51 protein-coding genes (1 of these 51 running past the window's edge) are annotated in these 57,671 nt (G+C 44.9%); 18 read left to right on the top strand and 33 right to left on the bottom strand.

Features of this window, described 5'->3' with window-relative positions; all coding sequences use genetic code 11:
* From GTQ48_RS10465 to GTQ48_RS10380, 18 genes are all read right to left on the bottom strand, one after another.
* A protein-coding gene (locus GTQ48_RS10465) for a PilW family protein (protein ID WP_163106640.1) crosses the window boundary here: on the bottom strand, positions 1-445 show its 5' portion. The gene continues 293 nt to the left of window position 1, outside the view; 445 of the gene's 738 nt are visible here — the first part of the coding sequence; it begins with the start codon at positions 443-445; its stop codon lies beyond the left edge, outside the window.
* Positions 445-951: a prepilin-type N-terminal cleavage/methylation domain-containing protein gene (locus GTQ48_RS10460; RefSeq protein ID WP_163106639.1), complete on the bottom strand. Its 507-nt coding sequence runs from the start codon at positions 949-951 to the stop codon at positions 445-447. Before GTQ48_RS10460 ends, GTQ48_RS10465 begins: the two co-directional genes overlap by 1 nt.
* Positions 941-1,399, bottom strand: coding sequence for a prepilin-type N-terminal cleavage/methylation domain-containing protein (locus GTQ48_RS10455; protein WP_163106638.1), 459 nt, complete (start codon positions 1,397-1,399; stop codon positions 941-943). The genes GTQ48_RS10460 and GTQ48_RS10455 overlap by 11 nt, the downstream gene beginning before the upstream one ends.
* 1 nt (position 1,400) lies before the next feature.
* Complete coding sequence (locus GTQ48_RS10450) at positions 1,401-1,904, bottom strand: prepilin-type N-terminal cleavage/methylation domain-containing protein (RefSeq protein ID WP_163106637.1); 504 nt, start codon at positions 1,902-1,904, stop codon at positions 1,401-1,403.
* Positions 1,905-1,926: 22 nt separating this feature from the next.
* Positions 1,927-2,514, bottom strand: a complete 588-nt coding sequence (locus GTQ48_RS10445) for a prepilin-type N-terminal cleavage/methylation domain-containing protein (RefSeq protein WP_163106636.1) — start codon at positions 2,512-2,514, stop codon at positions 1,927-1,929.
* Positions 2,515-2,545: 31 nt separating this feature from the next.
* A complete protein-coding gene (locus GTQ48_RS10440) occupies positions 2,546-3,034 on the bottom strand; it encodes a hypothetical protein (protein WP_163106635.1) in 489 nt (162 codons plus the stop codon).
* A 31-nt stretch (positions 3,035-3,065) separates the two neighbouring features.
* Complete coding sequence (locus GTQ48_RS10435) at positions 3,066-4,298, bottom strand: type II secretion system F family protein (protein WP_163106634.1); 1,233 nt, start codon at positions 4,296-4,298, stop codon at positions 3,066-3,068.
* Positions 4,298-6,010 (bottom strand): GspE/PulE family protein, encoded by a 1,713-nt coding sequence (locus GTQ48_RS10430; RefSeq protein ID WP_163106633.1) that lies wholly within the window; start codon positions 6,008-6,010, stop codon positions 4,298-4,300. Before GTQ48_RS10430 ends, GTQ48_RS10435 begins: the two co-directional genes overlap by 1 nt.
* A complete protein-coding gene (locus tag GTQ48_RS10425) occupies positions 6,010-7,269 on the bottom strand; it encodes a tetratricopeptide repeat protein (RefSeq protein ID WP_163106632.1) in 1,260 nt (419 codons plus the stop codon). The genes GTQ48_RS10430 and GTQ48_RS10425 overlap by 1 nt, the downstream gene beginning before the upstream one ends.
* A complete protein-coding gene (locus GTQ48_RS10420; protein ID WP_163106631.1) occupies positions 7,266-8,165 on the bottom strand; it encodes an ExeA family protein in 900 nt (299 codons plus the stop codon). The genes GTQ48_RS10425 and GTQ48_RS10420 overlap by 4 nt, the downstream gene beginning before the upstream one ends.
* Before the next feature lie 2 nt (positions 8,166-8,167).
* Positions 8,168-9,943 (bottom strand): pilus (MSHA type) biogenesis protein MshL, encoded by a 1,776-nt coding sequence (gene mshL / locus GTQ48_RS10415; RefSeq protein ID WP_163106630.1) that lies wholly within the window; start codon positions 9,941-9,943, stop codon positions 8,168-8,170.
* Positions 9,927-10,259: an agglutinin biogenesis protein MshK gene (locus GTQ48_RS10410; protein WP_163106629.1), complete on the bottom strand. Its 333-nt coding sequence runs from the start codon at positions 10,257-10,259 to the stop codon at positions 9,927-9,929. Before GTQ48_RS10410 ends, mshL begins: the two co-directional genes overlap by 17 nt.
* Positions 10,237-10,884 carry a type II secretion system protein GspM gene (locus GTQ48_RS10405; protein WP_163106628.1) on the bottom strand — a complete coding sequence of 216 codons (648 nt, stop codon included), beginning with the start codon at positions 10,882-10,884 and terminating at the stop codon, positions 10,237-10,239. The genes GTQ48_RS10410 and GTQ48_RS10405 overlap by 23 nt, the downstream gene beginning before the upstream one ends.
* Positions 10,859-11,485 carry a PilN domain-containing protein gene (locus GTQ48_RS10400; RefSeq protein ID WP_163106627.1) on the bottom strand — a complete coding sequence of 209 codons (627 nt, stop codon included), beginning with the start codon at positions 11,483-11,485 and terminating at the stop codon, positions 10,859-10,861. The genes GTQ48_RS10405 and GTQ48_RS10400 overlap by 26 nt, the downstream gene beginning before the upstream one ends.
* Complete coding sequence (locus GTQ48_RS10395; RefSeq protein WP_163106626.1) at positions 11,482-12,396, bottom strand: type IV pilus biogenesis protein PilM; 915 nt, start codon at positions 12,394-12,396, stop codon at positions 11,482-11,484. The genes GTQ48_RS10400 and GTQ48_RS10395 overlap by 4 nt, the downstream gene beginning before the upstream one ends.
* 135 nt (positions 12,397-12,531) lie before the next feature.
* Positions 12,532-13,047 (bottom strand): hypothetical protein, encoded by a 516-nt coding sequence (locus tag GTQ48_RS10390; protein WP_163106625.1) that lies wholly within the window; start codon positions 13,045-13,047, stop codon positions 12,532-12,534.
* Between the two features lie 221 nt (positions 13,048-13,268).
* The gene (gene glpD, locus GTQ48_RS10385) at positions 13,269-14,804 is read right to left on the bottom strand and encodes a glycerol-3-phosphate dehydrogenase (RefSeq protein ID WP_163106624.1); all 1,536 of its coding nucleotides are present in this window, start codon (positions 14,802-14,804) and stop codon (positions 13,269-13,271) included.
* 174 nt (positions 14,805-14,978) lie between these two features.
* Positions 14,979-15,737, bottom strand: coding sequence for a DeoR/GlpR family transcriptional regulator (locus GTQ48_RS10380; protein ID WP_163106623.1), 759 nt, complete (start codon positions 15,735-15,737; stop codon positions 14,979-14,981).
* 182 nt (positions 15,738-15,919) lie between these two features.
* On the opposite strand from GTQ48_RS10380, the gene glpK reads away from it, so the two are divergent.
* The 6 genes from glpK (at position 15,920) to GTQ48_RS10350 (ending at position 26,788) form a co-directional block, all read left to right on the top strand.
* Positions 15,920-17,404: a glycerol kinase GlpK gene (glpK, locus tag GTQ48_RS10375; RefSeq protein ID WP_163106622.1), complete on the top strand. Its 1,485-nt coding sequence runs from the start codon at positions 15,920-15,922 to the stop codon at positions 17,402-17,404.
* Positions 17,405-17,744: 340 nt separating this feature from the next.
* On the top strand, positions 17,745-20,522 hold the full coding sequence (locus GTQ48_RS10370; RefSeq protein WP_163106681.1) for a TonB-dependent receptor: 2,778 nt from the start codon (positions 17,745-17,747) through the stop codon (positions 20,520-20,522).
* Between the two features lie 108 nt (positions 20,523-20,630).
* Positions 20,631-22,163, top strand: coding sequence for a tryptophan halogenase family protein (locus GTQ48_RS10365; protein ID WP_163106621.1), 1,533 nt, complete (start codon positions 20,631-20,633; stop codon positions 22,161-22,163).
* A 12-nt stretch (positions 22,164-22,175) separates the two neighbouring features.
* Positions 22,176-22,940: a SapC family protein gene (locus tag GTQ48_RS10360; protein ID WP_163106620.1), complete on the top strand. Its 765-nt coding sequence runs from the start codon at positions 22,176-22,178 to the stop codon at positions 22,938-22,940.
* A 19-nt stretch (positions 22,941-22,959) separates the two neighbouring features.
* Positions 22,960-24,453 carry an SLC5 family protein gene (locus tag GTQ48_RS10355; protein ID WP_163106619.1) on the top strand — a complete coding sequence of 498 codons (1,494 nt, stop codon included), beginning with the start codon at positions 22,960-22,962 and terminating at the stop codon, positions 24,451-24,453.
* Positions 24,454-24,658: 205 nt separating this feature from the next.
* Complete coding sequence (locus GTQ48_RS10350) at positions 24,659-26,788, top strand: alpha-galactosidase (RefSeq protein WP_163106618.1); 2,130 nt, start codon at positions 24,659-24,661, stop codon at positions 26,786-26,788.
* A 65-nt stretch (positions 26,789-26,853) separates the two neighbouring features.
* On the opposite strand, the gene GTQ48_RS10345 is transcribed toward GTQ48_RS10350, so the two are convergent.
* The 8 genes from GTQ48_RS10345 to GTQ48_RS10310 all read right to left on the bottom strand — a co-directional run bounded on the left by GTQ48_RS10345 (position 26,854) and on the right by GTQ48_RS10310 (position 37,559).
* On the bottom strand, positions 26,854-27,954 hold the full coding sequence (locus GTQ48_RS10345) for a tetratricopeptide repeat protein (RefSeq protein WP_163106617.1): 1,101 nt from the start codon (positions 27,952-27,954) through the stop codon (positions 26,854-26,856).
* Between the two features lie 353 nt (positions 27,955-28,307).
* Positions 28,308-29,615, bottom strand: coding sequence for an alpha/beta hydrolase family protein (locus tag GTQ48_RS10340; RefSeq protein WP_163106616.1), 1,308 nt, complete (start codon positions 29,613-29,615; stop codon positions 28,308-28,310).
* A 189-nt stretch (positions 29,616-29,804) separates the two neighbouring features.
* A complete protein-coding gene (locus GTQ48_RS10335; protein WP_163106615.1) occupies positions 29,805-31,121 on the bottom strand; it encodes a hypothetical protein in 1,317 nt (438 codons plus the stop codon).
* 101 nt (positions 31,122-31,222) lie between these two features.
* The gene (locus GTQ48_RS10330) at positions 31,223-31,819 is read right to left on the bottom strand and encodes a single-stranded DNA-binding protein (RefSeq protein ID WP_163106614.1); all 597 of its coding nucleotides are present in this window, start codon (positions 31,817-31,819) and stop codon (positions 31,223-31,225) included.
* 318 nt (positions 31,820-32,137) lie between these two features.
* Positions 32,138-33,700: a sodium/sugar symporter gene (locus tag GTQ48_RS10325; RefSeq protein WP_163106613.1), complete on the bottom strand. Its 1,563-nt coding sequence runs from the start codon at positions 33,698-33,700 to the stop codon at positions 32,138-32,140.
* A gap of 312 nt (positions 33,701-34,012) precedes the next feature.
* A complete protein-coding gene (gene galK / locus GTQ48_RS10320; protein WP_163106612.1) occupies positions 34,013-35,152 on the bottom strand; it encodes a galactokinase in 1,140 nt (379 codons plus the stop codon).
* Positions 35,145-36,200: a UDP-glucose--hexose-1-phosphate uridylyltransferase gene (locus GTQ48_RS10315; protein ID WP_163106611.1), complete on the bottom strand. Its 1,056-nt coding sequence runs from the start codon at positions 36,198-36,200 to the stop codon at positions 35,145-35,147. The genes galK and GTQ48_RS10315 overlap by 8 nt, the downstream gene beginning before the upstream one ends.
* A 219-nt stretch (positions 36,201-36,419) precedes the next feature.
* Complete coding sequence (locus GTQ48_RS10310) at positions 36,420-37,559, bottom strand: aldose epimerase family protein (protein ID WP_239060073.1); 1,140 nt, start codon at positions 37,557-37,559, stop codon at positions 36,420-36,422.
* 351 nt (positions 37,560-37,910) lie between these two features.
* Between GTQ48_RS10310 and GTQ48_RS10305 the strand changes: the two genes are divergently transcribed.
* On the top strand, positions 37,911-38,912 hold the full coding sequence (locus tag GTQ48_RS10305) for a LacI family DNA-binding transcriptional regulator (RefSeq protein ID WP_032097078.1): 1,002 nt from the start codon (positions 37,911-37,913) through the stop codon (positions 38,910-38,912).
* Positions 38,913-39,231: 319 nt separating this feature from the next.
* Here GTQ48_RS10305 and GTQ48_RS10300 read toward each other — a convergent pair whose 3' ends face one another.
* A complete protein-coding gene (locus GTQ48_RS10300) occupies positions 39,232-40,119 on the bottom strand; it encodes an alpha/beta hydrolase (RefSeq protein WP_163106610.1) in 888 nt (295 codons plus the stop codon).
* Between the two features lie 220 nt (positions 40,120-40,339).
* Complete coding sequence (locus GTQ48_RS10295; RefSeq protein WP_163106609.1) at positions 40,340-41,710, bottom strand: MFS transporter; 1,371 nt, start codon at positions 41,708-41,710, stop codon at positions 40,340-40,342.
* 295 nt (positions 41,711-42,005) lie between these two features.
* Here GTQ48_RS10295 and uvrA point away from each other — a divergent pair, with 295 nt between their 5' ends.
* Both uvrA and GTQ48_RS10285 read left to right on the top strand, forming a co-directional pair.
* Positions 42,006-44,831: an excinuclease ABC subunit UvrA gene (gene uvrA / locus GTQ48_RS10290; protein ID WP_163106608.1), complete on the top strand. Its 2,826-nt coding sequence runs from the start codon at positions 42,006-42,008 to the stop codon at positions 44,829-44,831.
* Positions 44,832-44,939: 108 nt separating this feature from the next.
* The gene (locus tag GTQ48_RS10285) at positions 44,940-45,149 is read left to right on the top strand and encodes a hypothetical protein (protein ID WP_163106480.1); all 210 of its coding nucleotides are present in this window, start codon (positions 44,940-44,942) and stop codon (positions 45,147-45,149) included.
* 61 nt (positions 45,150-45,210) lie between these two features.
* Here GTQ48_RS10285 and GTQ48_RS10280 read toward each other — a convergent pair whose 3' ends face one another.
* Positions 45,211-46,710 (bottom strand): Hsp70 family protein, encoded by a 1,500-nt coding sequence (locus GTQ48_RS10280; RefSeq protein ID WP_163106607.1) that lies wholly within the window; start codon positions 46,708-46,710, stop codon positions 45,211-45,213.
* Between the two features lie 183 nt (positions 46,711-46,893).
* Between GTQ48_RS10280 and GTQ48_RS10275 the strand changes: the two genes are divergently transcribed.
* Positions 46,894-47,313, top strand: a complete 420-nt coding sequence (locus tag GTQ48_RS10275) for an acyl-CoA thioesterase (protein WP_163106606.1) — start codon at positions 46,894-46,896, stop codon at positions 47,311-47,313.
* Between the two features lie 21 nt (positions 47,314-47,334).
* Positions 47,335-48,033, top strand: a complete 699-nt coding sequence (locus tag GTQ48_RS10270; RefSeq protein WP_163106605.1) for a 2OG-Fe(II) oxygenase family protein — start codon at positions 47,335-47,337, stop codon at positions 48,031-48,033.
* Positions 48,034-48,060: 27 nt separating this feature from the next.
* On the opposite strand, the gene GTQ48_RS10265 is transcribed toward GTQ48_RS10270, so the two are convergent.
* The 3 genes from GTQ48_RS10265 to GTQ48_RS10255 form a co-directional block, all read right to left on the bottom strand.
* Entirely contained in the window at positions 48,061-48,546 is a 486-nt protein-coding gene (locus tag GTQ48_RS10265; protein WP_163106604.1) for a DUF3299 domain-containing protein, read from the bottom strand.
* Between the two features lie 72 nt (positions 48,547-48,618).
* Positions 48,619-49,149 carry an inorganic diphosphatase gene (gene ppa, locus GTQ48_RS10260; protein ID WP_163106603.1) on the bottom strand — a complete coding sequence of 177 codons (531 nt, stop codon included), beginning with the start codon at positions 49,147-49,149 and terminating at the stop codon, positions 48,619-48,621.
* 138 nt (positions 49,150-49,287) lie between these two features.
* Complete coding sequence (locus GTQ48_RS10255; protein WP_163106602.1) at positions 49,288-50,262, bottom strand: class 1 fructose-bisphosphatase; 975 nt, start codon at positions 50,260-50,262, stop codon at positions 49,288-49,290.
* Between the two features lie 396 nt (positions 50,263-50,658).
* Between GTQ48_RS10255 and mpl the strand changes: the two genes are divergently transcribed.
* The 3 genes from mpl to GTQ48_RS10240 are packed head-to-tail and all read left to right on the top strand — an operon-like array spanning position 50,659 to position 53,468.
* Complete coding sequence (gene mpl / locus GTQ48_RS10250) at positions 50,659-52,011, top strand: UDP-N-acetylmuramate:L-alanyl-gamma-D-glutamyl-meso-diaminopimelate ligase (RefSeq protein ID WP_163106601.1); 1,353 nt, start codon at positions 50,659-50,661, stop codon at positions 52,009-52,011.
* 12 nt (positions 52,012-52,023) lie between these two features.
* Complete coding sequence (locus tag GTQ48_RS10245; RefSeq protein ID WP_163106600.1) at positions 52,024-52,656, top strand: flavin prenyltransferase UbiX; 633 nt, start codon at positions 52,024-52,026, stop codon at positions 52,654-52,656.
* A gap of 2 nt (positions 52,657-52,658) precedes the next feature.
* Complete coding sequence (locus tag GTQ48_RS10240; protein WP_163106599.1) at positions 52,659-53,468, top strand: S1/P1 nuclease; 810 nt, start codon at positions 52,659-52,661, stop codon at positions 53,466-53,468.
* 142 nt (positions 53,469-53,610) lie between these two features.
* Here GTQ48_RS10240 and rraA read toward each other — a convergent pair whose 3' ends face one another.
* Positions 53,611-54,096, bottom strand: coding sequence for a ribonuclease E activity regulator RraA (gene rraA, locus GTQ48_RS10235; RefSeq protein ID WP_163106598.1), 486 nt, complete (start codon positions 54,094-54,096; stop codon positions 53,611-53,613).
* A 385-nt stretch (positions 54,097-54,481) separates the two neighbouring features.
* On the opposite strand from rraA, the gene GTQ48_RS10230 reads away from it, so the two are divergent.
* Genes GTQ48_RS10230 through lysA form a run of 4 tightly spaced genes read left to right on the top strand, consistent with a single transcriptional unit; the run spans position 54,482 to position 57,644 of the window.
* Positions 54,482-54,994: a phosphatase PAP2 family protein gene (locus tag GTQ48_RS10230; protein ID WP_032094637.1), complete on the top strand. Its 513-nt coding sequence runs from the start codon at positions 54,482-54,484 to the stop codon at positions 54,992-54,994.
* 1 nt (position 54,995) lies between these two features.
* Positions 54,996-56,063: an MJ1255/VC2487 family glycosyltransferase gene (locus GTQ48_RS10225; RefSeq protein WP_163106597.1), complete on the top strand. Its 1,068-nt coding sequence runs from the start codon at positions 54,996-54,998 to the stop codon at positions 56,061-56,063.
* Between the two features lie 52 nt (positions 56,064-56,115).
* Positions 56,116-56,394, top strand: coding sequence for an LPS translocon maturation chaperone LptM (lptM, locus tag GTQ48_RS10220; RefSeq protein WP_239060072.1), 279 nt, complete (start codon positions 56,116-56,118; stop codon positions 56,392-56,394).
* Entirely contained in the window at positions 56,394-57,644 is a 1,251-nt protein-coding gene (gene lysA, locus GTQ48_RS10215) for a diaminopimelate decarboxylase (protein ID WP_163106596.1), read from the top strand. Before lptM ends, lysA begins: the two co-directional genes overlap by 1 nt.
* Positions 57,645-57,671 lie beyond the last annotated feature (27 nt).

Raw genomic sequence — 57,671 nt, 5'->3', positions numbered from 1 at the left:
GTTGATTTACGCTTGTAGGGGCATCGGCGGAACTGTTGATAGCATCTATCGTACGGCCATTATCGGTAACACTTTGTGGGTTAGTTGGATATACCACCAGCGTGTCGTTTACAGCAAGCGTGCTGTTAAACACCACCACGTGCATGGGGTTGTCGAACGCATCATCCACATAAGTGCCACTTTGCTTTATTGGGTAATAGGTTAAACAGCCAAGCGTTGGGTCGTAGGAAACCGAGTTAGGCACTATATTTCGCAGCTCCTTTTCGAGGCGAAGGATGATAAACCTAGCCTCAGAGACTAATCTTGTGCGCTCGGCACCGGTAACATATATTTGCGCACTTAGTGAAATAACTTGAGCGATAGATGCGCTAATCACGCCCAAAATAGTTATCACTAGGATTAGCTCGATGAGGGTGAAACCTTTTTGAGAAGAAGGCCCGCTCATTAGTAGCTGCCCCTATACGCACTAAATCCATAGGTTTGACCATCGGGCGCGGTTACCGCAACATCCACGCGCTTAAACGTTTCACCGTCATTTGCCGTGCTGTCGCTCAAATCGCTGTCATATTCAACCACTACACTCACACTGTAGCTTGCATAAATGCCTCCAACGTCAGCAAGTGTAAACCCGTTGTAATCATCTACATCGTCATAGTCGCTCTCATTGGCTTCTTCAGGGCCTAGAGTAGTAGAACAGTTTCCTTTTTGGTTACAGGTTTCAAAAGGCGGGCTTCTGTCACTGTTTTCGTCAAAGGAGCGACTTAAAATATCATTTAACAATGACTGACCTAGCTTTGCTGCTTTGACTTGCCGTAAAGGCTCAGCCGTTTGTGCTGCTTGCGGCGCAATAAGGGAGAGTACAACGGTAAGACTAATTGAAAAAACAACAATACCGATTATCAGCTCAAGAAGGGTAAATCCGCGACTTGCCACTAAAGAGTTAACACGCATATATCGCGCCCTCTTGCTGTAGGCATACCGCCACATTCTTTACGCGAATTTCACACGGGGTATTACAGGCAATATTGCTTGGTTTTCCCATATTATCGAATTGAATTTGCGTAAAAGCCGCGTTACTTTCATCAGCAGTTTGAAATGAAAAACCGGAAGGGGCATTAACAACTTGGTCGCGATCAAATGCAGTAGAAACAGCATTACTACAGTCATGCCCTGCGGGCGGCGCTATCGTAGATGGGGTGATTTTAACACAGCTAGTATCGTTGACATTTTGCATGGCGCGTAGCTGAATGTTGCGCACTACGTGCAACGTTCTATCTCGAAGGGCGGTAGCCTCTTCGCTGTCGTTGCCTAAAAATCGGGGCGCGACAGTAGCTGCCAGCACCCCAATAACCAGTATGGTTATGATAAGTTCTACAAGTGTAAAACCTAACTTTTTCACATTACTGAACGCACGTGTTAACGGTGATCACTGGACGTACCCCCGAGCCAGTTGAATCTGAGTACACAACCGAACATGCCGATGTTGCAGCATCTGGAGCCGTAGTACTATATTCCCCGAAGCCCGTTGAATAAACCAGTACGTCAGTGCCAGAAGCTAACGCAACGACACCAAACTCACCTGCATCAAAATCGATAAGCGCATTGACGTTCGCTACTATCGCCTGTGGATAACCATTTACAGCAGTAACAGTGACACTGTTACCTAGGTTTACAGTTGCGGGGGTAGCTGCTGTGCCTGATACATTTTGTATCAATGCTTTGCCATTGACGACAGACGCAGCAGTTTCAAGTGAACCTCTTATGCCCTCTAATGTTGCATCTCTGGCATCATCTTGTAGGTTTAAAAACTTTGGCGCCGCGGTAACCGCAAGGATGCCAAGTAAAACAATCACTATGATAAGTTCGATTAGGGTAAAACCCTGTTGCTTTGATATTTTTTGCATAATTTAACGTCCTATGCGTTATTTAAAAAACAGTTACCTGACCAGTGGCCGGGTTGTAAGTAAATCCATCGTTTGTTGTACCATCTGGTACACCGTCAGCTGGCGCAGAGTTATTGGGTAGCCCCATAGACTGCACCAAATAATAGTTACATATCGTATTTGCGCCTGAGCCATCGATACGCACTGCATACCTAAAATCTGCAATAACAGCATCATTAGTTGATGTGGTATTGGTAGGTGCAGACTGAAGTATTAAGTCGAACACGTTTTTACACTGGTTAACGTCTACCGACGTTATCAGCGTATTGCCCGCGGCACTGCCCGTTGGGTAGCCCACTGTGCCATCAACGCCCACTGGGGTTTGGTCATAAGTGATAGCTGTTCCGTTGGCACTGCCGTTATTGCCATTTGGTCTACCTTCCACTTCCCACTGCGCGCGTACTAGCCCTACAGCGGCAGCAAAGCCACCGGCAACGCCTTCAACACTGGCTTCTCGCGCTTCATCGGTAACATCAATAAAACGAGGTAATGCCGTAGCCGCCAGTAGCCCCAAAATAATGACCACAATGATCAACTCAATAAGTGTAAAACCTTGTTGTTTCACTGCCACGCCCTCTTTTTTTCGCGGTAACCCGCCAACATTAATATGAATAGTGATTTCTCATTGCGCCACTCTCAGCGCTATAGGTAAACCACGGTTGCTCATCGATAAAATACTCACACAGTAAGAAGCCATTTTGCTTACGCGTTTTACTGTGCATCTCACTGCCAACTTCATCCCCGGCTAGCGAAAGTAAATAGTCACACGGGTTACTGCTGCCTTTCGCTGAACCCACTGGCCAACCATTTATATTCATGGCCATACTCGTTGCAGCGTGTTTATTTTGTGACAGCGTGCCGCTGGGGCCCACCTGGGTTTCATAAATAGAAACAGGTGAGCTTTTTGTTCTTATCCACTGCGCTCTAGCTTGCATAGCAATGCGCTGAAAATTACCTAATAACGCTTCTTTTTTTACCGTTTCAGCTTCTTCTAAAACAGGCATCATGTGGTTGACATACGTCATCGTCACCAGCACTAATAAAATACCAATGGTAATGAAGTTAAAAAGCCCGCTTCGCGCCACTTTCACTTACCGTTTGACCGCATGAGCATTAATCATGTTAGCCGCCTTTTACCGCTGACATCATGTCCCACATTGGGGTAAAGATACCTAGCGCTAGCACTAACACCATCACCGCTACGAACCCTATAAGTATAGGTTCAATTTTTGCAGTGAGGCTTTTTAAATCAAAATCTACCTCACGCTCGTAATAGTCTGCGCTTTCATCAAGGAGCGGCTCTAGACGACCGGTTTCTTCACCTACTGCAACCATCTGCAGTACTAAATTTGAAAACAGCTCACTCGATTTAGAAACCCGCAGTAAACTCTCGCCTTTCTCGATGCCTTTTCGCATTTCAATAATACGGGTACGCATATAAGCATTATCAACAGCATCCGCAGTTAACGACAAACCGGAGGTTAGCGGTACACCTGCACGCAGAATCATTGAAAAACTTCTGCTATAACGTGACAACAATGATCGCTCAATAATGCCACCAACAATAGGCAACTTTAGTTTAAATTTGTCCCATTTCAACCGTCCATTAGTCGAATCAAGGTACTGTTTCACCACAATTATTCCACCAACAAGGGCCACCAGCATCACCCACCAGTAGTTAACAAATAAATCTGAAGTACCAATTAGTATTCGCGTCATCAACGGCAGCTCAGTATTGAACCTTGCGAACATTTGGGTAAAAACAGGTACTACAAAAAGGTTAAGTATAAACATGGCGATAACCAACGCGATAATCACAAAGGTGGGATACCGCAGAGCTGATTTTATACGCTTGCGTGTTTCCTGCTCTCTTTCAAAGTAAAGGGCCAACTGCAGAAACACATCGTCTAACTTACCCGTATTTTCCCCGACTACCACAACAGAAATAGACAGTCTGGAAAAGATATTTTCATATTTAGACATAGCCGATGACAGACTTCTTCCTTGCTCAAGCTGCTCCGCAATATCTTTTAATACTGCTTGAAAACGCTTGTGCGATGCGTTTTCAGATAACCCTCTAATGGCTCGAATAATAGGGATACCCGCTTTTAATAAAGAGTACATTTGACGAGAGAATATGATCATCTCATCAATGCCAACCTTAGACTCAAACCACGCACTTACATCAACATTAAGCCCTGAGCTGGATGACTGTTTTTTCGATTCTTGTATCGTTAATGGCACAATTTTTTTCGACAGCAATGCCTGCGCTGCACCTTGTTGAGAGGCAGCTTCAATAAAACCTTTTATAGGTTCACCTTGTGCAGATTTACCAGCATATTCAAACTGTGGCATCAGTGATTAATGACCTCTGGCACGAACTCCGCCACTTTAAACACTTCATCAAGAGACGTTTTACCCTCTGCGGCATAATCAAGCGCCATATGAGAAAGCGGTGTAAAATCTTTGTTCGCTTTTGTGGCATCAACAAAGCCCTGGGTGTTACTTTCTCGCAGGGACTCCATCATATCTTCGTTCATTTCCAGCATTTCAAATACACCAATTCGCCCTTTGTAGCCGGTATGATTACAGGTGTTACACCCGCTACCTTTGTAAAAGGTTGCGTTTTCAAGTTCGGGCATTAAGAACCGAACCCATGTTTGCTCTTGAACACTCGGGGCGCTGGTAGTTTTGCAGTTTTCGCATATGCGCCTTACTAACCGCTGAGCCACAATACCTCGTAGTGAAGTAGCAACTAAATACGGTGCCGCTCCCATATCGATAAGACGTATGGCGCTGGTTACTGCATCATTGGTGTGTAGCGTACTTAATACCAAGTGGCCTGTTAGTGCGCCCCGCAAGCCTATCTCCACGGTTTCTTGGTCACGCATTTCACCTACCATGATAACGTCTGGGTCTTGACGTAACGTAGTCCGTAAAATAGAGGCAAAATCCAACCCTATTTTGGCGTTAGTTTGTACTTGGTTTATTCGAGGCAGCCTGTATTCAATGGGGTCTTCAACAGTAATAATCTTTAAATCAGGTTTGTTCAGTTCGCTTAAGGCGCCGTACAATGTGGTCGTTTTACCGGACCCCGTTGGACCTGTGACCAAAATCATCCCATGTGGGCGATGAATGGCAGCGCGAAATTTGCGTACCATTGCGTCGGGCATTCCGGTTTGATCAAGGGTAAGCAACCCTGCGGATTGATCTAATAACCGCATTACTACCGATTCGCCGTTGCTCACCGGCATGGTTGAGAGTCTCACATCTATGGTGTGACCTTTTACCTTAATATTAAAACGGCCGTCCTGAGGTATACGCTTCTCTGAGATATCTAAACCTGACATCAGCTTTAAACGCAGAACGAGCGCCGACGCAATCTTCACCTGATCTAAGGTGTTTTCTTGCAGCACACCATCTACGCGCTGACGAATGCGCAATATATTTTCATCAGGCTCTATGTGGATATCTGACGCTCGCACCTGTACTGCATCTTCAAAAATAGAATGCAGTAATTTAACTACCGTAGCGTCAGACGTATTGTCATCTAACGCAGATAGCTCGAATTCAACATCGTCCTCGTATTCCTCATGAAGCTTTTCTGCAAATGAAGCGATATCCCGTGTACGACGGTAAACCGAGTCGAATGCCTCAACAATCTGATTGTCTTGCACAATAGCCAGCTCAACAGTGCGTGGCTCAAATAGGGGCATTAACTGATCAAGCCCGCCTAGATCAGTAGGGTCGCTCATACCGAGCAGTACGGTTTTATCGTCTACTTCAATTACCAGCGCGCGATACCGCCGAGCGTAGGTTTCCGGTAAAAGCTGAGCATGTTCCGGCGTAATATTGCGGTGGGAAATATCTAAAAACGGTACATTTAGCTGCTGTGCTAAGAAGCGTAATAACTGTGGCTCGCTAATAAAATTGAGCTCGATTAATGTGTCGCCCAGTTTACGCCCTGTGCTTCGCTGTGCTGACAGGGCTTGGTTAAGCTGCTCGCTTGTGATGATATTTTCATGGACAAGTAAGTCACCTAATCGCATTTTTAACCGTGGTTGCATTAACGTACCTCCTTTAATGCATTCAACCTTTCGATGACATACTGCTTAGAGGCAGGAGAAACGCCCCCTTGGGCAAGTGCGGCTTCAAATGCATTAATAGCCTCTCCGTTTTGCCCTAGCTGGTCGTAATTAGCCCCTAAGGCCAGCCACCACTTCCCATTTTGTGGCTGTAAAGCCGTCATGGCAGAGAATGCGGATATCGCAACCTCTGGCTTATTGATTGCTTGAGCGGCAGTACCCATAATAATGAGATAGTCGCTGCGCTGCTCTTTCACCGCCTGTTGGTTAAATGCTTCAGGCATAACGCTTAACGCTTCTTCGAAGCGACTTTTTGCGATAAGAATTTTACCCATTAGCTCTCGCCACATGAGGTTTTGAGGCTCAATGCTCACCCCCTTTGATAAAACAGACAGCGCCATTGGAATATTATTTTGTCCGAAGTATAAGGCGGCAAGTTGCTTGCGGGCCTCAAGGTTTTTAGGCTCTACCTGAAGAGCCAGTAGAAAATTCTGTTCGGCATCTTCAAACATACCAAATTGATAAGCGTTTAAACCGGCGTCTAAATGAACCGCACTCTGCTGCTTCTGGGTTTTAGGTGTTATTGCGGGTTTGCTGCTTACTACCGTGCTGTTTGTTGTCGTTCTCTTTCTATCAGCAACATTATTATTAACAGCGTCTTTATCATCCGCATTGTTATCAGCAGTGGCCGTTTTAATGTCTTTTACACTTCCCTTAGCTTGGGTAGCGGCCTCTTTTAGCCTTTCTTCTTGAATCGCTGTATCTCTGGCCTTTCTATATTCGGCCTCATCATCAAAGGCTGACTGCCCTGCTTGGCTTTCTTCTAAAGCGCTTTGTTCTAACTGATCAGGCACTTGTTCAAACACTTGTTCAACGACCGGCGTAGATTGAGCTAGCAGTGCTCTGTCCTTATCAGATAAAGGCACGCTCTGCATGCCTTCACTCGGCGACGAATCGGACGTGTCATAAGCCGTTTTGGGAATAGCTTCAGAAGCGGTTTTGGAAGGCGTTTCAAATGCGTTTACAGAAGGCTCTTTGGAAGCCGTTGAATTTTGCGAACTCTCTGGCTTATCACCTATAGAGTAAAGTGCCGACCACACCACCAAAACTAGCACTGCAATTAGCGCGAATACTTTGCGTATAGAAAAAGACTTACGAAGCTGCACAGTGGGCGGTAAACCAAAATCACTTTCTTGGTTTCTATCATCAAGGGACTTCAACGTGTTGTTTAAAATACTCATAAGCCACCTAGCGTCATTTGCCAAGTGCCCAGCGCTGCAACGAGCGCAAGAGAGAGAAAAAATAAACGCTTTTGAGGCAGTACCCGTCGTCTGCAGTCTTCTGTGTCCAAAATAGCGCTGACCAAATGCTTAGATGTTGCCGCCTTCTTTCCTTCTCCATACACAGAGAGAAGGAGTTTATGACATACGATATTCACTAATCTCGGGGTACCTGAGCTTGTAAACGCAACGAAAGGGCGCAAATACCGAGGGATCAGCCCTTCATCACCGCCTGCTGTCACTAATCGGTGTCCAATGTAATAGTCTATCTCAGCGCGGGTCATTTTTCGCAGCGAATAAGAAAAGGTTATCCTTTGGCGAATCTGCCTCACTCTTTGGTTGTCAAGATTGTCATTTAATTCTGGCTGTCCGAAGAGTACGATTTGAAGCAGCTTGCTTTTCTCAGTTTCTAAATTGCTAAACAGTCGCAGTATTTCCAGCGAATCCCAGCTTAACGCCTGTGCTTCATCAATAATAAGAATTGCCTGACGCCCTTCGGCTTTTAGGCTCAATAGCTTTTCTTCAATATTGTTGTGCAGGTTAACCCGCTCTTTCGTCTTGCCCGTTTTAATTCCCAACTCTTTGGCAAAAGCGATGCGCAATTCGTCGGGAGACAAGTACGGATTTGGCAAATAACACGCCACAAATCGGTCTGATAAATGATTGATAAGTTTGCGGCACAGTAACGTTTTTCCCGTCCCTACCTCGCCAGTCACTTTTATAAAACCTTCGGACATACTTAGCGCGGTGAGGATAACTTTTAGCGCTTCATTATGCGGTGCTAACGCACAGAAAAAATCGGTATTCGGCGTAAGCGAAAACGGCATTTCGTTGAAGTGAAAAAAGTCCTTATACATAGCTAGTTTTGATACCACTTGTCTAATAAAGACTGAGTGCGCATTCGCTGCTTTTCCCACGAATCAGGCTGCACAACGGAAGGGCGAAGAAGAATAACGAGCTCTCGCTTAGTCTGAGTTTTAGCAATATTTTTAAACATATTGCCCAACACAGGAATATCCCCTAAAAATGGCGTTTTAGATTCTTCCTCGTTGGTCACTGTTTCCATAAGGCCGCCAATAACCACAATTTCGCCGTCGCGAGCTCGGATCACTGTGTCTGATTCTCTTATATTACTTTGCGCCAAGGGCAGTTGAATTTGCTGGTCGCCTACCTGGATAACTTTTGTTTGTTCTGCAGTCTGCGTTACCGAGGGGTGAACATGTAAAATAACTGAACCGCTTTTATCTATTTGCGGTGTAACGTCTAAAGCAATACCTGAAAAGAACGGGGTAAGCTCGATGTCATTTTCATTTTGCGTCCCGGTAGCGTTTAAGTCTTCACTAGTAGACACATCGGTGACAAAGTACTCATCTTGCCCCACCTTTATTACGGCCTTTTGGTTGTTTGTTACTGTCACTCTGGGGTTACTGAGCATTTGCACATCACCTTGGGTTTGCAGCATGTTGATTACGCCGTCGAAGTCGCCTCGAGAAATACGCAAGGTGGATACACCACCGATGTCAGTTGAAATACTATTGCCAATACCATTTACTGCATTGATGGCTGGGTTAATACCCGCCGCGGTATTTGCAGCAAAATTTGTGGCAACACTGCCGCCACTAAGACCAAAATTAAGACTCCCTGTCAGGCCGCTCGCGATGCGATCCCATCGTACACCCTGTTGATAACCATCGTTAAGAGTAACTTCAATAATTCTCGCCTCCAGCACAACCTGTCGCTGCAGACTTTCCTGACTTTGAGTAAGAAAATCTTTCACCACCGCAATCTCGCTAGGCAGCGCTTTGATAGTGACTAACCCAGCTTGAGGAGACACCACAACGTGACGTCCGCCTGTAGGTGTTACCAGCACTTTTAGCGCCTCTTTTAGGTCTTTCCAGAAGTCATTTTCACTGGTGGTCTGAATATTCGAGCCATTGAGCTGCTGAATATTATTTCCAGCCATCCCGTTTTGCCCCATCATTCCTGCTTGACCATTACCGCCGATATTGTTGTTGCCGTTGATGCCGTTTAAACCGCCATTATTCTGATTACCATTATTTTGATCTTGCTCGCTCACTCCACCGGCGATAACGCTCACGTTTGATACGCCAAAGCGTTTAATCATTAGGAAATTAACAGGAATTGATTCGGTTTTAAGTTGCGCAGGCATAACCTGAACAACTTTTCCTTCTAAAAACACATCTAGTGGGTACATTCTTGAAACAATTTTTAAGACTTCGCTCAGCGCGACCTCTTTTAGTGTGAGACTTATTTGACCCGACACGTCAGGGTGAACCGCCACGCTGTAGGGTGTGTTAGTCACTAAGGCATCAAAAAACGGACGAACTTCAATAGCGTTTGCCGAAACATCGAATGTATTTTGCTGCGATACAGCAGGTAATAATTGAAATTGCTCTACGCCAGCGAGTAACTCATTGTTAAGCTGCGAGGGAGACATTCGCCTCGTTGAAGCACTTTTTGTGGCATCAGGTTGAGCGCTCTTATTTGAAGCGCTTAGCTCGTCGCGAATGTGCGGCTTAACTTCATCGCCCACTCCGTAGGTTTGACAGCCTGCAATAACAAGAGCAAGTAAAAGTAATGTTGCTGTTGAAGCTAAGTTATTTTTTAATTTCATAGGAATACATTTTCAACGTCATTGTCTGTCGTCCGTCATCAAGAACCACATCTTTAGGATTAATTTTAACGATGCGATGGTCGCCCACTGAATCACCTTCACGATAAGACCGACCGGAAATCACGGCGGTAAAACTGTCTTGTCGCTTTAAAATTGACTGAAGCCTAAGCGCTCCATCTTGCTCATCATTTGTTGCCCTTTGTGACACCCCAGAAATGGCCGGTTTAGTAGGGTCAACTTGGCTAGCAGCTGGCATTGAAAATAAGGCAGCTAACACTATCAGCAGCCAGCTTTTACAAAGAGATAAAGGTTTCATTATTACTTACCGTTGCCAAATGTAATGTGAGGATAGCGTTAGGGTATACCTCTACAGTATAGCGGAATTTAGTGACAACCACTTTTTCATCAGAGGCCTGAATTCTTGCCAAGTAGTCTCGCAAGTTAAAAAAGCTACCCTCTATTTTCAGCGTCATGTTATGTCTAAACAACGCCACGCTTTGCAATTCCCCGTCGCCAAACTGCACGGTTTGTCTCGGCGCTACATTAAATTCCACCATTCTCACGTTGCCTTGCTCATTGAGTAAGGTAATGAGCAACTCAGGCATTTTATCCGCAGCAACAAAGCCATCGTTTAACGCGGCTAATTGGGTATCCAACTCGAGAAGCTTCTTGTTTTCAATATCTATTTCGCGCTTTGTTCTCGCCGCGTAATCCATAGAAAGCGCTTGATTGAGAGCATCCTTTTGAATAACCCGCGCACTGAGCTGACTCTCTTTGCGCACAATGTCTTTGTCTAAACGGGAAAGTTTGTCTAATTGAGGGGAAATACCAAACCAAAAAAATAAATACACAATAAGGGCTAAGCCAACCCAAAAAATGAGCTGCTTCTCTCTTAACTGAAGTTGAGCGTAAGCGCTAGAGAGCTTTTGCCACTGTGTCATCAGCCTCTCCATCAAAGTCAGTTGAAAGGGTAAATGTTTTCACATCGCTATCGTCACTCTCATTCTCAAATTTTACCGTGGAAAAGGTTTTGCCCTTAAAGAAGGTTGAACCCTGCAGTTTCTGTAACCACTGTGGAATAGCTGACGGCTTTATCGTATTACCCGTTAAACGAAGCTCATCACGTGTGATGGTAATCGACGTTAGCCAGAGATTCGGATTATGAAAATTTGCCAAGTCATCCATTACATTTTGATATTGTGTTGTGCGCAAAGACAACTCACCGGTTTGCATATAGTCCAGAAGCTGCTCACGGTTTTTAACTTTCACGCGCAGTGTATCTAGGTCTTTTTGCAGAGATTGAGTATCTCGCTTCGCCGCTAACTTATCAGTTAGCGTATTGATATCGTTATCAATGGCTTTGACTGACGCAGCAACGTCGTCTGATTTTCGTTGCTTTAGCGCTATAAACTGGCCCATACCAACAGTGAGTACTGAGAGTAACAATAACGCAATGCCATTCACCCACAGCACGGTGCTAAGCGGTAAGCGCTCTTTGCTTGGCAACAGCGAGGAGTGATAAAGGTTAACGCTCTGTTTCATTGACATTCACCCAACAAGTCTAATGCACTGGCCAAAGCGAAATGATTATCTGAATGCACCACATCGGAAAATAACAAATCGGTTTTAAATGGCGCCATTGCGGCTGGCTGGAAAGGTTTTAATTGCTCAATAACTGGCGCACAATCGAATTGGGTTTTAAACAGTACCTCTTTTAGCGGAGGCTGCTTAAGCTGTGATTCATAAAAATCCATTGAGCGCTGAATTTCCAACCCTAACGCATCGCTAAACCGCGTCATGTCTGTCTGCCCCTGCATTTTATCCACAAAGCCTCTTAGTCGTCTTGCAAGCCAAATGACTTGGGAGCGAACAATCAGCAAAAAGGGTTCACTGTCGGGCTCTTGTATTATTAACAAACGGGCATATTCATCATCGGGCATCATAGATGTAGCGAGTACTTCTTTCACATGAATATGAGTAAGCACTTTCGCCTTTAGCTTAGTTAACGCGGCGACAATATCAGCCATAGGCGCTCTTTCTGCTACAAAGACATTTACCTTCTTCTTCCCGCCTCTTGAGGCAGCAGGATAGTCTATGTAATCAAGCACCATATTCGATGCATCAAAGGGAACCATCTCACTGATAGTCCATGGTAATGCGGTGCGTATATCTTCATCTGGCACATCGGGTTTATCAGTCTGTACTAACTGGTAGGCGTCCTGCTCTATCGCGATGGCCACGTGGCAATGAAGCTTGTCAAAGGAGGCAAGGTGCTTACTGAGCTGCTCGCCTATCGCCATTCCCTCTTCAAGCGCGTGCGATGTAGAGGAATGCAGTGAAGGCGTATCTCCCGATATATCAATAGCGACAACGTGAAGCGCAGACGCACTAATAGACATACCCACTAAATGAGTATGGCTCTTTGTTGCTGAAGAGAAGAGTCGAGTAAGCATATACCTTCTTATACGTAAATGGTGCCGCTGGCATTTTGTAACCATACCGCACGACAATGACAAGATATACCGTCACTTAAAGAAAGTAGACTAATTGTGTATGAATAACAAATAGATGCGCTATTTATTATTATCCTAAAGTTGAGGTTGTGTTACTTTACCCAACCCTGGAAAGTAATCGAATTCACTACCTTTACTTATACTGTAACGGCACCAATACTCGTTATCATTTCTTCTAACTGCTTCATCATTTGAAGCCGTAGAGTAAAAGCGCGCCTTTACATTAAAGCCATCTACCCTGAGTGGACTTCCCACCAACGATGTCCACACAGTTGCGCATCCCTCGTCGCTGTCCTGTGCTGATGGCCACCCTTTATGATTCATTCTGACAGGCTTTCTGTCTATTTCACTGCCAGTGTCATCAAAGTGTATAAGCATTATCATGGAGGTAGGTTGGCGAACTCGCCATTGATAATGAGAAGAGATGGTGTGGCGCTCAAACTTTTGCGCTTGCTTTGAAAATGCCGTTAGCGTGGTATCGGGCTCACCGGTATATAAGTTATTTATAAAAAAAACCAATACACCAACAAATACCACTACCGTTAATAGTTTGAATGCGGTTGAACGCAAATTATCTTGTCGCTTTTTCATTTTTCTAGCCTAATAACCATCTTATGCCCGCAAATTACAATTTGCTTATTTAGATGATTATCGGCCGCTTAAGCCAAAAGATAAAGTGATTGAGAGCGAGGTTCTGTCTGAGTGTGGTAGTAACTTTTTCGATACGGGGCCTGAGCTTAGTCTGCTTTGGACCTAAGCTCGGCCTAGACTGCATCAAATCTGAACCTGATTTAAACTTATTTAAAACTAGATCACGCGATTTCTCGCATTTCACTGCGCTGCTGCAGTGATGTTACTTTACCCTCGATGTAGTGAGACAATACCTGCTTTTGTGCATCACTAAGACGCAAACCGTGCTTTGTACGACGCCATAGCACGTCTTCCACCGTTTGCGCCCATTCGAAACTTATCAAATAATCTACTTCAGCTTGATATAGCTTCGCACCAAAATCTTGACCCAAGCCGTCGACATTCGAAACGCCTGTCAGGAACTTGTGACAAAGCAGTCCGTATTGACGAACATAACGTTCGATTACTGAAGCTGATAACCAAGGATAGCTAGATTGCAGCTCGCTCTTTAGCGAGGCTTTATCAGAAAATGCGCCGCCAGGAAGAGGGACTTCTTTTGTCCACGCTTTTTTCGCGCGGGGAAAACAAGACACCAGCTTATCTACCGCATGTTCAGCTAATTTTCTATAGGTGGTTATTTTGCCACCGAATATGTTGAGTAAAACAGGTTCACCTGCTTCACCTTTAAGCTCAACTTTATAATCTCGGGTAAGCTCTTGCGCCGATGCATTTTTTTCCTCTAACAACGGACGAACGCCACTGTAGCTGTGAACAATATTGTCGGTAGTAATTTTTGTTTTAAAGTAGGTGTTCACTACATCCACTAGGTAGTCGGTCTCTTCCTGTGAAATCGCCGCATCTAATGGGTTTCCTTGAAAATCTTCATCCGTAGTGCCTACTAATGAGAAGTCTTCTTCGTAAGGAATAACAAAAACAATGCGACCGTCTTTGTTTTGGAGAATATAGGCCTCATCGGTGTCGTATAGTTTAGGCACAACAAAATGACTGCCTTTGACCATGCGCATTGCGTTAGGGTTTTTAATATCCACCAATCTGTCGAGGAACGATACCGCCCAAGGCCCTGCTGCATTAACAATCGACTTCGCTTTCACAGTAAACGTTTTACCTTGATCGTTGCGTAAAACAACGTTCCACAGTGCCCCTTCTTTCTGAGCACTTACACACTCAGTGCGCGTTTGTATGGTAGCGCCTTGATCTTGCGCTGCTATAGCGTTTAACACCACTAAGCGCGCATCGTCCACCCAACCGTCTGAGTATTCAAAGCACGTAGAAATATCTTTGACTAACGGCCCTTTGCTTGACGTTATAAGCTTTTTAGAGCGGGCAAGTAAGTTACGTTTGGCAAGAGAGTCGTAAAGGAAAAGGCCGATTCTTATCATCCACGCTGGGCGTAAATGCTTTTGATGGGGCAAGCGAAAGCGCAATGGCCACATTATATGCGGCGCTTTTTGAAGTAGCACTTCGCGCTCTGCAAGCGCCTCTTTGACAAGGCGAAATTCATAATGCTCAAGATAGCGAAGACCACCGTGTACCAGTTTACTGCTCGACGAAGACGTTGCGCCTGCAAGGTCCCCTTTTTCGCATAAGGTGACTGACAGCCCACGACCCGCTGCATCTAGTGCAACACCAACGCCGTTTACGCCCCCGCCAACGACTAATACATCAACAATGTTACTGTCTTCTTTACTCTTGCTCATCACTTACCCTTTAAGAACGAATCGCCTATGTGCTCATTTGACAACCAAAAAGAAACCATGTCAACACAAAACGAACACAAACGAACATTAAAAGAAAAAGTAGATGAACCAGTGTGAGTCTATTTACTGCTAATAATTAGAGTGGCACACGATGGAAAGGCAATAGCTCGATAGCTATGCTTTCACAAATTTGATGTTATTTTCTTCTATGATTTTTTTAATCGCTGGCGGTGGTGCTTGGTCGCAAACCAAGCAGTCAACTTGAGAGATATGACCCTGCTCAACCATTGCACGGCGCTCAAACTTACTGTAATCAGCGGCTAAAATAACGTGCTGAGTATGCTCTAAAATGGCCTGAGATACTTTTACTTCACGAAAGTCGAAGTCGAGCAAGGCGCCATCAGCGCTAATTCCGCTGATACCGATAATGCCATAATCCATTCTAAACTGGCTGATAAAATCGCAGGTAGCCTCACCAATGATACCACCATCTCGATAGCGTACTTCACCAGCAGCAATAATGACTGAAAAGTCCTCTTTTGCAGATAAAATTGTGGCAACGTGAATGTTATTGGTGACAACGTGTAAATTGCTGTGGTTGAGTAACTTAGTGGCAATTAACTCTGTGGTCGTTCCTATATTGATAAATAAAGACGCCCCATCTGGGATCATAGCAGCGACTGCGTCGGCAATTTTTTCTTTTACATCGCTATTTTGAGTCTTGCGCTCTTGATAGGGCGTATTTTCCCAGCTGCGATTTAATCCAGCGCCACCGTGATAACGACTGATCACACCCGTGTGAGCAAGCTGATTCAAATCTCGTCTAATAGTTTGAGGCGTAACGGCACAGTTAGACACTAAATCATCAATAGACATAAAACCGTGTTGCTTTATTAGCGCGATTATTTTTTCGTGTCGTTGTGTTTGGTTCATTATGCTCCCTAAAGTAGGTCACCCTACTGCTGCCTGTACATGCCACTTTAATAGTATACGTGGTTCCAATGTAAGTTCATACGTTCGTTCGAACATCATAATGTTCGTTTTCGAAAACGCAGCATTGTTAAATAGAAGTAAATGATGCAAACTCTATGAAAATTATTTTCAAAGGTGACAGCATGAGTAAGTATCTTCTTGCCATTGATCAAGGCACAACCAGTTCTCGCAGTATTATTTTTTCTTCTAGTGGCAAGATTGAAGCTGTCGCACAACAAGAATTTTCGCAAAAGTATCCTAAAGACGGCTGGGTAGAGCACGAGCCAGAGGAAATTTGGGAAAGCGTGCTATTTACTCTTAAAGATGTTTTTAAAAAGTGCTCACTTGCGCCATCGGATATTGCCTCAATTGGCATTACCAACCAACGTGAAACCACATTAGTGTGGAACAAGTCGACAGGTAAAACCGTATACCCCGCCATTGTATGGCAAGACCGACGCACCGCTTTGCAATGCCGAGACTTGAGCAGTGATGAGGAGTTTGTCTCTTATATCAACTCCACCACAGGGCTTCTATTAGACCCCTATTTTTCAGCCACAAAAGTGGCGTGGATTTTAGACAACGTAGAAGGTGCAAGAGAACAGGCTGAAAACGGAGACTTGTTGTTTGGCACGGTAGACAGCTACTTGATATGGCGATTAACCGATGGTCAGTCGCATAAGACTGATGCCACTAATGCCTCGCGCACAATGCTATTTGATATTAATAAGCAGCAATGGGATAAACGTTTACTAGAGCGCTTCAATATTCCTAGCAGCATGTTACCAGAGGTAATGGATTGCGCCGCTGACTACGGCGTAATAAACGAGGATATTTTAGGAAAAGCCATTCCTATACAGGGTGTAGCCGGCGATCAGCAAGCGGCGCTTGTAGGGCAGGCATGCTTTCAAAAGGGGATGGCTAAAAGCACCTACGGTACAGGTTGCTTCATGATCCTCAATACAGGAAACACTCCCCTTCAGTCTAAAAACAGACTGCTTACTACAGTTGGATATCGCATTAATGGTGAAACCACTTATGCACTAGAGGGCAGTATTTTTATGGCCGGAGCCACAGTTCAGTGGCTACGAGATGGTCTCAAGCTGATTGGCGATGCCGCAGAATCTGAGGCATTAGCGCAGCGTGCAAGACAAGACAACGGCGTGTTCTTAGTACCCGCCTTTACTGGATTAGGCGCTCCCTATTGGGATCCGGATGCCAGAGGCGCAATTTTGGGTCTTACTCGAGATACGGGTATCAGTGAAATTGTCGCAGCAGGCTTGCAATCGGTTTGCTATCAAACCAAAGATCTTCAAAAAGCCATGGAAAGTGATGGCGCGCGGCCTACCAATATTCGCGTAGATGGCGGTATGTCTCAAAACGATTGGGTAATGGGCTTTCTTTCTGACGTGCTAGGTGCAGAAGTTGAAAGACCCGAGGTCACTGAAACTACGGCATTAGGCGCAGCGTTCCTTGCTGGTTTGCAACACGGTATTTTTGACTCCATCGATGACTTAACCCAGTGCTGGAAAAGCGACAGAGTTTTTACTCCCCGTTTATCAAAAGCAGAACGGGATCAAGCCTATGGTGGCTGGAAAGAAGCTGTAGATCGAATTCGCTGTAACTAAAACTCCTTATTTTTCCAAATGTTAATAAAGCGTTGTAATAAGATGTCCTTTTTTTATACAAAAAAAGTTTTTATAACATTGTAATTACATTGTCTTTTTGTGCTAGTATTGAAAACAAGGTAAACGTTTCACCTGTTGCCTTGTAAAAATTAGCGTATATTTTTCATAATGTTACAAAATTAAAATTAGAAAAATATAGCACTTAATGTGTAAAAGTAATGTTAACAAGCTCGAAAGGCGCGCACTAAAACGTAATTTGAGTGAAAAATACGTTAATACGTAGCCTACTCACGGAGAAAACACAGTGACACATAAAACAAACACATCACAATTCAGCCCAATGGCAAAACGCTCCCTATTGGGTGTTGCTATCGCTGCTGCCCTGCATTCGCCCATCGTGTTGGCGCAAGATTCTGCGTCACAAAATGTAAAAGATGCACCCGTTGAAATTATTGAAGTGCGCGGCATTGTTAGCAGTTTAAAACGCGCAATGGCCGACAAGAAAGAAAACCTAGCCGTTTCCGATGGCATTGCTGCTGAAGACTTAGGCAAATTTCCAGACCTTAACGTTGCAGAGTCGTTGCAACGTATCACTGGTGTGTCGATAGACAGAAACGGTGGTGAAGGCCAGCAAGTAACAGTTCGTGGTTTTGGCCCACAGTTCAACACCGTTTTAGTGAATGGTCGTCAGCTAGCAACTGATGCAGCTGGTCGTGCCTTTAACTTTGATATCCTTGCTGCTGATCAAATTACAGGCGCAAGTATTTATAAAAGTGCTGTTGCCAACCTGCAATCTGGTGGTATCGGCTCTACAATTAATATCTCTACCGCTCGTCCATTTAACTACGATGGTTTCCAAGCGGTTGGTATGGTGAAAGGCATGTACGAAAGCCTTTCTGAAGAAACTGCTCCACAAGCGTCATTCTTAGTGAGTAATACTTTTGCCGACGATAAAGTCGGGTTGTTATTAGCCGCTTCACATCAAGAACGCCAAGTACAAATAAATCGTATTCAAACTGCAGGCTGGCGTCCAGGTCTTACTCTGTCTAACAGAAATGATGGCATTATTGCGGATAACGTATACCTTCCTCGAAACTGGGATCAACTTGTTGATCAGCAAGACAGAACACGTACTAACGTTTCACTTGTTGCGCAATACGCGCCTTCAGATGACGTAACAATTACTTTAGACGGCTTTGTGTCTAAGTTCGAAGTAGATTCGCAAGTGACAGATCTAGCATCATGGTTTGAGCCTGATCGCGTAGGTTCTGCACAAATTTCTGATAATGGAACTGCAATACAGTTCACTCAAGAAATTGACCTACACCAAGGAAGCGGTAACCCAGCGTCTGACTTTGTATCATCAAGCCGTGGCGTTCGTGATGTGACTACTGAAGGCTTCGGTATCAACGTTGAATGGCAAGTAAGTGATGCATTATCAGCAACCTTCGATATTTCTAATTCAACAGCTGAAAACGACATTGCAGGCGAAGGTCGCTTTAACGTTGTCGGTATTATTAACAACTACTCGTTTGACGGAACTGGCAGTACACCAACGGTTGCACACGATGGTTTTGGTAATGGCCAACTACCTGACATTTCTCTTAACCGTCTTCACTACAATGACTTAGGGAATACCCAAGCGACTGAAGATGAAGTGACTGAGTACAAAGCAGACTTCACCTATATGTCTGACTCAGATGTGTTCCGCAAAGCTGACTTCGGTATTTTATTATCTGAGCGTGAGAAGTATGTTTACCAAGAATTTGGTTCACAATGCGCATTCTGTGGTTACGCAACACCTGCGCCAGTTGATGCATTAAATATCCGTCCGTTTACTGCACAGAATTTCTTCAGCGGATTAATTGATACATGGTACACCTACGACGGTGATGCATACCTTGACTTCTTAGCATCACAAGGTGCGCCAGTAATCCCAACATTACAGCCAAACTACTACAATATTGAAGAAGACGTCACGGCGCTTTACGCACAATTTGAGTTCGGCTATGACATTGGCGATATGCCGCTTACTATGAACTTCGGTGCTCGCTACGAAGAAACCGACGTTGCAGTATCAGCAGTACAAGCGTTCATCTCGGATGTTGTCCCTACTACCGATTTAACATTGTTTGCGAATCGATTTGCTCCGGCCAATGACATTACCGGTACCTCGTCGTACTCAAACTTGCTACCTAGCTTGAACGTGAAGTTGGAAGTGCAGGAAGATATGTTGGTTCGCTTCTCTCGCTACGACTCGCTAACTCGTCCAACAATGGCACAAATGTCGCCAGCGACAACATTTAACGAGCCGCGTAGACAGAACTTGCAGGCGAGTGGCGGTAACCCAGGCCTTCAACCTTTTGAAGCAGAGAACTGGGATTTATCGTTTGAATGGTATTACAGTGACGATTCAGTTTTCTCTTTTGCATTCTTTAGCAAAGACGTTCAAAACTTTATCGTAACGCTATCGGGTAATGAAATTTATTCAATGACCGATAGAAGCCCGCTTAACGGCTATCGTTGTGCTGAAGCAAACTGTGCTGAAGGTTTATCGTTAGACGCGCAAAACCCTGACCGCGATGTGGTTGCAGAGACTGAAGAATTGAACGGCGAGAGTGAGGTTTATACCGTTACTCGTCCTCAAAACGGTGAAACAGCAACAGTTAACGGTTACGAAATTGCGCTAACTCACATTTGGGATAACGGTTTCGGTGTTACTGCGAACGCGACTGTAGTAAACAGTGATATAGGTGTTAGCGGCGACACTGCACAAACGTTTGCCTTACCAGGCCTTGGTGATTCGCAAAACCTCATTGTTTTCTATGAGCGTGACGCGTTCCAAGCCCGTGTTGCATTCAATAACAGAGAGTCATTCTTGTTTGCACTTGATAACACGTCTGTTGGCGGTGCTACTGGCGAGCCGGTGACTACTGAAACTTACGGTCAGTGGGATGTGAGCGCTAGCTACGACATCAATGAAAACTTCTCAGTATTCTTTGAAGGTATCAACGTGACTGAGGAAGAGCTTACCCAAGTGGGTCGCTTCCCAGATCAAGTTTATTCAATTGAAGATAATGGCTCTCGTTACGCAGTAGGTGTTCGAGGCTCATTCTAAAAGTGTGTGTTTTGGCAGGGTGAAAACCCTGCCTTTTATTCACAAGCTTATTGGAAAATGAATAAGTTTATGAATAAATGTAGCAAAACTAATTGGCAGTAATTTCTCATGAATTCTTCGACCAACACATCATCCAAACAACGTATTGTCATTGTTGGCGGTGGCACTGCAGGTTGGCTAACTGCAGCCATTGTTGCGGCAAAACACAAAGTGGCGAAAGGTCAGTGTGGTTTAGACATCACCTTAGTTGAGTCTAGCGATATTCCTACCGTGGGCGTTGGCGAAGGCACTTGGCCTACCATGCGAAATACGTTGAAAGACATTGGGTTGTCAGAAAAAGAAGTATTCAAGCGATGCTCTGCAGCATTTAAGCAAGGCGGCAAATTTGTTAACTGGGTAAAGGGTAATGGCGACTTTTATTATCATCCCTTCACCGTACCGCTAGGGTATGGCCGTGTTGAAATGGCCCCTTATATTAATAACATTGCCGACTTTGCTAATACTACTAACTTCCAGCAGCACGTATGCGAGCAGAATATGGCGCCGCGCACGCTGAATGAAGAAGAATACAGTAGCGCCCAATCAAACTACGCCTACCACCTAGACGCCGGTGCATTTGCCGACATGCTAAAGTCTTTTTGCAAAGAAGAGTTGGGCGTACAGCACAAAGTAGCCACCGTTGAGCAAGTGTCTGCGACCTCGTCAGAGCATATAGAAAATATTACGCTGGATGACAACAGTACGCTTCATGCAGACCTCTTCGTAGATTGCTCTGGTTTTCGCTCTATGTTGCTAGGCGAAGCACTTCAAGAGCCCGTAGTGTCTGTAAACGATGTACTGTTTAACAACTCTGCAATCGCGCTACATGTGCCTTACGAAGATGACTTTGAGATTAAGCCATACACGCAAGCTACCGCTCAGGAAGCCGGATGGATATGGGATATTGGCCTCTCATCTCGAAGAGGCGTGGGTCACGTTTACTCCACTGACTTTACCGATGATGGGAGGGCTGAAGAGTTACTCCGTCGTTATGTGGGTGATGAAAAGGGCAAGCTGAATGCACGTGTCATTCGGTTTGACTCAGGTTATAAAAAGAGAATTTGGAAAGGTAACTGTATCGGTGTAGGTTTGTCCGCTGGCTTTGTTGAGCCTCTAGAAGCCACAGCACTTATGCTAATAGAGATCTCAGCGAGGTATATTGCCGAGCAAATGCCGACTCCAGCTTCAGCGATGCCGATAATTAGCCAGCGCTTTAACAAGCAAATGCAGTACAGATGGCAGCGTATCATCGACTTTTTAAAGCTGCACTACATTTTCAACCAACGCAGTGAGCCTTACTGGCAAGCCAATCGAGACATTGCGTCAATTCCTGATTCGTTGAAAGAAGATCTCGAAATTTGGAAGTATCGTGGGCCCCAAATTGCTGATTTTTCAGCAGCAATAGAACTATTTCCCGCTGCAAGCTACCAGTACGTGCTTTATGGAATGGGCTTCTCACCTGATTTCTCACTGCAGTCGCATTTCTATACCGAACGGGACTTAGCTGACAAAGTCATGAAGCAGAATCAACTAATAACACAGCAAAAACTGAGTAGCTTACCGAATCATAGAGATTATATAGAGCAGTGGTTAGCTAGCTAAAAGAGAATAAGAATGCCAAATTTTGAAGTTTTAACTGCTGATAAACACAGCGATGTTCGTGTCGACGAAGGCAAGCTAGCCAAGACATTTGCTAACTTTCACTTAGTCAATGTAGAAATTAAAGAAGCCGTCCAAGCTTCCAGTGAATACCCACTTTTTTTCAGTAAAGTGAGTAATCAGCAGCGCTGGACTATTTCGGCACTTTGCGGCTTTGCGCCGAAAGAAAACGTTTTTGAAACTCAAGGCACATGGCTTGCGCATGTTACACCGCTAAGTTTGCGTACCTTGCCCTTTACCTTGAGTTTTGAAAGCGACCCCACTACCCCCGAAACCTTGTTGGATATGGATTCACCGGCAGTGGCAAAAAGCAATACTGGAAAAGACAGTGGAGACGCCTTGTTCTTATCAAGTGGTCGTCCAACTGCTTATTTAGATAATAAACAAAAATTGCTTAAAGAGCGCGTTGATGCAATGCAGCAAACTGCATCCTTGTTAGGCGAACTTGCTGAGCTAGCGCTTATTCAACCTACCGACTTACTGATTGAATATGCAGATAAAACTCAGCAGCGCGTTGGCGGCCTAGCCATGCTTAACGAAGAACGGCTTCAACAGCTCTCACCAGAAACGCTCTCTGCTCTCAATAAGAAAGGGGTGCTCTCAGTCCTATTTAATATTCTGGGCTCAGTGTTTCAAATAAACCGTGTTATTAGGCTCCACAACACAAAATTCCCTACTCGCCTCATAAGCAATGTGAAGTTCGAGATTAGCAAACCGTAATTTTTCTAGGAGTACGTGAATGTTTTCCAGCACGATTCAAGTGTCTGTTTTTGTGTTCGTTACCGCGCTAATTGGTTTTTTAACGTATTTGAGTTGTCGCGGACAAAATAGAAATGCGCAAAACCAAAACCGTGAGTTCTTTCTTGCCGGTGGCGGCTTAGCTTGGTATTTCATAGCGGGCAGTATTACGTTAACAAACTTAAGTACCGATCAACTTGTTGGTATGAACGGAAATCAAATGGCGCTTCTCTCACTCTGGGAGTTTTCTGCGGTGGTGGGTTTATTTGTACTGGCAAAAGTGTTTCTTCCTGTTTACTACAAGTTTAAATGTACTACGACTACCGAATTGCTAGAGCTTCGGTATAACGATAAGCACATTCGAGCAGTGATCAGCGTATTATTTTTTGCCGGCAGCGCACTTATCTTTTGTCCAGCGGTCATTTATTCTGGCTCCCTATTTATGCAATCAATGTTTAATGTAGAGCTACCATTGATGTATATCGCGGTTATCTTTGTGGTTGTTGGCGCACTGTATGCTATCTTTGGCGGCCTTAGAGCTGTTGCCGTTTCAGATACTTATTCCGGTGTTCTGCTGCTTACCATGGCGGTAATTGTTTTAATCCTCGCGTTACAAGCCATTGATTACAACTTCGACGGTATTCCACAAGAGCGCCTTACGCTTATCGGCGACAATGACTCCCCTATTCCGTGGCACACCCTGCTAACAGGCATGATTTTTATTCAGATGTTTTACTGGGGTACGAATCAGGTAATTACGCAACGAGCGATGGCCGCGCCATCGTTAAAAGAGGCGCAAAAAGGTGTATTTGCCGCAGCAGGCATTCGTTTATTAATTGTTCCTGCAATCATCGTGATTCCTGGCATAGTGTCTTACAAGTTGTTCGGCGACATTGGCGATAGTGCCTACGGCAAAATTGTAGCAACCGTGTTGCCAGACTGGTTATCAGGTGTATTTGCTGCGGCAATGGCGGCGGCAGTACTGACTACCTTTAACAGTAACCTGAACTCAGCCACTGCGCTTTATGTGTGCGATATTCATGAGAGTTACGTTAACAAAACGCCTAACGTACCTAAATTAAGCGGTTACGTTACTGTATTACTGTGTTTAATTTCATTAGCGCTGATACCGGTTTATCAGCAGGCCGACAGTATTATCAATCTAGTACAGAAACTTTATGGTCTATTAAGTATGCCTATTCTTTCTGTGTTCATTGTTGGTCTCTTGTTTAGAAACGTTCATGCGTTTGCTGCTATTGGCGCTGTGACCTTTGGCGTTTCTTTTTATGCCTTTGTCAGTTTTGAAGCATCGCCCTTTTATGCACCATTTGGCTTGCATTACATTCACCTTATGTTTGCAACGCTTGTAGGCTGCGTGTCATTCGCACTCATTGTGAACAGGGTCATCTTTAAACAGAAAGCAGAATTTTCACTGGCGCTAAATAGCGATAGCCCTTTTGAAGAAGAAGGCACTGTTGAAAACAAAAACGCCTAGCTTTTCTGTAAGTATCTTTTAAGAGGGTACGCTGCGTACCCTCTTTTGTTTATCAAGCGATGCATTAACTATGCTTTGTTGTTGCTAGAGACTTTTTGCGCTGGCTTGACGTTACTGCCACGTACTATTTCGCTCTCTTTTTCGCACAATGGATAGCTAATCCGCCAGCATCTGTGTTCAACCTATTTTTAACGCCGAGGTTTATATGTCGTCTTCACCTTCATTCGTAAGATTATGTAATGAGTTCACAACGCTCATCTTTGACTGCCAAGGCCGTATGCCAAAAGTCATCTATTACGGCGCCCCTCTCAGCGATTCCACAACGCCTGAAATGCTCAGTATTTTAAACACCCGTCAAGAAGCCAAGTGTGCACCGGTTATCGAGCCTCCTATCAGCTTGGTGCCTACTCATGGTGAAGGATGGACCGGACAACCAGGCCTTGAAGTGTCTGGCGATAAAGACCAATGGTCTGCCGGCTTTAGCCTTGTAGAAACAAAACAAAGCGGCACGTCAGTAGAGTTTGTTGGCGAAGACCAACACAGAGGCATGCGACTAATTACCACGGTGAGTTTAGACGCCAATACTACCGTAGCGTCCTTTTGCTCGCGTGTTGAGAATACGGGGCAAACAGCGCTTCATCTTAGCTATTTAAATGCTGCAAGCCTGCCGCTTCCCACAACGGTGGATAAAATGAAAACCTTTGAAGGTAGATGGTCAGCAGAATTTCAAACTAGCGATCACGACCTCTTTTTTGGCAGTTACGTGAGAGAAAACCGCCGCGGTAAAACCTCCCACGACACCTTCCCAGGTTTAATTGCCTACCCTCAAGGCACGGGGGAATTGCAGGGTGAATGCTACGGCTACCACTTAGGTGCATCAGCCAATCACAAATTGCGTGCAGAACTTATGGCTGATGGTAGAAGCTATGTGCAGTTTGGCGAATTATTGTTCCCAGGTGAAGTCGTACTTGGTGAAGGTGAAAGCTATACCACCCCTGTTTTGTACACCGGCTTTGGCAGTGATGGTTTCTCCTCTCTTTCGCAGCAATTTCATCAATATATACGTAGCAACATTTTGCAGCACAGCGCTGAGTCTAAGCCTCGCCCTGTGCATTACAACACGTGGGAAGGCATTTATTTCGACCACGACGAAGCAACCCTAAAGGCCCTTGCTGACAAGGTGGCGCCGTTAGGGATTGAGCGTTTTGTGCTTGATGACGGCTGGTTCAAGGGGCGACGTCATGATAAAGCAGGCCTTGGCGACTGGTTTGTGGATGAAGAGATTTATCCAGAAGGGCTCGACGGGTTAATAGACCACGTAACGGGGTTGGGAATGGAGTTTGGTATTTGGTTTGAACCTGAAATGGTGAACCCAGATAGTGACCTGTATCGCAATCATCCTGAATGGGCACTGCAAAGTGAAAACAATCCTCACGTACCGTTTAGAAATCAGTATGTACTCGACCTGACCAACAAGGACGTTGTTGAATATCTGTATAAGGTGATAACCGACATACTCGCCGCCTACCCTAAAATTAGCTACATTAAATGGGATATGAACCGCGACGTTAATCATCCTGGCAACCTGCACGGCAAGCCTGCCATGCATGGCCAAATGACAGCGTTATATTCGCTTATCGACCGCGTAAAGGGCGCACACCCAGGGCTTGAAATTGAGAGCTGCTGCTCGGGCGGTGGACGTATCGACTTAGGCATACTTCCTCATACTGACCGCTTTTGGACCTCTGATTCAAACGACGCCTTAGACCGACTTTACATTCAGCGTGGCTGCTCATTCTTTTTCCCCTCAGAGGTAATGGGTGCCCATGTAGGCCCACGTGACTGCCATATTACAGGTAGAAACTTACCCATTGAAATTCGTTCTGCTGTGGCGATGTTTGGTCATATGGGTATTGAAATGGACCCTCGTGAACTAACTGAGCACGAAGAAAGCGTACTTACCGACGCCATTTCACTCTATAAGCGCATACGTCCCCTCACACATAGCGGCGACTTGTTCCGCATGGATGATGATGGCCTAAACGTTAAGTTTGGTTATGTGTCTAAGAATAAAGAGGAGGGTGTTTTTGCTTATAACAGTGTGCAAGAAACCCGACGTACTACCCCTACTCGCTTCTTCTTTGCTGGGCTAGATGCCAATAAGCAATATACGGTGGAACGAGTGTGGCCTAGGGTACTTAAAGAGTACACCCCCTCTATTTTACAACAGCTAGAAGGAAAGGTTTTTACCGGTGAGGTGCTGATGAAGTACGGCATGCAGTTACCCGTGCTCTTCCCAGAAACAGCGCTTATCTATTCAGTGAAAGCGGTGTAAATCGAAAAAACAAACAGCCTGAACGTGCTAGTTACTGCGTTCAGGCTGTTTTGAATAAAACGGCTTTAAGCCCGCTTTTTAATCTTCTTTTTTAACGCTTTCAGAATTTTTGAAAAACGTTCGCCCTCGCTTCCATTGATAAGCGCCAGCGTAGTTTTCGCTTTCTCAATGTCATTGGCATTTAAGCGCAGCTCTGCGAGTCGTAGTTGAGCCCAATTTACACTTGGCAGGCCTGCTGTATCGATATTCGTTGTATTGAAGCCATCAATATACTGCTCTAATGCAGCAATGCCCGTATTGGTAAATTTGTCGCTGTTTAACGCTACTTGGCCAAGGCGGTATTTTCCGTACAGCAAATTGCTTTCGCGCTGTTCGTACTCGTCCCATTGCGCCGAATCTTTGCTTTCTACTCTGGCTACCGACATGTCCATTAGTGGCGACAGCGCTTCAAAAGCGTGGCTGTATTTTTCAGCAGATAAATAATGACTGCCTAATTCAAAGTTAGCTCGTAAGGCCGAGGCCTCATTCTGTGTAAGCGCGTCGTAAATAGCGCGTGCTTGGTCTTCATTATCGTCTTTAAGATAGAAGCTAGCCAAAGCAAATTGGCCTTCTACGCTATCAATTGTGGCGATTTTTTCTGCCAACCTTTTCGCTTCATCCATATCACCACCGGCAATGGAAGGAGCCACTAAATGAAATTGCATTAGGGCGCGATAAACCGCAATCTCGTCAGGCGCGATAACAATTGCTTGCTCTAAGCTGCTTTTGGCTTTTTTTGCATAACCCAAAGCTGAAAAGATACTGTTTGAGGCTTGTGCCCCCATTACGTTGGCATGGGTATGAAAAGCACGATAATCTTTGCTGTAGCTTGCCATAAACTCTTCAGCTACTTCTTCGGCATCGTCTAAATCTGTATTCATGAGTGCTGAAATCAGCAAATTATATTGCTCTGGACTTTTTCCTTTCACGTCCTCCAGCTTATCAATAACACGCTCCCACTCTCCTTGGCGGGCATACATTTCTAGCTTGGTAAGCTCTGCCCTTTTCTCAGACGACGTTGATACTGAGCTATCAGCTGCGAATGATGTGCTCAATGGGGTGATTGATAGCATGGTTGTTAAAAGGGCAGCGCGTGCTAGTTGCGATGCAGGATAATTCAATTTCATAGCAATTCCTTTTGGGGAAATAATGGTGTCGAGACACTGCCACACCATGGTTACTGCACACTAAACTTAATGCATTGTGTGCTAGATATGAGGTTGATGCTTACGCTTATATTGGCTCTGTTTACATTAACCTATGCTGAACAATATTCCAGCAATGAGTTGTAACAATAGTTATACCAGTCCGCGATTACGAACATTTTAAGCCTCGCTGATTTGGGAATTATCTATGCGCACTGGTATTACCGTTTCGCAAGAGAAATAAACGAACAAGAAACGCATAAAAAAGGGGCTCATAGTCGAGCCCCTTCGCGGGTAACAAATAAACTCTCTAACAAAGAAATTTTAAAACAGAATTACTTTCCGTCTTTTCCTTCCATAAGCAACCCTAACGCCCAGCGATTATCGAAACCTTTCCAAGGCGCAGGCGTTTCACCGCCGCTTGGTACCTGGTCACTACTGCCCGTTACCTCTAAAAAGGCACAGTAATCTGGCATGGCTTTTACATGGCAGTTCATGAGCGCTAAAGCAAAGTGTTCGTTAATGGCATTAAGCTTTTGCTCTTCCCATGCGGGCTCTATATAGCTACCCAAGTCAAACTCACTGCCATAGGCTTCTTTAGGCGCCGGGTGAGGTGCGACATTATGACGTGCGTTTTTAATGGTCAGTAACTTTGTATCTTTATGCGCTGTGTTGTCAAACAACCAACGAATACCATCGTAGCCTGAAATATCGTCGTTATCACCAGCAACAAACAGCACAGGTACGTCGATATTTGATAGGGACTTTGTATCAAACAACTGCTGTTGCCCGCCCCAAGGCGCTAGCGCTAAGGCAGCTCTCCATGCGGGTAATGTGTCATCATTTGAAGGCTTGCCACCTGCGCACGTATTTAAGGCCGCTTTTACCAACTGAACTGTTGCAGGGTCTTGTGTACCGGTAAAAGTGGCAGCTGTGGTGTCGTTAAATGCGTAACACCCCCCAACAGTACTCATTGCGCCATACCCACCCATAGAGTAACCGATTACTCCTGCGCGAGTCTCGTCAACGTCGTCGGCAAAAAAGCTGTGTTGAGCCACCGCATTAAGCGTGAACACCTGATCTCGTGAGCGATTTAACAGCGTGCTTGGAAACCCACTGTAAGGACTTTCTGCAAAATTAACGTCTTTGTTTGTTGAGTCTGTATGGTCAATGGCAGCAACCACATATCCATGAGAAGCTAAGTGTTCGCCAAGATAATGCATCAGTGTACGGTAGCCGGTATAACCGTGAGAGATAACTACGATAGGATAGTTTTCGTCCGTCGCCATAATGGGCGCATCGCGATAGGCATCAGCTTGAATTTCAAAAGACTTACCGCTGCGTGTTTCATCGCTATATACGGCTAATTTTGACTCTGCTAAGTCAGTTGATTGAGATGCGGGATACCAAACCTCTAGGGTTAACTCACGTTTTACCATCTCTCCTGACATTGTCATTGCCGCTTCGGGATAAGCAACTTCAATTGTTTTTACCCCTACCGACAGCTCACCACTTTCGCTAAGTTCGGGCATCACTTCAGCAGGGAAATCTTTATAAACAGTTTGCGCAGAAAGTGCAGTCGCAGAGAATGTAGTAGTAACAAGCATAACGCTTGTGCTGCAAAGTAGGGATAACGTTTTCATGGTTTGCTAATAGCTTGTTAATTAGTAGGCATAGTCATATTACTTAATTGGTACCAACAAGCAAGCAGGGCGCTATTTTTTACATTAATTGTTACAACTAAGTTATTTTTATTAACTACAATGAACGACTCAAGAAGGTAAACGTATAACCTTTTCCAGTCTTATTGGAGCGAAGCTAAAGACAGTCAGTCACTCATCAGTTACAAGATGGTTTAGCGTTTTATCAGGGTTTGAAAGTTTAGTTCCAATTACCTCTTTGATCCTATTCACCAGATCTTTCGATGTCCACTTTTCAGCATGAGATAAAAATATTTCACTTCTTTTTACATCGCTTTTTTCGGCCTGCCTACGAAAATCTACCCATAAAGAGTAAATATCTTTTTTACCTTTTTCTCGCAATTTTAAGTCGATAGCCTGATGAATGAGTAAGCCACAAGTATAATATAAGTCAAAGCGGCCTTTATCAGCCGCCTCAACAAGAGGGAAGTTGTCTAAGCCTGTTGCGCAGTGAGTTCTAAATCTATTGATTTTATTGGCTACATATTCACTTGTTTCAGGATATAATTCCAATAAGGCTAGAGTAGCCGACCAATCTGCATGTCCTTCATGAAGCCAAGATTCATGTCTTTCCCCGTAGGTTTCACCTTGACTACTTCTTTGATATAAGTGAGCAACTTCATGAGCAAAAAACCAAATCGTATTATTTAGAAACTTATTATCTGTCACTTTTTCGTTAAGATTATTTAGATTCCAGTGCATAAATATTTGATTAGATAACGTACCGCCTTGAGATGAGTGCCCATCAATATTTGCATAAGAAGCAAATAATGTCGGCTTTACTCCTTCAAGTTCTCCCAGCCTCTGCTCAAAGTAATTCATCAAGTTAGGAATATCAGAATCTAATGACAGCTTTATTTTTTCAGGCAAACCACTATCAATTACTGCTATAACATTCTGCGTAACAATAGGTTGTTGAGAGCCTACATAAATGTTCATACCGTCATCACTGTCTATCCAACTAGCCTCTCCTTTATAGACATTACCAGCTACAATTATATGCTCGCCTTCAGGTACTTGCATAAAAAGGCGCCATGAGTTGACCTCATCAAGGCATTGATTAATACAGGCAAATAAACGTCCGGTGTAAATTAGTACACCACCGTCTGAATATGGTGAGAATGGAGCATAGTCTTTCGAGAGATGCTTATATGTCGGCGTTAAATGTAAACTGACTTGTGCAAAACTAGAGCCATCCTTTCTAATCAAATATTCTTGATTTTCAGTAGAGACAATCTCAAAGTCTGAAATTGTAGGCTTCCAGCGTTCAATCCGAGAATCGTCAGGGTTTCTAACAAAACTCAACCGGAATACAGGCTTCTGCGTTTGATACGTTAATGTCCATTTCCCATCTTTGGATTTTACGACAGAAATATCTACCATTGACTCATCAGTAGCCCATGTAGGAAAGCTCAGAGAGAACAACAAGATAAATTTTACGATTTTCAAAATTAATTCCTTTTTTATTATATTAATATCTCACGAAAACAAAAAAGCCCTCAAAAAGAGGGCTTAAATGAATCTATTTACAAATTGTTCTCAGGTAAACGCTAGAACGGAATATCGTCGTCAAAGTCAAAGTCTGGCTCTGCCATTGGCGGGGTTTTAGGCTGAGGCTGATTACCACCTTGAGGAGCAGCTTGATTGAAACCGCCGCCTTGGTTTTGGTTGTAACCACCTTGTTGGCCGCCTTGCTGCTGACCGCCCTGAGCTGGTGCTTGATTATAGCCACCGCCCTGGTTCTGGTATCCGCCACCTTGGTTATTTTGTTGACGTTGGTAACCGCCGTTACCACCACCAGCTTCACCGCCACGACCGCCAAGCATTTGCATTTGGTCTACGATGATCTCTGTGGTGTATTTGTCATTGCCTTGCTGATCCTGCCATTTGCGGGTTTGCAATTTACCTTCTACGTAAATCTGCGAACCTTTTTTCAGGTATTCTCCAGCAATTTCAGCCAAGCGACGATACATAGTGAGTCTATGCCATTCTGTACGCTCTTGCGGTTGCCCTTGTTGGTCTTTCCAGCTTTCGCTGGTTGCAAGACTCAGGTTCGCAACGGCGTTTCCGTTCGGCATGTATCTTACTTCAGGATCATTACCAAGGTTTCCTACAAGAATTACCTTGTTCACGCCTTTCGTTGCCATTGATGTCTCCTGTAACGTGTTTATTGGCTTGCTGCGTAGCAACGCTTATTTTAAAGCGCCGCTATTTCGATTTCATCAAAGTTCGACAGCAACAAGCACGAAAGTTCATAGTTTTGAGCCCTGTAGTATATCGTATTTTTACAGGGAAAAATGAAGTTTTTGCCGATGCATTTATTAACAAATAAACGCTATCAAAGTTTCTCATTTCCGTCTTCTGAACTTTCGCTCAGTTTAACTAGCCTCTTTGTAGCAGTGCGCTTTTCAACAAGGCTCTTCAAAAAGGTTCGTTAAAAAAAGAGTCTGCGAAAACTTAACCCGTTACCACCACGCGCTGTAAAAAGCGATAAGTATGAATACCACTGCAATAGCCGCGATATTAAACCCTTTAGTGGTATTAAACTGCACATCAGAGAGCTCTACGGCATTTTCGTGTACGCCTTTTTTCTCCATAAGAGAAACGATGACAGCCACCGCTACGCACAGTAAAAATACAATACCTACTCGGTCAATAAACGGAAGCTCGGGCCAAAACTGCCTAAACACAATGCTTAAAATAAATGAGCCCAGTGCCGCAAGCAGCCCGCCATTAGCCGTAGTGTGTTTCCAAAACATACCTAAAATGAAGAGAGCACAAATACCTGGCGTGAAGAACCCGGTGAACTCTTGAATATATTGAAAGGCTTGGTCGAAATTACCTAATAGTGGCTTAGCAGCAACCATAGCAATAATTAACGCGACCAAACTTACCGTGCGTCCTACTTTGACATAATGTTGCTGGGACTCATTAGGGCGTTTGTCTTTGTAAATGTCCATCGTAAAAATAGTCGATACGCTGTTTGTCATAGACGCAAGGGACGACACAATAGCCGCAACAAGGGCCGCAAAGATAATCCCCTTCAAACCAACAGGCATAAGCGTCATAAGACTAGGATAAGCCTGATCGGGTTTTGCTAAATCGGGCACCAGCAGCACAGCGGCAATACCTGGCAACACAACAATTAACGGCATCAAAAGCTTTAAAAATGCCGCGAAAGCAATGCCTTTTTGCGCTTCTTGAAGGCTCTTAGCAGCCAAGGTTCTTTGGATAATGTACTGATTAAAGCCCCAGTAAGACAGGTTCATGATCCACATACCGCCTACGAGTACGGAAATACCAGGAAGGTCCATATAGTGCGGGTTATCTTTTGATAATATCATGTCGAACTTACCCGGCAGCTGCTGAGTTAAATCAACAAAGCCTTGAATTGGCCCATTTCCACCGCTGATAAGATTAAGCGCGGTATAAGAAAGGAATAACCCGCCAAGCACTAACAACACTACCTGAATAATATCGGTAAGCGCCACTGCTTTTAGTCCGCCATATAGCGAATAGGCCAGCGAAAATAACCCTAAAAATATCATGCCGTACATCATGTCGACACCGGCAATAGTGTTGATGGCTAATGCGCCTAGCCACAACACGGCAGTGAGGTTAACAAACACATAGACGCCCAGCCAAAATACCGCCATTACTTTACGAACGCGGTGATCGTATCGCTGCTCCAAAAATTGAGGCATGGTATATATTTTGTGTTTTAAAAATATAGGTAGAAAATACTTACCCACTATAATTAACGTGATGGCCGCCATCCATTCGTAAGAAGCAATAGCTAGCCCTATTTGGTAGCCCGAGCCCGACATTCCTATTATTTGTTCTGCGGATATGTTGGCAGCAATAAGAGACGCGCCAATTGCCCACCAAGGTAAACTGGAGCCCGCTAGGAAGTAATCGTTGGTATCTTTCTCATGCCCCTTTTTTTCCCGCGACACCCACCAGGCTATACCAATAAGCGCGATGACGTATATCACAAACACGGTGATATCTAGTGATGCTAATTTCATAGTTTACCCACGATATTTCAATACAATGATAAGTAAAGCGCAACGTGACATGTTTCATAAGACCTTTAGAACTAAAGCTCGGTGGCCTTTAAAACGCAGGTGAAAAGCTCTTCATTGTTGTTTTTGTTACGCTTATTTGAAGTCAGTAATATCATGTTTATCACATTTTATACCAGTGCGCATAGATAATTACCCACTCAGCGAGACGTAAAATGTGCGTAATCGTGGCGTGTTACCGCAGGCAAAAAAAAGCCGCTATCCAATGATGCGGCTAAGGGACACAAATAAGCGGCCAAAGATGGGGGAAATAATTTATGCAAAGGCCCCCTGTGTGGCAGTGCATACGTAAATATCAGCGTGATAATTCGTCTCATCAAAGTACTTATCAGCCACTAATTGTTTCACAGCATCAACAGTATCTGTTGGAACGAGTGCAACAACACATCCTCCAAAACCGCCACCTGTCATACGCACACCGCCCGTAACCCCAAGTAACTCATCAATGATGGTGACAAGATAATCAATTGGGGGCACCGTTATTTCAAAATCGTCTCGCATAGACACATGAGATTCGGCCATGGCCTTACTCACCGTTTCAATGTCACCGACTTTTAACGCATTGCTTGCTGACAAGGTTCGCTTGTTTTCGGTAATAATATGTTTAGCTCTGCGGTATACCACCTCGGGCATATGTGGCTTTGCAGCTTCAAGCATATCAATATCAGCTTCGCGCAATGAGGGCACGCCGAGTAATGAGGCTCCCTGCTCGCACTGCTGACGGCGAAGGTTGTATTCACTGTCTACCAAGCCGCGCTTCACGTTTGAGTTTATGATGATAATTTGATGGCTGTCAGGCAGCGGTGAGTGTTCAATTGACAGCGACTGACAATCAAGCAACATCGCTTTACCTTCATTCCCCATTGCCGAGATAAGCTGGTCCATAATGCCGCATGAACAGCCCACGAAGGTATTTTCCGCTTTCTGACCAAGAAGTGCGGCTTTAACGCCATCAAGAGGCAACTGATATAGGGCACTCATTGCTTTTAGTACTGCCACTTCAAATGACGCGGAAGAACTTAAGCCGGCACCTTGAGGTACATTACCCGTAACTAATAGATTGGCGCCACCAAATGCGGGAAAGTCTTGCTTAAGTACTTTAACCACACCGCGCACATAGTTTGCCCAACCTTGCTCATCATCATAGTCAATATCATCAAGGCTGAACGTATTTTGCTGATTCTCATAGTCCATTGCGGTGACAACAATGTTGTTATCGCTTCGCTTTGATGCAGCTACCCAGGTGCCAAAATTAATTGCCGCAGGAAATACGAAGCCGCCGTTGTAGTCGGTATGCTCGCCAATTAAATTTACGCGACCTGGTGCGTGAGCTATCAGTGTCGGTTCTTCTGCAAAGCTTTCTTCAAACGCTGAAGAGAGTATTTGGTTATCCATTCGTATTCCCATGTTTTTTATAGTGCACGCTGGAAAGTGCCTTCAATCTATCTGCGGCTTGTTCTGGGGTTAAGTCGCGCTGGGCCTCGGCCATCATTTCATACCCAACCATGAACTTACGTACACTCGCAGAGCGAAGCAGTGGCGGGAAGAAATGCGCGTGTAACGTCCATTCAGGATGTGCTTGTTTATCAAATGGTGCGCTATGCCAGCCCATAGAATATGGAAATGACGTTTCAAACAAATTGTCATAGCGCGCGGTTATATCGCCAATAATTTGCGCTAGAGAAAACGATTGTTCGTCGGTTAATTTGTGCAGTGCTGTTACATCAAAGCGAGGCAGTAACAATGTTTCAAACGGCCATGCCGCCCAATACGGTACTACTACTATCCAGTCATCGTTTTGACATACAACGCGCTCTTGCTTTGCAACTTCTTGCTCAGCGTAGTCTAACAACAAAGGACGTTTGTGTTCGTTGTAATAAGCACGTAATTGTACAAGCTTTTTAGCCGGATCTGTCGGCACATGCTGTTGCGCCCAAACTTGTCCGTGAGGATGAGGGTTAGAGCAACCCATCATCGCGCCCTTGTTCTCAAATACCTGAACCCATTGATATTGCTCACCTAACTCTTCTGTCTGTGATTTCCAGCACGCCACAACATCTGCACGCTCTTGGTCTGTCAATTCTGGAAGGGTTTTACTGTGATCGGGAGAGAAACAAATAACTCGGCTACAGCCCTGTTCGGTTTCGAACTGAAAAAGCCCTTTTTTCTCGCTCAACACCACTGTGTCTTTCTTGAGCGCAGCAAAGTCGTTTTCAAAAACAAAAGTGCCAGCGTAATCAGGGTTTACCTCGCCGTTAACACGGGTATTGCCCGGGCATAAATAGCAGGTTGGATCGTAGGACGGTTTCTGCTCATTATTAGGCTCGTCCGACTGCCCTTGCCATGGTCGTTTCGCGCGATGCGGCGATACCAAAACCCACTCACCCAATAGGGGGTTGAATCTGCGGTGTGGATCATCTGACGGGTCGAATGGGCTTGCCATAGTCGCTCTCTATAAAAATGCGTTTTGTGGGCAGGTCACTAAGCCTAAGCGGCAAATAATGCGTGCGCTATACACAAAAGGTTAAACGTTTACCCAAAATAATATATCAATGCTCTCAATTTATCAATGTTCGAAGAAGGAAAAATAAATGTTAATTAAAATAACATTTAGTCCCTATTCGATAGTCACGTGTGTACAGCCACTTTTATACGACCACGTTTATTTTGTTACCGAGAAAGCGTAACTAATCTCCATATCTAAAGGAGAATCTGGCGTAACGATACAATTTGGAAAGTGAGGCTTGTTCGGTGAGTCAGGGAAAAACTGAGGCTCTAAACACAATGCGCCCATTTGCTGCTGCGTTTTTAGATTACCTGTGTAGAACTGCAGTCCTGGCAAATTGGTATACAGCTTCATGGTAAGCCCTGTGTCGCTGGCGCTCACTTCAGCTTGAGGCTGGGTGTTAGCACTTTGGCGCAGCACGTAGTTGTGGTCGTACCCCCCTACTTTCTCAAAGAGTTCAGACGACGGCATATCATGCACATTCTTTCCTATTTGAGTGGGCACCCTAAAATCAAAGGGGGTGTCGTTCACGGCAACAAACTCACCGTTTGGTAGCAATGTACTATCCGCATCGGTCACTTCATCTGCAGCAATAGTCAACACCGTGCTCTCTACTGAGCTCTCATTACTTAATGTGAAGTAGGCGTGTTGAGTAAAACTGAGCGGGGTTGCTTTATCGGTCGTTGCTTTTATATGTAAGCTAAGCTCATTGTCATTATTTAGGGTATAGCAGGCGGTTACCGCTACATTGCCAGGAAAACCTCCTTCCCCATCGCCGCTGAGTAGCGTTAGCGTGACACTTGCGCTTTGGTCATCACAATGAGTTGACGAGGCCCAATTACGTTTGTGAAAACCGGCATTGCCGCCATGAAGGTTATGCTCGCCGTTGTTTTTATCAAGGTGATAAGTTGTGCCATTAAGACTAAAACACCCATTGCCAATACGGTTAGCGTATCGCCCTACAATAGCACCGCGATAACTCTCATCGGCCATGTATTCATCTATGGTGTCGAAAGTTTGAATACAGTGTTTAAGTGCGTTATTAACATCAGGCATAGTAATTTCTTTTATAATACCGCCTAAGGTTAATATTTTAACTTCCATGTTGTTGGCGTTCGATAAGGTAAACATACTTACTTGTTCATCACTTACTTGTTCATCACTTACTTGTTCATCACTTACTTGTTCATCACTTACTTGTTCATCACTTACTTGTTCATCACTTAGTTGTTCTTCACTTAGTTGAACGCTCGCTTTTCCGCTCATTTTACCGAAAGTCGACACCTGAATATTCATAACCCTATTTTCGCCTTTTATACTTACGTCAACACCACTGAACACATTGTAACAGCGCAACCTGTTTTCAAAGGGTATAGGTTTTCAACAATTATTTGTAGCGCACGAGATAACATTTTGTATTTAAGTGCCGCTATTGAGTCAGAGTTATTCACTTACTTTTGAAACACAGCTTGCCGCCTTGATGAAAGCCCTAACTAACGGGTTGGAAATTTATCAATTTTTGTAAATATAATGTACGCTATAAGCATTATTTGGCCCTACTGACTGTGCTTTTACAGCCTTTTTACTCTTAAGCGTCACCGTCAGCGAGCCTATCGTTAAAAATAAAAATAGAATTGCGAAAACGAAATGGCAACAATTAAAGATATAGCTCAGGCGGCAGGGGTTTCACTTGCCACAGTGTCTCGCGTAATCAACGACGGGCCAAAAGTAGGTAGCGATACGCGAAAACGCGTGAAAAAGATAATGGAAGAGATGGGTTATCGCCCTAACGCCAATGCACGAGCTTTGGTCACAAAGAAAAGCGCATCGCTGGGGGTTGTGATTGCCGAATTACACGACCCGTTCTTCGCCATGCTGGCTCATGGCGTAGAATCAGTTACTCGCAAGAACAATGTCCAAATACTACTAAGTGCAGGCTCTATAGAAAAAGAGACAGAGTTACGGGCTATAGAAACGTTGTTAGAGCATCGTGTCGAAGCCATGGTGGTTCACAGCAAGGCCCTTGATGATAAAACCCTCGTAGAATTCTCAAAACAAGTGCCGGGCTTTGTACTAATTAACCGATATATTCCTGAAATCGCTAATAGATGCGTATGGCTAGACAATGTCACCGGTGGACGTTTAATGGCTGAATATGCGATTAACCAAGGTCACGAACACGTGGCGGTTATCAGCAGTCAGTACCGAATAGACGATCCTAATCAACGGCTTGAAGGTGTTCGCACCGCTATAAAGCACGCCAACTTAGTATTGCCTGAAAGCATGATTGAGTACGCAACGCCAGATCAAGAAGGTGGTGAACTTGCAATGCAGAACTTATTGGCCACGGGCGCTAAATTTACCGCCGTATTGGCCTATAACGATGCTATGGCGTCAGGCGCCATGACAATGCTACAAGACCATGGTATTGCGGTACCAGAACAGGTATCTGTAATGGGTTATGACGATGTTTTGTTAGCCAAATATTGCCGCCCCAAACTCACCACTTTGCGCTACCCTGTTGAAATGATGGCCTCAAAAGCTGCCGAGCTTGCCCTTAAGTATGCATCGGGGAAAAAGCCAGAAGAAGGTTTAACCTTCAAATATACCCCCACTATTATCAAGCGTGACTCCGTAGTGAGAGTTTAAGCTTCCACCGCTAGCTGTGAATAGCTATAAACGGCTGAAACACCGACTTTAGACTTAAGTCTAAAATAAAATTGGGGAGACCATGCATTATGGTTATCCCCAATGTGACAAAGCTGTTGATCCTTCACACAATTACGATCAAATTGACCAGCGATCTACAATAATTTTGCTACAGCTATTGATTTTACTGACGTAACGTGATCGGATCAGTTGAGCTTAATTGATCCCGATCGCTTACTTTCATTGACTGTTAACATAGTTACCAACAAGGTTTTCCACTATTTATCCACAGGCAAAAAGTGAAATAACGTGATGCAGCTTAACGAGATGCTTTTTTACGAGATAGTATAGATATGAAACGCCTGTATTCAGTAATCGCAAATTCTGAATTTAATGTGGCGTTATGGGTTGCATCAGGAATAACAGAGATGTGCTTTTTCTCACTTGCACTGTCGGCAAGAAGTTGTTCGCTGATTACTTGAGGGGTAATTTTGTCCTTGGCACCAACGAGTAACCAAAGCGGACCATCAAAATGTCTGAGAATGGGCGCAATTTGCATACTGTGAACTTCATCGTGCAGCTTCATTGCAGTAAATGAATTAGAAAAGCCTGGCACCATATTGGCGATTAAATCAGATATGTTATTGAATGCCCCGTCTAATACCAACCCATCTATTTGCCTGTTAGCAGCCACATAGCTAGCAAAGTAACTTCCAATGCCCCGTCCGTGGACAATAGTTGGCACAGAAGTATCGAAGGTATTTTTCACATAATCGAATTGCATTAATGCGTCTTTTTTAATCGCATTAATACTGAGCTTGTCGGCCTTTTCACTCGCACCAACCCCTTGATAGTCGAGCCATAGGATATTGGCGGGCAGCTTACCTAGCTGGTGTATCACATTGTTATTTTCAGACACCGTCATTCGGTTATCAGCAAAGAACAGAATATTAATAACGGGCTTAGCATAAGAAACCGCAACGCCTCGCAAGGTTTCTCCACCCGCATTTTCAATCTCTACAATACTAATGCCAGCAGCCACTTTGTCTTTTTGAATGGCGCTGTGAAGTCGTGTCGTATCTAACGGTTTTTCTTTGGTATCTTGGTAAAAGAACGCGCTCGGCGAAACGTTGATAGCACACCCAGCCAAAAATACGCTTAAGGCTAGGCAAGATAAAAAGGAAGATAAGGCAGGTTTAAAAGCCATGGGGAAGAACTGTCCGTGTTTTTGTATAATTTATTAAAGCAAAGTACCTGCAGCTTCACAAGAAAAACAGTCATGAGAAATATTTCACGTTCGCTGTGCACCTGCTAAGCTGTGCACCTGCTAAGCTGTGCACCTGCTAAGTAGTGGCTATATAAGAGCTTCACCTTTTCTCAGCGCCTCTTTGAAGCTAGACTGCACCCAGAAAGTACCCAGACAGCACCTAAACCGCTAGCACAGCGCGCGCTTTCACGGCATCAAAGTCTCTATTTACTTTTAAGTACGCTGCACCATTATCTGCATTCAATGTGACTTCCAAGACTCCCGGCACGGCTAAAAGTGCTTCTTCAAGGGCTTGTTGCTTGGTGCTATCAGGTTGCTTATTGGCATCAAGCAGCACGTCAGCACGTAGCCCGTTTAACATCACGCGCTTCACGGGGCTCACCTCTTTGAGGCCGCTTATAACTAAAATCCAAAGCAGTGTACTAAATGCTCCAACCAGATACGCCACATTAGGAGACCATATATCAGTGACAACACCCGACACCATCCCACCTAAAAAGGCGCCAAAAAACTGAAAGCTAGCGTAAATCCCCATGGCGGTTCCTTTTTGACCGGCAGGGGCAATGCTCGATACTAAAGCAGGAAAATTTGCCTCTAGGTAATTAAAGCCGGTAAAGAAAAGAATGACCGCTGCCGCCGTTAGCCACCAGCTATTGCCATTGACGCCAAGGGCTAAAAACGCACTTCCCATCAATACCACACCCAGCAGTAATAACCATTTAGGCGTGCGCCCTCTTGCTATTCCCATCATTACAATGAGCCCTAAAATGGACACGCCTAAGACGGGCAGGTACATGCGCCAATGCTCACTCAGCGTCATATCAAAGTTAGTTAATGTAACGGGTAGCTGCACAAACAACAGCGTAATCAACATATGCAGCACGAGAACGCTTACGTTCAAACGCCACAGTTGCGGGGAAAACATTAAATGACGAAGCTGTCCTTTTTGAGGCAGTGTATCGCCACTGCTGAGTGGCTCAGAGTTCGGTACTACCCATTTTATTAATGGCATACACAGTACGGCTAAAAGGCCTGTTACAGCAAAAACGCCCGCTAAGCCATAGTGATTTGCAATTAAGGGGCCGATGATAACAGCGAGATAAAACGAAAAACCAATAGCTATACCGATAATTGCGAGCACTTTTGCTCGCTGGCTTTCTCTGCTTACGTCGGTGGCAAGTGCCATAATAGCGCCGGCAATAGCTCCCGCGCCTTGTAAAATACGTCCGACAATCATCCATGCCATGGTGTCGGCATTGGCAGCGACAAAACTCCCCACCGCAAACACACTAAGACCCAACAGAATAACGGGTTTACGACCCCATTTATCAGACATCATGCCCATGGGAATTTGCAATGCCGCCTGTGTCAGCCCGTAGCCACCTACTGCTAAACCTACCAGCAAAGGAGAATAATCTGGATAATCCATCGCAGCCACAGCCAAAACAGGCATGACCATGAAAAGGCCCAACATACGTAAAACATAAACAGATGCTAGCGCAAGCGCCGCGCGTAATTCCAAAGCGTTCAAAGCGTCTGAGTTCCTCAAAGTTTACTGAGCCAAAACAAGGTCGCGAAGTGTAGCATAATACCAGTTTGCATAAATTGTTGGTGTGCCCATGTAGGTTAAAACTGATTAATGTAATCGTCAAAGCGAAAAACGGGAGTTATTAAGTCTAATCTTTAGCGCAATTCAGCACTCCAAGATACAAGTGAAGGTGATCTCACCCGCTTTCAAGCAGTATAACTTCAATGCCATATCACTTTAGTTGACACATATGGCATACTGACCCTTTCATTCAGATTCTTTTTCTCATTAGGCTTCAATGGATAAAATCGAAATACGCGGTGCACGCACTCACAATTTGAAGAATATTGATTTAACACTGCCACGAGACAAACTGGTAGTGATTACTGGTCTTTCTGGATCAGGTAAATCATCTCTTGCATTTGACACTCTGTACGCCGAGGGACAGCGTCGTTACGTTGAGTCGCTCTCAGCCTACGCTCGTCAATTTTTATCAATGATGGAAAAGCCCGATGTGGATCATATCGAAGGCTTATCACCAGCCATTTCGATTGAACAAAAATCAACATCGCATAACCCCCGTTCTACCGTGGGTACGATCACCGAAATATACGATTATCTGCGCCTGATGTTTGCCCGTGTTGGCACACCGCGCTGTCCGGACCACGATGTGCCTCTTGACGCACAAACCGTGAGTCAAATGGTGGATAAAGTGTTGGCCATGCCTGAGGGCAGTAAACTTATGCTGCTTGCTCCTATTGTGAAGGAACGAAAAGGCGAACACGTAAAAGCGCTACAAACCTTATCAGCACAAGGTTTTATTCGCGCTCGAATTGACGGCGAAGTATGCGATTTATCCGATCCACCGCCTTTGGATCTTCATAAGAAACATACTATTGAAGTGGTAGTAGACCGCTTTAAAGTGCGTGATGATATGGCGCTGCGTTTGTCTGAGTCTTTTGAAACCGCCTTATCGCTAGCTAACGGTAACGCGATTGTCGCCGACATGGACGACAAAGACGCGGAAGAAATTATATTTTCCGCCAACTTTGCGTGCCCCCACTGCGGATACAGCCTAAGCGAACTAGAACCTCGCTTGTTCTCGTTTAACAATCCAGCAGGTGCGTGCCCTACGTGTGACGGACTTGGCACTCGCAACTTTTTCGACCCGTCTCGGGTAATTACCAACGCCGAGATTAGTTTGTCAGGCGGTGCCATTCGCGGCTGGGACAAACGCAGTTATTACTATTTTCAAATGCTGCAAGCCGTCGCCGACCATTACAAATTTAGTTTAACGGCGCCGTTTGAAGAATTAGAAAAAGAACATAAAGACATTGTGCTGTATGGCTCAAAAGGTAAGTCACTATCGTTTAAGTATATCAACGAGCGCGGCGATATCATGGAGCGCAAGCACCCCTTCGAAGGCATAATTCCTAACATGGAACGCCGCTACCGCGAGACAGAGTCTAACTCGGTAAGAGAAGAGCTTGGCAAGTACTTAAGCCAGCAACACTGCAGTAGCTGTAATGGCTCTCGACTTCGGGTTGAGGCGCGCAACGTTTTTATTCAGCAAACAACCCTGCCCACTATCGCCGATATGTCGATAGCAGAGGCTTACACGTTTTTTGAGACCCTCGATCTAACCGGTCAAAAAGCGCAAATTGCTGAGAAAATATTAAAAGAGATATTGGACCGCCTACGTTTCTTGGTAAATGTAGGGCTTAACTACCTGTCCCTTTCTCGAAGCGCAGACACGTTATCCGGCGGTGAAGCACAGCGTATTCGCCTTGCCAGTCAAATAGGTGCAGGCTTAGTGGGTGTTATGTATGTACTTGATGAACCCTCTATTGGCTTGCATCAACGAGACAACGAACGCTTATTAAAAACCCTCACCCACTTGCGCGACCTCGGAAATACCGTGCTTGTAGTAGAACATGATGAAGATGCCATTCGCCAAGCGGACCACGTTATCGACATTGGCCCAGGTGCAGGTGTACACGGGGGCGAAATTATCGCCCAAGGTACCATCGACGATATATTGGCAAGCGAGCACTCACTTACTGGAAAATATCTGTCGGGAAGAGAAAAGATTGATATTCCGGAAAAACGGAATCCAGCGAAGAACAATGAATGGCTAACGCTCAAAGGCGCTACCGGTAACAACTTACAATCTGTTGACCTTCGCATTCCCACAGGTGTGATGACCTGTGTAACGGGTGTATCAGGCTCGGGTAAATCGACGCTAATTAACGACACCTTCTACAAGATTGCACAGCGTGAGTTAAATAAGGCGACAACTGCGGAACCTGCAGCTCATAAATCTATGGAAGGGTTAGAATTGCTCGACAAAGTTGTCGATATTGATCAAAGCCCTATTGGCAGAACACCGCGTTCAAACCCGGCAACGTATGCGGGAATATTTACCCCCATTAGAGAGATGTTTGCAGGTACGCAGGAGTCACGCTCTCGTGGTTACAAACCAGGCCGCTTCAGCTTCAATGTGAAAGGCGGTCGTTGTGAAGCCTGCCAGGGCGACGGTGTGATTAAGGTAGAAATGCACTTTTTACCTGATGTGTACGTGCCGTGCGACGTGTGTATGGGCAAACGCTACAACCGCGAAACATTAGACGTAAAGTACAAAGATAAAAATATTCACGAAGTGCTAGAGATGACGGTGGAAGACGCTCGCGTATTTTTTGATGCAGTGCCTTCGATTTCTCGCAAATTGCAAACGCTGATGGATGTGGGTCTGTCTTACATCAAACTCGGTCAGGCGGCGACTACACTGTCTGGCGGTGAAGCACAGCGTGTAAAACTCGCAAAAGAGTTATCAAAAAGAGACACTGGCCAAACCCTTTACATTCTTGATGAACCCACAACTGGGTTACATTTCCACGATATAAAACAGCTGCTGGCTGTACTGCACGAGCTCAGAGACCACGGAAACACTGTGGTGGTAATAGAGCATAACCTCGATGTGATTAAAACTGCCGACTGGATTGTGGACCTTGGACCTGAAGGAGGATCCGGAGGTGGCCAGATAATTGCAGAGGGAACACCAGAGTATGTTGCAGAACAAGAAGTGTCGCATACAGGTCGCTTCTTAAAGCCACTGCTCGACTAAGCCTGCCGAAAATTACAAACAGGTAGGTAAAAATTGCTTTTAAGCTAAGCGTTTTTTACCCGCCTGTTTATTCTGGTCAGAGCTTTATTTAACGCATCATGAGTTAACATGATGGTTGTTAATATGCAGTTTATATTACCGGAGCACAGAATGAATCAAACACCGCCATTGGCCCTAGTAAAAACGTGGTATGACCTACTCTCTTCGTCTGAAGACAACAGTGTAAAGCAGCATGCTCAGCAAATGTTGCTTAATGCCTTCGAATCACCTGAGGCTATCGCTACCTACTTAAAAGCCAACAATATTCTCAAGCACTAAGACGCTTCATCAGTCATTAGCGCTCGATGAATGTGGTCGACGCGTTCCTATTCAGGCGTGACTAAAACTTAGACGCCTGAATAGCGAGTCCCTCACACACTGAGTTAAATGCATCGTTTTCTAAGCGTGGAAGCCCTGTCAGTAAGTTTTCATACAGCGCATCTACCACGATGGGCGACAAACTCATTCCCCCGGTGATCATTACCACTTCTGGCTTTACGTCGGTGCTGTCTAAACACTCGGTAACCAAAGTCTTAACCTTATCAAGCCACGGCTTTAACGCTTTTTGCAGTGAATCTTGGCTAATATCCACTCCAAACTCATCTTCAATATAGTGAAGTGGTAGCGTGATACGAGGCTTACTCGACAATAGCTCTTTGGCCATTCGGGCAGAGTTAACGATGCGTGCCGACAGTTTATTTTCCTGAACGATTAACAACCGCTCTAATTGGGCAGGCTCTTTAATGAGTGACATGGTTTGAGAAATATCCAATCCATAGTCATCAGAAAAGAAGCGCATTAAGGCAGGAATGTTATCTACCGCGCACATATCAGAGAAGTAGGTTGGCGGTACGGGCAGGCCATTCATCATTTTCAGCCCCATACCCATCTCAGGAGCGATAGTTTTAAGCACTAAGCTTTTATCGCAATCCATGCCCCCTAAGCGTCGCCCTGTTACCGACAACACATCTTGCTTTCTATCTAACTGATTAGTGCGCTCTGGCGAGAGATTGATGCAACAAATATCGGTAGTACCGCCACCAATATCCACAATAAGTGTGGTGGTATCCCGCGGCAAGGTTTGCTCGATTTTATAGGCCGCAGCAATAGGCTCGTCCAAGAAGTTTACCGTTGAAAAGCCAGCTTGTTTAGCCGCTTCGGTCATTATTTCTATGGCTTGAATGTTCCCTTCTTCACCGCGCGTGCCGTGAAACTTAACCGGACGACCAATCACAGCCGAATCGATGTTTGCACTTAGCTGCTCTTGAGCACATTGCTTAAAGTAACCAAGCTGCTTCGCAATTATGCCGACAAACGCTTTCTTTTGATCGCTATCTAACGACGCTCCCAAAAAGTTTTTTGGCGAGTAGATTAAGCGCCCTTTCTCAGGCATTTTCAAAAATCGACGAAACCCAGCTTCACCGAAAGCAAACTTGCCGTGCTCTACCAGTCTTAGCAGAGGTATTTCATCAAGGGACATGGCGTGCATTAGCTGTGCAATAGCTTTACGTTGCAGAGCAGGCTTATTGTGAAGGTCGCCACGCAGAGAATTAATCCGTTGGTTATACGTTGCTTGCTCTTTGGGATCTTTCGCTGAGTAATAGCCGTCTTTTGCTTTGTCTATTTGCTCGTTGATAACACGCTGCAACTGCGCCACTTTCGCTTCAACCATGACATCGGGCGGAGGTGGCAACTCGTCTTCAAAGTAAATAAATACCGACGAACGAATTTTATTGCCCTTCTTATCTAAAGGGTCAAGTTTGATGTGCTGATGGGTAGCACCATCAAAATACACCACTTCAGAATTTGATGTGCCGTAATCAATCCCAATTGCAGTCATAGTTATTACGTAAAAGAAATTTGGTGCGAATTGTAATGTAAAACAATCCATTGGTCACACTAACTGTCACTTTCTTACTCCATTTTCATCAGCTAGATTATTAATAAGGAGAACTAGCATTACTGAAAACCACATTACTTAATGCTAGAGTTGTGAGAAAACAAAATATAAGCTCTGTACTCTATGACCAATGAAACTCCGTTAGTCACATCTTTCGATGTGCGTTTTTGTGAAACTGATGCGCTGCAGCATGTGAGTAATACGGCTTTAGTGGCATGGTTTGAAGCCGCTCGTGAGCCCATTTTTCGTATGTTTACCCCCGAGTTAGATTTACAAAATTGGCCTCTTATCCTAGCCAGCTACAAAGTGAATTTTTTGGCGCAGATTTTCTATGGCAAACAAGTAACCGTAAAAACCTTTATAAGCCGATTGGGCAACAGTGCATTCGATGTGTTTCAGGAGCTGTGGCAAGACAACAAGTTATGCTCAACGGGTGTGACTACAATGGTGCATTTTGATTACAAAACTCAGCGCTCAGCACCTATCCCTGATGAGGTAAAGTCCGCCCTTCACTCTCACTTCAAAGACATTTCTGATAAGTAAGGCACGGGGTAAGTAATCACCATGAGCGATTTAATAGAAGTCATTGATAATGTATTGCCACCAGAGTTGTGTACGCAGCTTATGGACCGATTTGAAGACAGTCCTAACTTGAGTCAAGGTCGCACTGGTGGCGGCGTTGATTTAGATAAGAAGCGCAGCACTGACGTGTCGATTAGCCGCAACGATGAGTTCCAAGATTTATTCAAGCAGGTAATGCAGCACACGGGTCAACAGTTAGTCGCGTATATTGAGAAATACTATTACGCACTCGTAGGGCCCATTGGGCTTACCGTAAAGCACCCGAAAACCGGCGAACCCGTAAAGCTTACTGGGGAAAATTTTGAAGAAGTCGGTAAGCCGAACCTGGCGAACTTAGTGAACTACTTATTTCGGGTGGGCGATGTGAATGCTCAGCGTTATACCGCGGGCAACGGCGGATACCCCTACTGGCACTCAGAAGTGTATCCACAGCTTCAACATAACGATGCATTACACCGAGTATTGCTGTTTATGTATTATCTTAATGACGTGGATGAGGGCGGCGAAACTGAGTTCTACTATCAAGACCGTTCAGTAAAACCAAAAGCCGGAAGAATGGTTATTGCTCCAGCGTATTTTACCCACACTCACCGCGGGCAAATACCTAAGAGTAGTGACAAATATATTCTCACCTCGTGGCTTTTGTTTAACCGTGCAGAGCAGATTTATACCCAAGGGTAGAAGCAAAAGCTGGGCAATATCGAAGGGTTAAAACCCTTCGACGGCCTCACCTTTCAAACGATAGCCTACCGAAGCAATATCGCCCTTCCAACCATCTGTAGACAGCTCACCCGTCACCCAAATTGCATCGTAAATATTGTCGATAGCAATGCCTTCTTCAAACTTAACATACACAATTTGATTAGAGGGTGGTGGCGGAACGTGGATACAAGCGCCAAAAAACGGCACTAATAAAAACTCAGTGGTGAGTTCGGCCGTGCCTTCAAGAGGAACCACAAAGCCCGGAATTTTAACCCGTTTACCGTCATAGGTATCTACCACAGGCGCGTCGGGCTGTATTTGGCTCATCTCACCGTTGTGCTGCACCGCTGGTGGAGCTAGTTCGTTGAAGCCAGGAGGAACTAAGTCTTCCCAATACACTTCTACCGGCGCCTCTTGAGCTTGCGCTGAAACAGCAAAAAGCATCAAGCAGGATACTAACGCAAATAATGATGTTACTTTTGCAGTAGCCATAATCCTCTCTTATAAACAAAAACGGGCTGGTCGTAACCAGCCCGTTGTAGCATTACATTCACCTAAGGTGAATTATTCTGCTTTGAAACGCTCAACACTTGAGACAATCTCAGCTTTAGCAGCTGCAGCGTCGTCCCAACCGTCAATTTTTACCCACTTACCAGGCTCTAAATCTTTGTAGTGCTCAAAGAAATGCTCAATTTGCTTAAGAAGCAACGCAGGTACGTCGGCTAATTCTTTAACATCGCGGTAAATAGTAGATAGCTTGTCTACCGGTACAGCAAGTACTTTAGCGTCTTTGCCCGACTCATCAGTCATGTTCAATACGCCGACAGGACGACACTTAATCACTGAGCCCGCAAGTAGTGGGAAAGGCGTCATTACCAATACATCAACCGGGTCACCGTCTTCAGACAAGGTGTTGTTAACGTAACCGTAGTTAGTTGGGTAATGCATGCATGTCGCCATAAAGCGGTCTACATACAACGCTCCAGTATCTTTATCTACTTCATACTTAACTGGGTCAGCGTGTGCTGGGATTTCGATAATTACATTCACTTCATCAGGCAAGTTCTTGCCCGCAGGAACAGCATTCAAGCTCATTCGATTGTCCTTACAATAATAGGTTAGAAATTTTGCCCGTAAGTATACGGTGACAGCGGCAAAATAAAAATGGTTTAAGACTGATGTCGCATCAAACTATTGAATTTTGCCGTCTAATAATGACTATTTTATGGTTAGTTAGGCTTTTTTGGCGTAACTCACGCACACATCGACCTCTTCACTCGAGCCGATAATACAAGGTACACGTTGGTGAATCTCTTCCGGCATCACTTCAAGTATGCGGCCTTCACCTGTTTCTGCTTTACCACCCGCTTGTTCCATCAAAAACGCCATTGGGTTTGCTTCATATAACAAACGCAGTTTTCCTGGCTTTGACGGGTCGCGATTATCAAACGGGTACATAAAAATACCGCCACGACATAATAAACGATGAATATCGCCAACCATGGCAGCCACCCAGCGCATGTTGTAATCTTTCTCACGAGGCCCCTCTTTCCCAGCAAGTAAGTCGGCAATGTAAGCCTGCATTGAAGGTTCCCAATGACGCTGGTTAGACGCGTTTATGGAAAACTCAGAGGTTTGCGCCGGCACTTCAATATTGGGGTGCGTTAACAGAAAGCCACCGTGTGTCTTATCTAGCGTGTATATGTGCGTTCCACGGCCTGTAGTGAGTGCAAGCATAGTTGACGGACCATAAAGTACGTAACCTGCTGCAACCATCTGTGTACCTGGCTGTAGAAAAGCCGAAGGATCATCAGGCTCCATCCACTGAGGCGCATGAGTTATAGAGAAAATGGTACCAATCAAGCTGTTAATTTCAGTATTTGAAGAGCCGTCTAGCGGATCGAAACTCACTAAATATTTGCCCTCAGGATTACAGGGAACAACATCGTCTTCTTCTTCTGATGAAATCGCTTTAACGTATCCCGACTCTCTCAGCGTATCTTTTAAAATATGATTAGAGATAACATCGAGCTTCTTTTGCGTCTCGCCCTGCACGTTCTCAGAGAGCGTTGAACCCAGTACGCCAGCAAGGGCGCCCTGACTAACACGGAAAGAAATTTCTTTGCAACCAGCTAACAGCGTACGAATGAGCAATATTAACTCAAGCGGTGCACCGTCTTGTTGCAATTGAGAATTTAAACGTTTCATTTATTAAAAGCCTTTTTTTCGAGTGTAGGGTGTGGTGTCACAAGACGCACAATTTTCGCACTGGCTTATCGCTCGTTGCTTTGCCAGTTAGTCCTTTGCAAGTGTGTCGACAGACGGCGCGTTAGCAATGTGCCGCACATCAATTGTAACCATGTTCGCCTAGAAATAGAACAGACATACAGGGTTATATACCATCAGAGTAACATTCACACACCATACCAGTTTTAGCGTTATCAACCTGAGCGTTCAATAAATAAAGCCAATGTTGACTGTAAACGTGACATAGCGGAGGCTAATCAAAGCGCTTAAGCTGAGTTTTTTCTCACGTTGGATTATCCAAATCTTTTAAGGTTCTGATACAGTACACCCCATAAATGACAAGAATGAGAATGCGCTATGCACGTACATATTTTGGGTATCTGCGGAAGTTTTATGGGCGGCATTGCAGCCATCGCTAAGTCACTTGGACACAAAGTGACAGGGTCTGATAGCAATGTTTATCCCCCCATGAGCACCCAGTTAGAGGCTTTGGGAATAGAACTCACCGAAGGGTTTGACGAAAGCCAGTTTTCGCCAACGCCTGATATCGTTATTATTGGCAACGCCTTGTCTCGCGGCAATCCGGCCGTAGAGTATGTGCTAAGCCGTAACCTAGCCTATACCAGCGGGCCTCAGTGGCTGCTAGATAACCTGTTAAAAGATAGATGGGTTATTGGCTTATCGGGCACCCATGGTAAAACAACCACCAGCAGCATGGTGGCATGGATATTAGACTATACGGGGCTAAACCCTGGCTACCTTATTGGTGGCGTTCCTGAAAATTTTGGCGTTTCAGCACGCATTGGCGATGGGCCATTCTTTGTCATTGAAGCCGATGAATACGACAGCGCGTTTTTCGACAAACGTTCTAAATTTGTACACTACCGCCCAAAAACACTGGTCATTAATAATTTAGAGTTTGATCACGCAGATATCTTTCCTAACTTGGCCGCCATACAAACCCAATTTCATCACTTAATTAGAATGGTGCCAGAAAATGGCTTAATTCTTTCACCGAGTGACGTCCCCGCTATTGAAGAAACCTTAGCACAAGGTTGTTGGTCGTCTCGTCAGTGTTTAGGTAAAGAATGGTCTAGTCAATTACTGAACAAAGACGGCAGTCAATTTGATGTTATCCATAATGGTGACACCAAAGGTACCGTAACATGGTCGCTTCTCGGTCAGCACAATGTGGACAATGGCCTTATGGCCATTGCCGCTGCTCACCATGCTGGCGTAACGCTACCTGATGCAATTGAAGCCCTCGCCCATTTTAAAAATGTAAAGCGTAGAATGGAGATTAAGGGCGTGGTGAATAACATCACGGTATACGATGACTTTGCTCACCACCCTACCGCCATAGCAACCACCCTTGAAGGGCTTCGCAATAAAGTAGGCAATGCGCGAATTCATGCCGTATTAGAACCCCGCTCTAACACGATGAAAATGGGCATTCACAAAGACACGCTAGCAAATTCGTGGCAGCAAGCCGACGAGGTATACTTATACGAGCCCAAAGAAATGGGATGGTCGTTAAAAGAAGCTGCGGCCCAAAGCCCCGTTTCCTCACAGTGTTTTAATGAGGTAGAACCGATCGTTCAACTCCTAGCTAACGTAGCACTGCCAGGCGATCATATTCTCATTATGAGCAATGGTGGTTTCGACGGTATTCACGGGCGTTTATTAGATGCGCTTAGTAAAAAAATATAACAAGGCCAACACATGAAACATGACAAGCAAGTCACTCTTGCTATTACCGGCGCGTCTGGCGCACCGTATGCACTTACATTGCTGCAATCACTCGTTAGCGCCGACTACCAAGTTTACGTGCTTATCTCATCTGCGGCTAAAGTGGTATTCGCTACCGAAGAAAATGTAAAAATTCCTTCGCGCCCTGAAGATGCAGCGGCATTTTTTACAGAGCACTGTGGCGGCAAACCTGGCCAAATTAAGGTATTCGGGAAAGAAGAGTGGTTTTCTCCGGTTGCGTCGGGCTCGGCGGCGCCGGCTAAAATGGTTGTGTGCCCTTGCTCTACCGGCACCTTATCGGCTATCTCCATTGGGGCGAGTGATAATCTTCTTGAGCGGGCAGCCGACGTCGTACTCAAAGAGCGAGGCCAACTTATTTTAGTCCCCCGTGAAATGCCGCTTTCCTCTATTCACCTAGAAAATATGTTAAAACTGTCACAAATGGGTGCCACAATAATGCCAGCAGCTCCCGGCTTCTATCACAATCCTAAAACGATTGATGATCTGGTAGACTTTGTCGTGGCTCGAATTCTAGACCACTTAGGTATAGAACAATCATTGGTTGCTCGGTGGGGCTACCAATCGTCAAAACATTCAGAGGAATAACTATGTTTGCATTTGCAAATAGGACTTGCGCAGTGGCATTAAGCACACTGATAACAATGTGCATTGCTTCACCCGCTTTTGGTTGGGGTCAAACGGGTCACCGAGTAACGGGCGCTATTGCCGAACAGTATTTAAGCCCGCTGTCGCAAGCGGCACTCATGGATTTACTACCCCATGGCTCCCTTGCCGAAGCCTCAACCCATGCCGATGAAATGCGCTCAAACCCCAGTGAGTTTTGGCAAAAAACCGCTAACCCTTGGCACTATGTGACTGTACCTGAAGGTAAACGCTATGTTGAAGTAGGTGCACCAAAGCAAGGCGACGCGTTTAGTGCACTGAGCGATTTTACTAAAACCTTGAAAAGCGAAACAGCGAGTGATGATGAAAAACGACTGGCTCTTCGTTTTATCGTACACATCATTGGAGACCTGCATCAGCCGCTTCATGCTGGCAATGGCACCGATCGCGGTGGCAACGATGTAAAGGTTCGCTTTTTCTGGCAAGACTCTAACCTGCACCGCGTGTGGGACTCACAAATGTTAGACCAGCGCGCGCTGTCTTACACCGAGTGGACATCATGGTTAACTGAGCAAATTACCGCAGAAGATATTCGTAACTGGGCAACAACCGATCCTTACGTATGGATTGAAGAGAGCGCCGACATTCGCGACACTATTTATCCTATTGATGCCAATAAAATGAGTTACGACTACTTATACAATCACCTGCCAACGGCTAAACGTCGTCTGCAAATGGCGGGAATACGCATTGCCATGTACTTAAACGCTGTATTTGAAGACGCAAACACATAATCAGTAACGCAAGGGCGTGATGTCCTTATCGAATAAGCCGAACTAGTACAAAATAAAAAACGGAGGCCTAGGCCTCCGTCTTTTTATTTTGTACTCAATTCACTTTTTTAGTTCGCTTTTGAATTCACTTTGAGCTTACGCTTTAATCTACGTCTAGCGGCTCTGGTGACAAGATAACCCCAGTGCTATCAGCGTAAAGGTGATCTTCTGGTAGGAAAGTCACACCACCAAAATTAACTGGAATATCGACATCACCCACGCTTTCAGCGTCGGCATTCACTGGGATAGCAGCCACCGCCAACACGCCAATATCTAATTCAGCAAGGCTGTCTATTTCTCTTACACTGCCATAGCACACCACGCCTTCCCAATCATTATCTATAGCGGTTTGTGCCGATGTAGCGTCAAACAGTGCACGACGAGCGGAACCACCACCATCAATTAGCAGCACTTTACCTGCTCCAGGCTGGGCTAAAACGCGGTCGATAAGGCCACGGTCTTCAAAGCACTTAATTGTTGTGATTTCACCACCAAATGAATAACGCCCACCAAAGCTCGCAAAAATTGGGTCTACGACATCCACGCTATCAGCAAACAAGTCGCATAATTCTGAAGTGTTGTATTCCATGGCCCTGCCTTACATTAGTTAATTTGTGTGAAAAGTCACAACGCACTGTATTTCACTAGCATAGCACTAAATTACACGTTGAAAACGCTTGTTTTCATCACTTGATTGAAATTCATTGTGTGTTGCGATTATCGGAAAAAACAACAAGATTGAGCACAGATCTTGCAGTTTTTAGTCAAAACGTAGATACAATTTTTAGCCTTAACTAATACGGCTTAAGCGAAAAGCCACCCGTGCCTCTTTGCAAGGCTGTGGTGAAACGAGACGCTAGACTCACTTGACGTGTTGGCATTTGTAAAAAATGTTTCTTCATACTGTCACCTATTGGTCACAGAACCTAACTAACGTGTGCGATAAGTAACCAACAGAGGACAAGGTTATAATTATGAAATCCTTGACCAAGTACGATACTGACTTATTTTACCGCCTATACAAATTGACGCAAAAAAGAGACTGTCGTTCCATCATTTGGTTATCAAAAACCGGCGATGGTTACCTCTATCTGGTTGTGGGAATGTTGCTTTGGGCATTTGAGCCTGAACACGGTGAAATTTTCCTCTACACAGCCCTTATGGCATATGCATTAGAGCTGCCCATTTATTTATTGTTGAAGAAAACCTTAAAACGTCCTCGACCTTGCGATTTCCTGACTAATTTTAAAGCCCATATTACGCCTTCAGATAAGTTTTCGCTGCCTTCTGGCCATACGGCTGCGGCATGGCTAATGGCGTGCATAGTGGCTCATTTTTACCCGTCTTTTTCGGTTGTGGTTTACGGATGGGCTTCACTCATCGGGTTATCCCGAGTGCTGCTTGGCGTACATTATCCTTCTGATGTTGTTGCAGGGGCTTTACTAGGAATTGCCATCGCGTTCCTCAGTACTCCTATATTGGTGTGATATGAAAATACTTTACGGTGTGCAGGGCACAGGCAATGGGCACATTGCTCGAGCGAGAATTATGGCTGCTGCATTTGCAGAGCGAAGTGACATTGATGTGGACTTTGTATTTACAGGGCGAGCACCGGAAAAATATTTTGATATGGATGTGTTCGGTCACTACAGAACACTGTGCGGATTAAGCTTTATCTACAAAGACGGTAAAGTCAAAAAATGGGACACGGTACGCCAAGCGAATGTTAGGCAGTTTATTCATGACGTAAAGCAGTTTGATGCTAGTCAATACGACTTACTTATTAACGACTTTGAGCCTGTAACCGCCTGGGCTGCAAAGCGCCAAGGATTACCCTCCATATCTATCAGCCACCAAGCGGCCTTTGCGTATGATGTGCCCAAGCGGGGTAACTCGCTATTTGATACCGCTTTAATGAAAATCTTTGCGCCAACCCAGCAGAAAATTGGAGTTCACTGGTATCATTTTAACCAACCTATCATTCCTCCCTTTGTGGTTGATAAGCCTATCGCCCATGCAAAAAACAGCCATATATTGGTTTATCTCCCCTTTGAAAATATTAATGACATAAGGGATATGCTTGAGCCGCTGGCCGACCAAACCTTTCTTTGCTTTCACCCAGATATAGAACAGGCCCACACTCAGGGGCACATTCAGTGGAATCCCACCTCTAAAGTGCATTTCCACAAAGCCTTACAAAACTGTAATGGGGTAGTAGCCAACGGCGGGTTTGAGCTTTCAAGTGAAGCGCTGCAGCTAGGCAAAAAGTTACTTATTAAGCCATTGCACGGGCAGTTTGAGCAGTTATCGAATGTGTTTATGCTTGATAGCCTTAACTTGTGCCAGCCTTTGTTTCAGCTAGACACCGATATTCTAGAAGAATGGCTGACGTCTGAAGATATCGAGCCAATCACCTTCCCAGATAATGCGAATTTGCTTATTGATTGGATCAAACAAGGCAACTACACAGATACAAAAACGCTTTGTGAAACCCTTTGGAAAAACGTCCACTATGGAGATAAAACGAGAGAACGTTTATTGTCTCTTGCAATTTAATACCGCAATGCGATGATAGCGGCATTTATCGTATTCTTAGCGGGATTTTTTTGTGCTTAATAAGTTGGCTGTTTTTCTGCTTACCCTCACCGCATTAAACGGTTGTGGCTATAAAGGTGCGTTGTATCTACCCGACGCACCGCCGCAAAACTCGCCTCCACCTTCAGACGTTTCATCTGACGCTTCTTTTGATGCTTCTGATAGTAAGGAAAAGCAAGCGTACAACAGCCAAAACACAGTATCTCATTTTGTGTCTGGCTCAGCGCCTAAAACTCCCGTCATGAATACGCCCATGATTGCACCTATTACCAAATTTGGAGACTCTAACTAGTGGATTACTTTGCCTACAAGCAAGGTCAGCTTTTCGCTGAAGACGTTGCCGTTGCCGATATTGCCGCTCAACACGGAACCCCCGTTTATATCTACTCACGGGCTACGCTAGAGCGCCATTGGCATGCATTCAATGACGCCATAGGCGAGCATCCTCACCTTATCTGCTATGCGGTAAAGGCAAATTCAAACATTGGCGTACTTAGCGTATTAGCAAAGCTAGGGTCAGGTTTTGACATTGTGTCTGCAGGTGAACTAGCCAGAGTGATTGAAGCCGGCGGCAGTGCCAGTAAAGTGGTATTTTCAGGCGTGGGTAAAAAACACGATGAAATTCGCTACGCGCTTCAACAAGGCATCATGTGTTTTAACGTAGAATCAGAGCCCGAACTACACCGTATCAATGAAGTAGCCGGCGAGCTAGGTGTAAAAGCGCCTATTTCTTTGCGCATAAACCCTGATGTAGATGCGAAAACTCATCCGTATATTTCTACAGGGCTAAAGGCCAATAAATTTGGTATTGCCCGCGAAAACGCCCTCGCTACCTATGAGTTAGCAGCATCACTGCCACACTTAAATGTAGTAGGAATGGACTGCCATATTGGCTCACAGCTAACAGAGATTGGTCCCTTTGTAGATGCATTAGAGCGCTTGCTGGTCTTAATTGATGAGCTAGCCGAACGCAATATCATTATTGAGCATTTAGATGTAGGCGGCGGCTTAGGCGTTACTTACAACGATGAGCTACCTCCGCACCCTAAAGAATATGCTGAAGCGATGGCTGAAAAAATGGTAGGTCGAGAGTCGTTAAAACTTATTCTTGAGCCTGGCCGTGCTATTGCCGCAAACGCAGGTATTTTGGTGACAGAAGTTGAGTTTATTAAACAAGGCGAAGAGAAAAACTTTGCCATTGTTGATGCTGCAATGAACGACTTGCTTCGCCCGGCACTTTATTCAGCATGGCAAAATATTATTCCGGTCGACGAAAATAGCGACGCTGTACCAAGTACCTATGATGTGGTGGGTCCGGTATGTGAAACCGGCGATTTTATTGGAAAAGACAGAATTTTATCCATAAAACCCACCGATTTATTGGCGGTTCGCAGTGCTGGAGCTTACGGCTTTGTAATGGCCTCAAACTACAACAGTCGCTGTCGCCCAGCCGAAATTATGGCTGATGGCGATACCGCCATTGTGGTGCGTGAGCGAGAAATTCAAAAAGATCTCTGGAAAGGTGAGCACAAACTTCCGTAAACTAGAGACAATTATAAGATAAAGATG

Origin of the sequence: Alteromonas genovensis, assembly GCF_010500895.1 — a bacterium.
GTDB lineage: Bacteria > Pseudomonadota > Gammaproteobacteria > Enterobacterales > Alteromonadaceae > Alteromonas > Alteromonas genovensis.
The sequence above is the reverse complement of the archived record's forward strand: the minus strand, read 5'-3'. Positions and strand labels throughout refer to the sequence as shown.

Coding starts and splice junctions, on each gene's coding strand:
- GTQ48_RS10460 (WP_163106639.1), bottom strand. CDS start 951: ATGCGTGTTAACTCTTTAGTGGCAAGTCGCGGATTTACCCTTCTTGAG.
- GTQ48_RS10450 (WP_163106637.1), bottom strand. CDS start 1,904: ATGCAAAAAATATCAAAGCAACAGGGTTTTACCCTAATCGAACTTATC.
- GTQ48_RS10435 (WP_163106634.1), bottom strand. CDS start 4,298: ATGCCACAGTTTGAATATGCTGGTAAATCTGCACAAGGTGAACCTATA.
- GTQ48_RS10430 (WP_163106633.1), bottom strand. CDS start 6,010: ATGCAACCACGGTTAAAAATGCGATTAGGTGACTTACTTGTCCATGAA.
- GTQ48_RS10425 (WP_163106632.1), bottom strand. CDS start 7,269: ATGAGTATTTTAAACAACACGTTGAAGTCCCTTGATGATAGAAACCAA.
- GTQ48_RS10420 (WP_163106631.1), bottom strand. CDS start 8,165: ATGTATAAGGACTTTTTTCACTTCAACGAAATGCCGTTTTCGCTTACG.
- mshL (WP_163106630.1), bottom strand. CDS start 9,943: ATGAAATTAAAAAATAACTTAGCTTCAACAGCAACATTACTTTTACTT.
- GTQ48_RS10410 (WP_163106629.1), bottom strand. CDS start 10,259: ATGAAACCTTTATCTCTTTGTAAAAGCTGGCTGCTGATAGTGTTAGCT.
- GTQ48_RS10405 (WP_163106628.1), bottom strand. CDS start 10,884: ATGACACAGTGGCAAAAGCTCTCTAGCGCTTACGCTCAACTTCAGTTA.
- GTQ48_RS10400 (WP_163106627.1), bottom strand. CDS start 11,485: ATGAAACAGAGCGTTAACCTTTATCACTCCTCGCTGTTGCCAAGCAAA.
- GTQ48_RS10395 (WP_163106626.1), bottom strand. CDS start 12,396: ATGCTTACTCGACTCTTCTCTTCAGCAACAAAGAGCCATACTCATTTA.
- GTQ48_RS10390 (WP_163106625.1), bottom strand. CDS start 13,047: ATGAAAAAGCGACAAGATAATTTGCGTTCAACCGCATTCAAACTATTA.
- glpD (WP_163106624.1), bottom strand. CDS start 14,804: ATGAGCAAGAGTAAAGAAGACAGTAACATTGTTGATGTATTAGTCGTT.
- GTQ48_RS10380 (WP_163106623.1), bottom strand. CDS start 15,737: ATGAACCAAACACAACGACACGAAAAAATAATCGCGCTAATAAAGCAA.
- glpK (WP_163106622.1), top strand. CDS start 15,920: ATGAGTAAGTATCTTCTTGCCATTGATCAAGGCACAACCAGTTCTCGC.
- GTQ48_RS10370 (WP_163106681.1), top strand. CDS start 17,745: ATGGCAAAACGCTCCCTATTGGGTGTTGCTATCGCTGCTGCCCTGCAT.
- GTQ48_RS10365 (WP_163106621.1), top strand. CDS start 20,631: ATGAATTCTTCGACCAACACATCATCCAAACAACGTATTGTCATTGTT.
- GTQ48_RS10360 (WP_163106620.1), top strand. CDS start 22,176: ATGCCAAATTTTGAAGTTTTAACTGCTGATAAACACAGCGATGTTCGT.
- GTQ48_RS10355 (WP_163106619.1), top strand. CDS start 22,960: ATGTTTTCCAGCACGATTCAAGTGTCTGTTTTTGTGTTCGTTACCGCG.
- GTQ48_RS10350 (WP_163106618.1), top strand. CDS start 24,659: ATGTCGTCTTCACCTTCATTCGTAAGATTATGTAATGAGTTCACAACG.
- GTQ48_RS10345 (WP_163106617.1), bottom strand. CDS start 27,954: ATGAAATTGAATTATCCTGCATCGCAACTAGCACGCGCTGCCCTTTTA.
- GTQ48_RS10340 (WP_163106616.1), bottom strand. CDS start 29,615: ATGAAAACGTTATCCCTACTTTGCAGCACAAGCGTTATGCTTGTTACT.
- GTQ48_RS10330 (WP_163106614.1), bottom strand. CDS start 31,819: ATGGCAACGAAAGGCGTGAACAAGGTAATTCTTGTAGGAAACCTTGGT.
- GTQ48_RS10325 (WP_163106613.1), bottom strand. CDS start 33,700: ATGAAATTAGCATCACTAGATATCACCGTGTTTGTGATATACGTCATC.
- galK (WP_163106612.1), bottom strand. CDS start 35,152: ATGGATAACCAAATACTCTCTTCAGCGTTTGAAGAAAGCTTTGCAGAA.
- GTQ48_RS10315 (WP_163106611.1), bottom strand. CDS start 36,200: ATGGCAAGCCCATTCGACCCGTCAGATGATCCACACCGCAGATTCAAC.
- GTQ48_RS10310 (WP_239060073.1), bottom strand. CDS start 37,559: ATGAATATTCAGGTGTCGACTTTCGGTAAAATGAGCGGAAAAGCGAGC.
- GTQ48_RS10305 (WP_032097078.1), top strand. CDS start 37,911: ATGGCAACAATTAAAGATATAGCTCAGGCGGCAGGGGTTTCACTTGCC.
- GTQ48_RS10300 (WP_163106610.1), bottom strand. CDS start 40,119: ATGGCTTTTAAACCTGCCTTATCTTCCTTTTTATCTTGCCTAGCCTTA.
- uvrA (WP_163106608.1), top strand. CDS start 42,006: ATGGATAAAATCGAAATACGCGGTGCACGCACTCACAATTTGAAGAAT.
- GTQ48_RS10285 (WP_163106480.1), top strand. CDS start 44,940: ATGATGGTTGTTAATATGCAGTTTATATTACCGGAGCACAGAATGAAT.
- GTQ48_RS10280 (WP_163106607.1), bottom strand. CDS start 46,710: ATGACTGCAATTGGGATTGATTACGGCACATCAAATTCTGAAGTGGTG.
- GTQ48_RS10275 (WP_163106606.1), top strand. CDS start 46,894: ATGACCAATGAAACTCCGTTAGTCACATCTTTCGATGTGCGTTTTTGT.
- GTQ48_RS10270 (WP_163106605.1), top strand. CDS start 47,335: ATGAGCGATTTAATAGAAGTCATTGATAATGTATTGCCACCAGAGTTG.
- GTQ48_RS10265 (WP_163106604.1), bottom strand. CDS start 48,546: ATGGCTACTGCAAAAGTAACATCATTATTTGCGTTAGTATCCTGCTTG.
- ppa (WP_163106603.1), bottom strand. CDS start 49,149: ATGAGCTTGAATGCTGTTCCTGCGGGCAAGAACTTGCCTGATGAAGTG.
- GTQ48_RS10255 (WP_163106602.1), bottom strand. CDS start 50,262: ATGAAACGTTTAAATTCTCAATTGCAACAAGACGGTGCACCGCTTGAG.
- mpl (WP_163106601.1), top strand. CDS start 50,659: ATGCACGTACATATTTTGGGTATCTGCGGAAGTTTTATGGGCGGCATT.
- GTQ48_RS10245 (WP_163106600.1), top strand. CDS start 52,024: ATGAAACATGACAAGCAAGTCACTCTTGCTATTACCGGCGCGTCTGGC.
- GTQ48_RS10240 (WP_163106599.1), top strand. CDS start 52,659: ATGTTTGCATTTGCAAATAGGACTTGCGCAGTGGCATTAAGCACACTG.
- rraA (WP_163106598.1), bottom strand. CDS start 54,096: ATGGAATACAACACTTCAGAATTATGCGACTTGTTTGCTGATAGCGTG.
- GTQ48_RS10230 (WP_032094637.1), top strand. CDS start 54,482: ATGAAATCCTTGACCAAGTACGATACTGACTTATTTTACCGCCTATAC.
- GTQ48_RS10225 (WP_163106597.1), top strand. CDS start 54,996: ATGAAAATACTTTACGGTGTGCAGGGCACAGGCAATGGGCACATTGCT.